The sequence below is a fragment of the Pedobacter sp. B4419 genome (genome assembly GCF_059693725.1).
In genome coordinates this window covers 2,595,220-2,652,890 of the sequence record NZ_JCASSL010000001.1, presented here as the reverse complement: position 1 = coordinate 2,652,890, position 57,671 = coordinate 2,595,220, and the positions used below count along the sequence as shown (strand labels likewise).

Below are 57,671 nucleotides of genomic sequence, written 5' to 3'. Positions count from 1 at the left end.
GGTAAGGTCGCCCCAACCAAAGAACAGGATTCGACATGGAGCATTGACGATGCACGCCACTCGGCCATCGTTTACAAACCTTCGGAAATTGCCAATGCCAGCGGTCCTAGCATCGCAGATCCACGCAGTGGCGAAATCATGGAAAGCCATATCAACTGGTACCACAACGTAATGAAGTTGGTGCACGATTGGTACATGATCCAAACAGCTGCGGTTGATCCAAGGGCACGTAAAGTGACTTTCAGTGATGAGTTGATGGGCGATTTGATCCGTTTTGTTTCGTCGCACGAAGTTGGTCACACTTTGGGTTTATTGCATAACTATGGCTCAAGCTCGACTGTTCCGGTAGAAAACCTGCGCAACAAGAAATGGGTAGAAGAAAATGGCCACACGCCATCAATCATGGACTATGCGCGTTTCAACTATGTGGCACAGCCAGAAGACAACATTACTTCAAAAGGTTTGTATCCACGCATTGGCGATTATGATAAATGGGCGATTGAGTGGGGTTATAAATATATGCCAGATACAAAAGGTGCTGGCGATGAAACTGCTGCCTTGAATAAAATGGTGATCGAATCGGCTAAAAACAGGCGTTTATGGTTTGGTACAGAATCTAATCCTGATGATCCACATTCACAAAATGAGGATTTAGGCGATAATGCCATGAAAGCGAGCGATTATGGTATCAAAAACCTAAAAGTGATTTTGCCTCAATTGCCTGCCTGGACCAAAGAAGCCAACGAAGGTTATGAGAACCTATCTAATATGTATGGCCAGCTGACCACACAATTTGGTCGTTACATGGGTCATGTAGCTAAAAACGTAGGTGGTATTTACGAAAATCCTAAAACTGTTGAGCAGGCTGGTGCTATTTATGAGCGCGTACCTGCCGCTACACAAAAAGAAGCGATGGATTTCTTGAACAGAAACCTTTTCGTAACACCAAAATGGTTGTTAAACCAATCGATTTTAGACAATATCGATCAGAATCCTTTAGAAGTAACATCAAGATTGCAAGGTTCTACACTAAGCCGTTTGTTGAGCAATAGTACCTTGAGCAAATTGGTAGCTGCCGAAGCTACAGATGGTGCAACCGCTTACAAGATTACCGATTTGTTTAGCGATTTGAACGGTTCGATCTTTACCGAACTGAAATCAAATGCTACCATCGATGTGTATCGTCGTAACCTGCAAAAAGCTTATGTGGATAAACTGATTGCCATTGTTAAACCGGCTGCGCCAGCTCCAACAGCTGTCAATGCTATTTTAACCGGAAGAGGAGGCAATATCCCTAGCGGTTTATCGGCTTCGCAAAGCGATGTAGTATCGGTAGTGAAAGGCCAATTGCGCGATTTAGACAAAAACATCAAATCAGCTGCAGGTTCGCAAGGCGATACCTTGAGCAAATATCATTTGCAAGATTTATCAGACCGTATCGAAGCGGCATTAGACAGCAAGAAAGACTAAACCATTTTTATTTAAATAGAAAAGCCCCCGAATAACTCCGGGGGCTTTTTTGTTCATTATTTGTTTAGCGTGAAGCTAAATATTCGTCTAAGTTTTCCAATCCTGCGGTAAAGCCCTCTTGGAAGCCCATGCCGATGATGGTGTTCATGTCTTCTTCCTTGTCGAAAGTGATTTCAATATAAACTTTGGTCTCATCGCCTTCGGCTGTAAAGCGGTTATCCCAATGCATGATGGGGAATTCGAGGTTGGGCGTGCCGTTTTCGTCGCAAAAGCCAGCACTGCTGTTGAGATGTGTTTCTGGATTTACGCTATGGTAATCGACCTTGCACCAATGGCGCTCGCCTTCAGGCCCTACCATACAATAAATCCAATGGCCTCCTGTTTGGCAGTCCATGGTTTTGGTTTCGGCCTTAAAAGGTTTAGGTGCCCACCATTGGTCTAGGATTTCGCTTGCTGTCCATGCTTTCCAAACGGTTGATAGGGGCGCACCGAACGATCTGGTGACTGTGATTTTTTTGTTTTGTGGTTCTTTCGAAAAGATAGCTTCTCTCTTTGTCATGATTTTTTAGGTTTTAAGTTTTCCAATAAGTTGTCTAATTGTTCGAAACGTGTTTCCCAAAGTTTGCGGAACTGTTCCATCCAAAGGTCAACCTCTTTCATTTTCTGGGGGTTAAAAGAATAATAGATTTCGCGTCCATTTTGTTTTTGCTCGATGAGCTGGCATTCGTTTAAAATTTTAATATGCTTGGATATGGCTTGCCGGGTACTGTCGAAGTTTTCGGCAATGGCATTAGGGGTCATGGCCTGAAAGGCAAGCAATGCGATAATGGCTCTGCGGGTAGGATCGGCAATGGCCTGAAATACGTCTCTTCTCATCTTGTTAATAATTTGCAACCGTTCAGTTGCAAATATAAGTGCAACCGATCGGTTTCGCAAATATTTTTTGAAAAAAATAGAATCGTCATAATAGCTAAAGGTTTTATTGGCCTGTTTGTCATCCAGAACGTAGCGAAGGATCTGCCTCGAGTTAGATTCCTCGTTGCACTCGGAATGACAGATTGATTTTGTGGTTGAAGAACTAAGATGTTTGAGGTAGTAAAAGAATCACCTTTAAGAACTTGATTACATCTGCTTGAATAAGGATTATATAAACGTTAACCACATAGCCACATAGGTTTGCCGCTTAAGAAACCTAAGGTGTCTGAGGTGGTGAAAAAGAACATCATGTGGGACTTGATCCGATGTTTATAGTGAAAATAATGTTTCTTTCCTCCCCCTGCCCCCTCCAAAGGGGGATATGGATAGCGTTTATAGAAACGGTTGGGAATGTGAGTATTGGTGTATCTTGTCATCCAGAATGCAGTGAAGGATCTGTCTCGAGTTAGATTCCTCGTTGCACTCGGAATGACAAATTGATTTAAGGCTAACTAAGATGTCTGAGGTGGTAAAAAAGAAATATTTATTGCAAATCATCATTTTTAATGCCTCGTGTGTTCTTTTTGATTTCAGTTTGCAATTTGCCAAAACGGTAATTCAAACTTACGCCGAGGCTTCGGTAATAGGTTTTGCTGTTGGTAAACTGACTAAAACCTGGTCCGTTTAATTCGTCGTTTATGGTTCTAAATTTGGCAAAAGGATTGTTTACAACAAGACCTAAGCTCAATTTGCTTTGCAACAGCTCTTTGCTTAGGCTAAAGGAATTTCCTATAAAACCGTTGGTATTGCTTTGCGCACCCGAAACACCACCAGTGTTCATGGTAAAATCGGCATTGGCGCGCCAGCCCTTGTTAAAGCGATAGCCCGATGCAACATTGACATAAGCCATAGCGCCACTGTTATTTACTACTTTTTCATTTACTGTTACGTAAAAATCGACATGACGTAGGTCGGCATTCAGGCTTACGTTCCATTTTTTGCTGATCGGGTAATTAAGGTAAATATTCGTTTTGACAATTCGACCTTCAAAAGTGTTTTCGTAAGAGGCTAAAGTAAGGTTGCGTTGGGCATCAAAAGTAGAGATTTGCCAAATTACATTATTGAAGAACATATAGCCCAACTCGATATTAAAGGTCCATTTTTTTGAACGAAAATAACCCAGTTGCAACAAATCGCTAGTTGTAGGACGCAAGCCTGGGTTTCCTGTGCTCTCGAAATCTGGATTAGAGCGATCGACAAAAGGGTTTAGTTGGTTAATAGACGGGCGTTGGATACGCTTGTTGTAACTCAGGCTCAGGTTGCTAAACTCATTCAGTTTTCTGCTGATAGCTGCGCGGGGCATGGCATTCCAGTAGCTTTGTGTAACCTGTTGCTTTCCCGCACTGAAATTGCCGTCGATCGTGGTTTTTTCAAGTCTTACTCCAGCCCTAAACTGCCATTTTCCGGTATTGTAGCCATAAGAATTATAAAAGGCATATACATTTTGGTTATTGTCGAAATTGTCTGATCTTGATGGATCCAAAGTAAAATTTGTCCCATCATAACCTAAATAACGAAAGTCGCTATTGTTGTTTCTGAATATACCTTTTAATCCGGTTTCCATCGTTAATTTGCCAAAAGGCTGTACATAATCTATTTGCGCAGTTTGTTCGGTTAAACCTTCATTGTTTTTTTGCTGAAAGGCAGGATTGTCATAGTTGATGGTTTGATCGAGACCTTGATCGTTGTTAAGGTTGCCGGTGTTACGCAGGTAGCGGTAAGAAAAGGTAATGAGCTGGTTCTTGTTTTTGGTAAAGCCCAATTGATAGTTTAAAGTGGCATCAATCCCATTACCCTTGCGCTGGTTCTCGTTGGTTAAAAGATACTGTTGCATCAGGTTGTTGTGTACGAAAGATTGGCTCAATTGGGAACCTGTACCGTTTTGCTCATTGCCGCTCCAGTTCAATTGGCCAGAAAGGAGGCTGAGGCTATCGAGCTCATAACTCAATTCGACGCCCGAATAGGCCGTGTTGTTATGTGATTTGCGGTTGCTTTGTTGCAAGAGGGAATTTTCGGATGCCCATCTGTTTATGCTTGAAAAAGTATTGGGCTGATTAAACCTGCTGGCACCTGCCACCGCGATAAGGCCCAATTTGCCATATTTCAGGCTCAAAGTTGCACCCGCTCCCGGACCGCCAATCGGACTTTTGCCGTTCAGGTTAACCGAAGCCTGATAGCCGTTAAATACTTGTTTGATGGTAATGATATTGATAATTCCCGCTAGGCCTTCGCTATCATATTTAGACGATGGATTGGTAATCACTTCGATGCTTTTAATGGTAGAAGCAGGCATGCTGCGCAAAATATCCCTCGGATTTCTTTCTACCAATCCTGAAGGTTTGCCGTTGATAAATACGCGATAGCTCGAACTGCCTTTCAGTTGTATGTTTTCATTGCCATCAACCGATATAAAAGGTACTTTACGCATCATTTCTAACACACTGCTGACCTTGCTTTGCGGATCGGCCTGTAAATCATAGGTGATTTTATCTGCATCTTGTTTGATGATGGGCTTTTGTGCTGTAATGTTAACCGTTTGAAGATTTTTGGCCTCGCTGATCAGCGCTATAGGACCCAAATTGTGCACTGCCTCGTTGCTGTTTAGATTCAACTTTAATTGCTTGCTGCGATAACCCATGCCTTGGATGCGGATAGTGTAGCTGCCGGCTTTCAATTGGAGAAAGCTAAAAGTGCCATCGGCTTTGCTTAAACTGGTTTGCAAAAGGCTATCGGCCGAACTTAATAAGCCAATAGTTAAAAATTCTACAGGCGCCTTGCTCGCCGAATCGACCAGTTGGCCACGAATGCTCAGCGGATTGTTTTGTGCCAACGAGCGGATAGGGCAGGTAAACAGTGCAATGACTGCGAATACGAATATGTGCTTTAGGCTTAGGATTTTCATGTTTGTATTGGATTGATCTGAAACAAAAATTGACTTTAGCACACAATCTTTTAAATTTATATGACGAGTTATGGGTTTCAACTGATGGAATGTGATTTATTCCGGTCGAAATCGCTCATCAGCCAAAAAATCAATTTCATCAGCCATTTGGTACTTTCGGACAGCAATTATTGAGGGAATAAAAATTTTTGCCCACCTTTAGCCTAATCGAAAATTAGATGAGCACAAGCAACGATCAATTAAAGAAAGGCAAGCCACCACGCAAACGGGGCAACCGGGTGTTGGTCTATTTCACCATTATGGCTGCGGTGCCGGTATATTGGGCCTCGCTCTTTTATATTAAATTGGTATCGGGCAGTGGCGCAGAAGAAATTGGCTTCGCGGTAACTGTTGCTTTTTTCCTGTTTTTATATTTGGGCTGGTACCTGGCCGATGCTTGGCAATTGAATAGCCAACGCTTGCTGAGCAGAACAATTGCGGGTTTAGGTGTTGTGGTAGTCGCTTGTTTTATTGGGCTTTTTATCCATGCCGATATCCAGTTGCATGGCATGCCAGCTGTTAACCTGCTGTTGTTTTGGGTGCTTTTTATTGTGCTGAGTTCGGCCTTGGGCGCTTGGCTTAAGTTCTTGGTTAAACGTTTCAATCTACGCATAGATCAGGCTGATGCACTGGCTAACCAAAGCAAAAGCGAACTGCAGTTGTTGCAGTCGCAGTTGAGCCCTCATTTTTTGTTCAATACGCTCAATAACATGTATGGACTTTCGATTAGCGACCATGAAAAGATTCCAGGTTTGTTGCTGAAGCTTTCTGAGCTCTTGCGCTATTCGGTTTATGAAGCCAAGGAATTGTTGGTTCCCCTTAAAAGCGAATTGGCCTATATCAATAATTACATTGATTTTGAGAAGATTAGGATCGGCAATCGTTTATCGCTTACCTGCAATTTAGAGCAGATACCTACCGAGCAGATCAAGATTGCGCCCATGTTGCTGATTGTATTTATCGAGAACGCATTTAAACATTCGAAAAATACAGCACAGAAATCGATCGTAATTGACATCACACTCAAAACCTGGGATGATTGGATTTTGTTTTCGATCAGGAACAGCTTTGACGAGCATGAAGAAAAAACGAAGAACCTCAGTAGTGGCTTGGGATTGAGTAATACCTATCAAAGGCTAAAAGTGCTTTATCCAAACCAATACGAACTGAAAATCAGTAAAGATGAAGGCATGTACAATGTGAGCCTCCAAGTAAAAATGAAATAGATGAACACCATCAAATGTTTAATTGTTGACGATGAGCCTATTGCAAGGCAGATTATTGAAGGCTATGCCAAGCAATATCCCTTGTTGGAGATAGTGGCTTCCTGTGAAGATGCCATGGAAGCACGGATCCAATTGCAAAAACAGCCTATTGATCTTATTTTTCTAGACATCAACATGCCGGTAATCGATGGCATCGGTTTTTTGAAGACCTTGAAAAAAGCACCGCAGGTTATCTTTACCACAGCTTATAAAGAATATGCCGTTGATGCCTTTGAACTCTCGGCCAGCGATTACTTGCTTAAACCCTTTTCTTTCGAGCGTTTTTTGATGGCGGTAGATAAAGTGGCCGAAAAACTGGCGTCCGCTGCAACAACTATGCCTGTAGCCGAAACAATTCCTGCCGAAGATTTTATGTTCATTAAAAGCGATAACAAAATCTTTAAGGTAGCTTTTGATGATATCCTTTTGCTTGAAGCGTTCGGCAATTATGCCAAAGTGTACCTGAGCGATAAGCAATTGATGCCTACCACTACCTTAACCAGTTTGGAAGAAGCCTTGCCCAAAAACCAATTCATCCGGGTGCATCGCTCTTTTATCATCAATAAAAACCGCATCAGTCATATCGAAGGCAACCGTGTCTTTGTCCGCGATCAGGAAGTACCGATTAGTGGCAATTATAAAGAAGCGTTTTTGAGGATTTGCGGGTTGTGAGTGTATGTAATAAATAGAGTTCGTCTTTTAGTATCCCGTTCTATTTTATTAATTTTGTAGCTTAAATATCGAGAACATGAATCATTGGCTAGTCAAATCAGAGCCTTTCAAATACAGCTGGGAGAAATTTAATAAAGACGGACGTACTTTTTGGGATGGCGTGCGTAATTTTCAGGCCCGCAATAACCTAAGGGACATGAAAGAAGGCGATTTGGTTCTTTTTTACCACAGTAACGAAGGCAAAAACGTAGTAGGGATTGCCAAGGTAGTAAAAGAAGCCTATCAAGATCCAACCACCAGTGATCCCAATTGGGTAGTGGTAGATTTGGCACCCGTACAAAGCCTGGCCAATCCGGTTACCTTAGAGCAGATCAAGGCAGAAGAAAGCCTAAAAGATATTTCCTTGGTACGCCAGGGACGTTTATCGGTAATGCCTTTAAAAGCAACTGAGTTTGATAAAATCCTGGAGATGGGAAGCTAAATTCAGTTGGCAGTTTTCAGTTGACAGTTGACAGTTATTAGTTCACAGTTGCCAGTTCACAATTATCGGTTAGCAGTTTACAGTGATCAGTTTTTCTTTCAATCGTCATTGCGAGGAATGTTAGTGAGGAAGCAATCTCCTTGGAAAAGTACTTTCCACCTTGTCTACGAATAAACCAGTAAGCCAATGAACTAACCTATTGTAACACGCCCTTTACATTTAACAGTTTTTAACAGTAGGTAAAGCCAAATTAGGCTAGCTTTGGGTACTTATTTACCATCTATGAAAACATTCATCCTCACCCTGCTTATTTGTGTTGCCACAACGGTAGGCTATACCCAAACCATTACAGCTTATAAAGCCATTTTAGAAACAAAAACAGGTAAGCACAAAGGCATACTGCAAAAAGTAGATTCTGTCAATGTAATTCTAAATGTTGATGGCCGGTTTCAAGCTGTTAAAATCACAGATATTCAATCTGTAAAAATCAGGAAAACAAAGAAACGTTATATCGGCAAAAATTATATGGCTGGTTCAACGCCAACTGAATATCATACTAACGGCGACGGTAAACTGGTAGACGAATATGGAATTGAGGCGCCTACTTTAGAACAGGAAGTGGTTGCTTCAGGAGTAGGAGTGTTTTTCAATGGCCTGTTAAATGCCATTGCCTATCCCATTTATGCGATTAATCCTTACATTGCGAAGTTTAACCTAGAAGGAAAGAATGATCCTCAGCAATTAATCCAATTGGATTATTACTCCATCCATTATCAAGGTAATCCCAATACCAGAGTTGCCGATCTAAAAAAGATTAAGGAGATTTCTGAAAAAGCAAAACAGTGAGGATAGTTGTCAGTTGCAGTTTTCAGTTCGCTGTTGTCAGTTTTCAGTTGCCAGTTGACGGTTTAACAACTAACTAATGACTAGTGAACAAATGACTAATGAGCTAATGAACGTCTAAATTTTTTCTCTTACTCATCAAGAGGCCAACACTCATCACTAAACTCGTGCCCAGTACCACCACAAATAAAAATGAAGTGCCGATTTCAGGCAGTTTCATGCTGGCCGGCAGGTTATAATACAACAAGATACTGATCAATCCGCGAGGTGTGACAAAGCCTTCAGGCATGACGTTTTCCTTTTTAAAGAGCCGCAAATACACAAAGCGGATCACATAAATGCTCAATAAGATCAAAAATCCATTGGCCAGCACATATTGATCGTTCAGTTCATAAATGTTAATGGTAAATCCGAATATCACGAAGAAGAAAGTACGGATAATAAAAGCACTCTCGGCAGACAATTGATGCAGCTGAGCCAAGTCTTTGGCCAAGTTTTCATAAAGGAATACCGTCCTGAACCAGGCATGTCTAATGGCATCGGCATTGTTTAAGAAAAGACCAAAAGCCAAAATCAGTACCAGCGAAGAAAGGTGGTAGGACTGGCCAATGGCATATACCAAGATCAAAATCGAAATGATCAGAAAAAATTTGATGTGATGCGAAATCCGACCCATGATGTACAGCAGAAATATACAAGCAATTACCGAAAGGATCAGAATAATGGCCATGCTCAAGCCTAAGCCTGCAAATGACCCCGCAGATACATGTGGATTAGAAATGGCAAAATTAAAGATGATAATGCCTAGGATGTCTGAGAAAGAACTCTCATAAATAATAAATTCCCTACTTTTCTTGCTTAAGCCAGCTACTGATGGAATGGCAATGGCCGAACTGATGACACTAAAAGGAACCGCATTCACAATGCACAGGTAAAGTTCTTTTCCGGTAATCTGGTAAATGATAAAAGTAATAGCTGCAATGGTAACCAAGAGGATGAAAAAAGCCGAAAAGAACGCTCCCTTGATCACCTTGTTCTTCTCTCGATCGTATTTGAGTTCTAGCGAACCTTCAAAAACAATCAATATTAAACCAACGGTACCTAAAGTAGGCAAGATGCGCAGAAAATCGAAGGTATGCAGGTTCAGGTTATCCACCAACAAACGTAGGCCAATGCCCAGCAACAGCAACAATAAAACCGATGGCAATTTGGTTTTGCTGGCTACAAGGTCAAACAGATAGGAAAAGATTACCAGTCCGCTTAGGATAATCAAAGTAGTGTAGGTCGTCATGCAGTTTCAATGTTTAGGCCTACCACAAATGGTTGGCGTTATTCCTTAAAAAACAGGGCTTTAAGCTCGCTAGCGTCGTTGGGTTCCATTTTTCCGCCTAAAATCAATCGCAACTGCCTGCGACGCAAAGCGCCGTTAAACAATTCGATTTCATCATCGGTTTCAGGTTTCAACTCGGGCACAGGGATGGTTCTGCCACTTTGATCAACCGCTACGAAAGTATAATATGCTTCATTCGACTTTGCTCTGCTGCCAGAAGGGATGTTTTCTGCCCAAACGTCTAAACGTACCTCAACCGAGGTATTAAACGAACGGGTTACCTTGGCTTCAATGGTAATTACATCACCCAGTTTAATCGCCTGCTTAAAGGAAACGTTGTCAACCGAGGCTGTAACCACAATTCTGTTGCAGTGTTTTTGTGCCGAAATAGCCGCTGCGATATCCATCCAATGCAACAACCGTCCACCCATTAAATTGTTCAGGGTGTTGGTGTCGTTTGGCAATACCAATTCGTTCATGATCGTGAAGGAATCTTTTGGGCTTTTAGCTTTTATACTCATAATGGCTGCAAAAGTAGGCAAAAAAGCTGGCTTTTCTTGCATTTTTAGTAAAATGGACTTTGTTTGCCTATGGTAAAGAAAAGCAAAATGCTTGTTTGTAGCTTGTCAAATCACTAAAATCGTATAGAGCTTAAAACATAAGCCGAGCTTTCCTGTTATTCTACTTTATCCCAAAAAAATATGCAGAACCCAACGCTCATCCAGTATTTTCACTGGTATTATAACGAAGCCGATAACTTGTGGACCAAAGTAAAAAAGGAGGCTTCAAATTTAGCCGAAATGGGGATTACCAGCGTATGGTTGCCGCCAGCTTACAAAGGCACAAATGGAACTTTTTCCATTGGATATGACACCTATGATTTGTTTGATTTAGGAGAATTTGACCAAAAGAATAGTGTTCCAACCAAGTATGGCACCAAAGATGAATACCTGCAGGCCATCGAAGCCTTGCATCAAAATAACCTACTGGCACTAGCCGATACCATTTTTAACCATAAGGCGGGTGGCGATGAACTCGAAAAAGTGAACGTAAGGAGGGTAAATAAAGAAAACAGGAATGAATTTACCTCTGATGTATTCGAAATCGAAGCTTGGACAAAGTTTGTTTTTCCAGGACGCAAGGGTAAATATTCTGAATTTATATGGACTCACCAATGTTTTAGCGGCGTAGATTGGGCAGAAGACCTAAAGGAATCCGATATCTTTTTGATTGAGAACGAACATGGAGAAGGCTGGGAAAAAGTGCCTTCAAACGAGTTAGGCAATTATGATTACCTCATGTTCGATGATATCGATTTTCGGAACCCCGCAGTACGTGAGGAACTGAAGCAATGGGGCAAATGGTATTTCGAAACGGCGAAAATAGATGGCTTTCGCTTGGATGCAGTGAAGCATATATCATCAGATTTTCTAATCGAATGGATGGATGCAATGAAAGCGGAATGCAAACGCGATTTTTATTTTGTAGCCGAAAATTGGGATATCGAAGATGTAAAAGAACTCGATAGATACATAGAAATCACGGGAGGCAGAACCCAGTTGTTCGATTCGCTATTGCACCACAACCTTTATTTGGCATCTACCGAAGGGAAGAATTACGACCTGAGCAATATTTTCGAAAATACATTGGTAGGCACGCGGCCCGAGTTGGCGGTTACTTTTGTAGATAACCATGATTCGCAACCTTTACAGGCGCTCGAATCATTTGTTGACTACTGGTTTCGCCCATTGGCTTATGCTTTGATCTTATTGCGCTTACAGGGCACGCCATGTGTGTTTTTTACTGATGTATATGGCGCAACCTACGATGATAAGGATGAACACGTGGAACTGATTGGCTTGCCCGAGCTCCCAACTTTATTAAAAGCGAGGAGAGACTTTGCCTATGGCGAACAACGGGATTACCTCGATCATCCCAATTGTATTGGCTGGACTCGCGTTGGCGATGAAGAACATAAAAACTCAGGCTTGGCCGTATTGATGTGCAATGGCGATGAAGGCTTTAAGGAAATGGAAATGGGAGAGGCCTTTGCTGGACGCACCTTTGTAGACGCATTGGGGCACAGGAAAGAAGAAATTACCATAGGCGAAAATGGCAAGGCCGTTTTTCTTTGCAATGCCGGAAGCGTGAGTGTATGGGTGTTAAAATAAATGTCCATGGTTAATAGTCTAAGGTCCATGGTTTGGTGATATAGATGCATCAATAGGCCAATGCCTAACGCAGGCTATTTTTTTACATTGGAAATATTGGTGAACCCGATCAATTCGTCCCAACGGCCACCAGGCTTGCGGTAGTAAGCCAGTATTTGGTAATCATTGCTGGCTTCGAAAAAAGAGCCTTCAAAAACGGTACCGTCAAACTTGCCATTCTCATCAACCCAAACATATTTGAAATCGTAAACACCTTGTTTTACCTTGATGTTGCCATAAAAACGCTTGCGGCCCGCATCATAGTTCAGCTTGCTGTCTTCGTTGATCGCGTAGTTGTTAAAGCGTCCAAGCACGTAGGCATTGCCTTTTGGTGTGGGGGGGCTTGCAATTAGCGTAAACAAAACATTGGCGTAGTCGCTGTCGGTAATGTTATCGCGCCCGTCTTGGTTGCGCACAAAGAAACTCCCGTTTTCGTCAAACTGGTTGCTGTACCTTGCCGTTCCAATGGCCTGATCAGAAAAGAGAATGACATTAATAGCCGTATCTCGGTAAATGTCCTGCACATGTTCTGCTTTGTAGCGGAAACTCCTGAGATCGAACTTTCTAAATTCGTTGCCTGCCCAAAACTCATTGGTTCCTATCTCATTGTACACCAAAGCACCCGGTTTAACAAATGCAGGCTTGGTATTGACAATGGCCGTTTGCGGAATGCCATTTTGCATTACCACAGCCTTTACCTGCATGTAAGGGTTTTGGATAGCAATCTGATGGAAAATACTGAAGCTTACCCTTTGCTTGCTGTTTCGAAATTCTACTTCGTTGCTAGGCAACAGCTCTGCACCAATATTCGCCACATTATCTACAATGTAAAAACGTTGGGTAACAATGACGTTTTCGGGTTTGTTGCTTTCGTAAACTTTTAACAAATAGTTGCCGCTTAATTTAGGCTTGATCTGGTCGTTAGGCAACGTAACCTGGTAATGGGTAAATTTTTGTAGGGTATTAAAAGAGTAGCGGTAGCCAAAAATAATGTCTTCCTTAAACGACTCTACATAATCAAGCTGACTGATGTTAGAGGGCTTCCAATCGTAGGTACAATGTTCGATGCTGTAGCTGTAGTTTTTGTTGCCTGCACGTAAATCATCGAAGGCAAAAGTCAGTGTTTCGCCTGTTCGTAAAGTAATCACCGGAAAAGACTGCTCTTTTTTGCTGTTGTAGCATTCTACGGTCTTGATAAAGGGCTGATAGATTTTATTGTCGTAAACTATGCTTGTATTTTGTGCAAAAGCGCCAGTGCATAAAACTACAATAAAAGCGATCAGTCCTAATTTTTTCATCAATTTACATTAAGATTCAAGTTCCATGATTTCAGAAGCCAATTCCTCCCAGTTTTTTTGGGCATGGTCTAGCAATGCCTTCTCCGCCAAATAATGCTTGTTGGCCTCATCTAGCTTATGCTGGTTAGAAAATACTTCTTCTTTAGCCAGTTCGGCTTCCGCGGCTTTTACGCTGCTTTCGAAAGCGGCGATTTCTTCCTCAATCCTGCGCAGTTTTTCGTTCAGCTTTTTCAGTTGCTGCTGTGCATTGGCAGGAGCGGGTTCTGGCGCTTTGGTTTTCTTTTCTTCGCCAGCTGGCTTAACCGGAATAGGTTTTGGAGCAGGAATAACACGTTTGCTGTTCCATTCTTCGTATTCGGCATAGGTGCCTGGATATTCCTTGATTTTCTCTTCTTCAATAAACCAGATCTTATTGGCTACATTGTCTAAGAAGTACCTATCGTGTGATACGGCAATAAAAGTGCCTTCATACTGTTGCAGGGCCTGGATCAGAATGTTAACCGATTGGATATCCAAGTGGTTGGTCGGCTCATCCAGAATAAGGAAATTCGAATCTGTAGTCAACGATTTGGCCAAAGCCACCCTCGATTTTTCTCCTCCAGAAAGTACCCTGATCTTTTTGAATACATCATCGCCGGTAAACAAGAAACAGCCTAAAATGGAGCGAAGCTCGGTATCGGTATGTTTAGGCGCAAAAGCCTGCAGTTCTTCTAATATCGTATTCTCCAAATGCAGCGACTCCAATTGGTGCTGCGCAAAGAAGGTAGTGGTTACGTTATGCCCGGTTTCGCAAGAGCCCTCAAACTTTTCGGTACCTGCAATCATCCGTAACAAGGTCGATTTGCCTTTACCGTTGGCACCAATTAGGGCAATTTTATCGCCTTTTTCGATTACAGCCTCGGCATTGTCTAAAATATCAACATTTGGATAGCTTTTAGATGCCTTTTCAATCCTCACCACATGGCGACCAGAAGGCTTGGTGAATTTGAAGCTGAAGTTTACCGTTGGATTATCATCATCCACATCCTCAACACGCTCCAATTTATCTAAGGCCTTCATACGCGATTGCGCCATTTTGGCCTTGCTCGCTTTGGCTTTAAAACGTTCGATTAAACGCTCTTCCTGCTTGATTTTGGCTTGCTGGTTTTTAAACTCGCCTCTCTGTATCTCGCCACGCAAAGCTTTTTCTTCTAAATAAAAAGAGTAGTTGCCCGCATAAGAGGTGAGTTTGCCCTTGCGCGATTCCACGGTTTTGTTAACAATCTTGTCTAAGAAATACCTGTCGTGTGATACGATCACAATAGCGCCTTCAAAACCACCCAAATAGTTTTCCAACCATTTGATAGAGGGTAAGTCCATGTGGTTGGTCGGCTCATCGAGCAAAAGAATATCTGGTGTTTGCAACAGGATTTTAGCCAGCATTACACGCATGCGCCAACCTCCAGAAAAGGTATTCAAAGGGCGTTGCTGATCGTTGGTGCTGAAACCAAGACCTGCCAAAATCTCGTTGGCGCGGTATTCGATGTTATAGCCGTCAAGCGCTTCAAATTCTTGCTGCTTGTCGCTTAGTCTATTTAAAACCTCCTCGCTGTAATCCGTCTCAATTTTTTTTAAGAGTTCTTCAATTTCATCGTGCAATTGGTTTTGGCGCTCAAAAGCCTCCATTGCCACATGCAAAATACTGTGGTGCGAATCGTACGACAAAAGGTCTTGGTTCAAATAGCCGATCTTGAGGTCTTTCGCCATCGAGATGCTACCCGATGAAGGCGCATATTCGCCCACAATCAGCTTGAGCAAGGTAGATTTTCCAGTGCCATTGGCACCGATCAATCCTACTTTGTCGCCTGGCTTAATATGCCAGTCAGCTTCATCATATAAGGCCCTAGAGCCAATTAAAAAGGTTAAATCGTTTATAGAAATCATTTCAGCGCAAAAATACAAATTAAATTGCATTAGTTCAGTGGTTCATTGGTCATTAGTTCATTGGCCGTCCGGGCTGGTTGGGATGTGCCATTTCGGCCCCAGTAGCTTTGGATTTGCAATCCGACACCAAAAAATATCGCGTCGGCATGAGCTCTTTTTTTGATAGTGTGACGGAGGAGAAATCTATATGAAGTAATTTATTTTTATAGATCCTTCACTTCGTTCTGGATGACAAATCTTATGTTTTTTTCCGCATAACGCCTGCTTTTTAGCAGCGCAATGCCTGTAGCTTGGTTAAGGGAAGTCCGGCTTTCCGCTGTATCTTTTTTGCCTCGAAGGGTCAAAAAAGGATGCCGCTTCAATCCGGGCTATTTTCCTTCGGCCTATTTTTCAAAGAACCATCCGAAAAGCCATTTGATCAGCCTTACTTTTAGCCTAACAACTAAACAACTAACAACTAAACAACTAGCAACTAACAACAAAAAATTTGGAACTTTAAAACTAATCCCTATCTTTGTACTGTAATAAAAATATTTACAGAATGAACAACGGAAGATTTGCCATCGCTTTGCATATTTTGGTCTTGCTAGATCAGGCCAAGGGCGAGCTGGTTTCTTCAGAATGGCTGGCTGGAAGCATTAACATCAATCCGGCAATGGTGCGTAAAGAGCTGGTCAACTTGCGTGGACACGGCTTTGTGCAAAGCAAGGAAGGAAAAAATGGGGGGACAACTTTGGCAAAAAGGGCTTCGGATATTAGCTTGGGAGCCATTTACGAAAGCGTGAGGCAAATTTCTCTTTTGGGCCATCAAAAAAATACGCCCAATCCGCAATGCCCTGTTGGCAAAAACATCAATACCCATTTGGATAACTTGTATAATGATACTGAACGTGTACTGATCGAACAATTGAACAAACAAAGTTTGGCAGATTTTAGCGCGAAGTTCGTCTGATTTTTTTTAATTAAAACTGTAACAAAGTTAATTACAATATAAAAACAAATACAATGAAAATAGCAGTAATAGGAGCCACAGGTTTTGTTGGCCAAAACTTAACGGCAGAATTGGCCAACCGTGGCCATGAGGTGATTGCCATCGCCCGCAACACAGATTCTGTAAAACAAAATGATAAGGTAACAGCAAAAATTGCCGATGTAGGTGATCCTACAGCTTTGGCTAATGCCTTAAAAGGCGCCGACGTGGTAGTAAGTGCTTTTAACGCAGGCTGGACCAACCCAAATTTGTATGCCGATTTTATCAAAGGCGCCGAAGCCATACAGCAAGCAACAAAAGAGGCAGGCGTGCCCCGTTTAATTGTAATTGGTGGTGCGGGAAGCTTATTTATTGATGGCCAGCAATTGGTTGACACCCCAAATTTCCCAGCCGAATATAAAGCAGGAGCAACAGCGGCCAGAGATTACCTGAATACGATCAAAAACGAAAGGGAATTGAACTGGACTTTCTTTAGTCCGGCCATAGAAATGCACCCAGGTATTGATACCGGCCGTACCGGAAACTATCGTTTAGGGTTAGAAAGTCCGGTTTTTAACGCCGAAGGTAGGAGTGTGCTTTCGGTACAGGATTTGGCAGTGGTTATTGCTGATGAGGTAGAAAGCAATCAGCACAAGCAGCAGCGATTTACCGCGGCCTACTAAAACAAAAGCCAGCTTCGTACTTATGGAAGCTGGCTTTAAAACCTTTCTGGTTCTTAGAAATAAACGCATTGCGAATCTTCCTCAGAATAGCCGTCTTTGCCTGCGCAATAGCTGGCCCAATTGCTTGGTGTGCAATCAGGTACCTGAACTGGTTCGCCAATTAAAGCCACATACCTGGTTCTGCAATACATGATCGCTGTATCGCCACCAATATGGCCAACGGTCTCGTTGTCGCCACCCAATACATTTTTCATTTCAGCTTTGCTGAGCAAGTTAATTTTTTTCATTATCAGTTTTTTGGTTAGGTTGTTGCCATGGTAAGCGCCATAGCTCGCTGTTTAAATACCCATCGGTTACCTAACTTATCCAAATGTTCGGTGATTTCAAAAGAATTAAAAGCGGTGTAAAAAAATAGAACATTTGGGTTTATTTGATAGATTTTTTTTTCTTGGATAAAACATAACAAAATCGTTCTTATCTTCGTTGCATGTATCGCCTAATCAAACCTGTTTTCTTTCAGTTTGACCCAGAGAATGTCCATTATTTTGTGGTTAAACGCCTTAAATGGTTTCATGATTATTTCCCTTTGGGCAAAACGATCCTGCGCAGCAGCTATGATATCCATTTAAAGGGTTTAGAACGGGAGGTTTTTGGCATTAAATTCAGAAATCCGGTAGGCTTGGCTGCAGGTTTCGACAAAAATGGCGAGTACGTAGAAGCACTGAGCAATTTGGGCTTCGGTTTTATCGAAGTAGGAACGGTTACGCCTTTGCCACAGCCGGGCAATGATAAGCCCCGCATGTTTAGGCTACAAGACGATGAAGCGCTCATTAACCGCATGGGCTTTAACAACAAAGGGGTAGATGTAATGGCCGAGCGCCTGCGCCTGCTGAAACAAAAAGAGCCTCAAATTGTGGTAGGAGGCAATATCGGTAAAAACAAAAGCACGCCAAACGAAGACGCAGCAAGCGATTACATCAAATGTTTTGACCGTTTGTTCGATGTGGTAGATTATTTTGTAGTCAATGTAAGCTCACCCAATACCCCAGGGTTAAGGGCCTTGCAAGAAAAAGAACCCTTAAAAGAACTGCTCAATACCTTGCAGCAACGCAATCGCAAAAATGACATCTCAAGGCCAATATTGCTTAAAATAGCGCCTGATTTAACTGATGAACAGTTAGACGATATTGTAGAGATTGTAAAGGAAACCGGAATTGCCGGTGTAATTGCAACCAATACCACCATTGATCGCGATGGCTTGTATACCGAAGAAAAACTGAAAAGCGAGACAGGTGGCCTAAGCGGCAAGCCCTTAACCAAAAGATCTACCGAAGTGATCCGCTACCTTTCTGAAAAATCGAACAAGGCATTCCCTATTATTGGGGTAGGAGGCATCCACTCTCCAGAAGACGCCCAAGAGAAAATAGAAGCAGGAGCTTCATTGGTACAGCTTTATACGGGTTTTATTTACGAAGGCCCAGGCTTGATCAAAAAAATCTGCAAGGCTTTGGCCTAAAGGTAGCTTCAAAATAGTTTTTCGATGGATTTGACTTATGTCAAAAAGAACGGTCTGTCCTTGTTGCCCTTGTTTTGGTTTTATATATTTAACTAAAAATCAGAACTATGCAAAAAGAAAATATACTCAAGAAATTGGCTGGCTCCCTGATGGTTACTGGCCTTTTGTTTTTTGCGTCTTGCGGAGCAAGTGATACGAAGGATGCGGCAAAACAAGATTCAACGGCTACAGGCAATATAGAACAGGCTGCTGCAACAACAGCATCGCCTGTTACAAGTACCAACGATTGTGTGTTTAAGGCTAAAATAGGAAACCTAGAGTGGTCGGCGCCAGGCGTAAAGGCGACGAGGGTGGCTGCGCATTTAACCATTAACTATGATAGCGACCCAGCGCTAAAAGAGAAGATTTTAATCGATATCAATAATTTTAAAGGCCCTGGAACCTATACGTTTGACGGAAGCGATAAAGTAATGTTTTTTCTTTTTATGGAAGGGGTGGATAACTTTAGGACTAATAGTGGCAGCATTGTCATCGAAGAATTTTCAGCTTCTTCTTTTAAGGCAAGCTTTAAGTTCAATGTAACCAATACCAGCAAGAAAACTGATATGGACGTTACAGAAGGTGTAATTATTGCCAAAAATGAAGTAGGTGGCTGCATTATTGAAGAAGTAAAAATGTAGACAGGCCTAAACTGTTCAATTTAAAGAAATTGGTAATTCGGTTTTTCGAAGTGACCAATTTTTTTGAAAACCTTGCATATGTTGTATCTCTTGTCTTGATACTCAGTACTTGCTACTTGATACATTTTCTCAAACCTACTTGTTAAGCTTTTTGATCACCTTTTCAACCCGCAGGCGCTTGCTGTCTTTTTCGATTTCGGGCAATCGGATTGTTAACGTGTTGACGAAAGTGCTTTTGTTTTGGCTATTGATAATGGGCATGGCATTTTCTGCATACATAGGCAGTTGATTGATTGGACATTTCATTAACCTTTCGTTAAGCAATGCGAAAGCATCATCGGCATAGGCTGCCGTAGCACACAGTTTGATTAAAATGCCTACGCAATTATCATTCGTAATGACGGAACCTTGGTCTGCACTGGCAATAATTTTTGGCAATGCTCCATAAACTGCTTTTAGATCTTCATTGGCAATTGCGTTTAATGCCGACATAGCGCCCCATTGCAGGCGATTGTTTTTATGGTTTAGCAAGTCCAGCAAGGCGTCTATATGTGGCGCGACCAACTTTGGATCGAGCTTGGAGAGCTCATCCAACGTTTTGATGCAGTCGCTTTGGATATCCTTGTTTTTGTGTTGCAGGTTTTCTACCAATGTTGCAATGGCATCTTTATCACCTTTGGCTACAATTTGTTTGGCCAATTCCTGATTGGGAACTTCATCTCTTCTGCCAAGGGAAGAGGCTAGTTGCTCGATTATTGTCATGCTATTTATTCATATTTCTTGCTATACGAAAGCCCAGGTCATCGATTTTAAAAGATAGGGGATGACTTCGCCTACGATTGGTAGCCATACAGCCCCTTTCTGTATCAGACCAGCCTCCGCCTCTTAAAACACGGTAAGACCCATAAACGGTTTCATCGTAAATATCCGAACACCATTCCCAAACATTTCCCAGCATGTCATAAAGGCCCCATGCATTGGGTGTTTTCATGCCTACAGGATGACTTGTTTTTTCCGAATTCGCTTTGTGCCAGGCAATCGAATCCAACTCTCCATACCTGATGCCAGTTGTTCCGGCTTTGCAGGCATATTCCCATTCTGCCTCTGTTGGCAACCGAAATCCGTTAGCTGTAGCATTGAACCTGATTTCTTCAGTAGCTGAGTCGAAAGTATAGCAGGCTTCTAGCTCCGCGATAGCCGAAATGACATTACAAAAAATCACAGCTTCTTTCCAGCTAACCGTTTCAACCGGAAGCAAATCGCCTTTAAAAGTGCTTGGCGCCGCGCCTAAAACTTCGAAATACTGCGCCTGTGTAACCTGAAACTTCGACAAGAAGAAAGGTTCGATTTCAACCAGCCATTGCTGTTTGGTACGGTCGTCTCTTAATTGGATCTGTCCGGCAGGGATAGCTGCCAGTTGTTCGTTTATCGTTGTAATGAAATCTAAATCGATCTGTTTATTCATTTGTTTTTATACTTTGCCTGCTTTGGGTTCAGGCATCCACCTGCCATTCTCTTTGGCAATGTCGATTGTTTTTTGGCCCTGTTCGGTCATCAAGCCTTCGCTGGTGAGCCTTGCTACCCGGTCTCTGTTAGATTGGCTCCAGTTGCTGCGGGGCTTACGGGGCGAAAACCTTTGGTAAAAGCTTTCTTCGTCTCTTTTATTAGTCAGCGAATCGATCCAGCCGAAACATAAAGCTTCTTCAACACCCTCCACATAGCTTACGCATGGTGTTTTGCTTTTCTTGTGGTAAACAATCAAGCAAACCTCTTCTTTCGATTGACTGTTTTTCTTCAGCCAATCCCTCCATTCCTGTCTTGTTTTGGCATAAAAGGCCTCAACACCTCTGTTTGTTTCCATTTTATGCCTGTTTTTGGGTTAAAATATCCAAGTAATGTGCATTGTGCATAATGCCAAGGATATTTCCAAATGGATCAACTACCGATGCGGTAACAAAACGGCCGCTGCCACCACTGTGGTCGGTGATAGGCTGATAAAGGCTTGCGCCCATACCCAGGAGCCTATCTAGCGTGGCCTGTAAATCGTCTACATGCCAATGTGCAATGGCACCCGATTTTGCAACATAGCCTTCAGGTGCATAACTTCCATCAATAATGCCTAATTCTTGCTGATAATCGCCAATACGAAATTCCGAATAGCCTGGAACGTTGAAATAAGGCTCGATGCCTAAAAATTGACTGTACCATTTCTTTGCGGCTTCATGATCGGTTGCGTAAAAATTTACTGTTGCTAATCCTCGTAATACTGCTGAATTTGTCATCTCTTTTTAGTTAAATGGTTGATAATTAAATAAAAATAAGAGACCTCACTGACAACCCTATGGCAGTGTAAAAAAAAATCTAGGCGAATATCACTTAGTTAGTTGGCTCTTCTTCGAGGCCAATCATCCAATTGATGCCAAATTGATCGGTAAGCATGCCGAAATAAGCGCTCCAAAATGTTTGGCTCATGGGCATTGTAGCTTGTCCGCCGGCCGAAAGGCCATTGTATAAGCGATCTGCTTCTGCCTGGCTATCAGTGGTAATCGAAACGGAAAAATTATTTCCCTGTGTAAAGTTTGGCGACCAAACATCGTCGGTGTCGCTTCCAAAAAGAAAGGTTTCGCTACTGATCGGCAAAGAAACGTGCATTACTTTTTCGCCGGCTTCGGCCGACATTGGCGGCATGCCTTCTTGTGGCGGCATATCTTTAAAAAAGCCAATGAATTGGAATTCTCCGCCAAAAACCGATTTGTAAAACTCGAAGGCGGTTTTGCAATTGCCTTTAAAGGTGAGGTATACGTTTACTGTAGTCATTTTGATTTGGTTTATAGGTTCAAGTTAACGAAAAATTATTCTTTTTTCTGCTTGAGCTGAAAAACATTGCCTTCGGGATCTTCTCCGTCGCAAAAAAGAAAATCAGATTGGTCAAAGCGTTTTACTTCGCGCATGGTTACGCCTTTGTCCAGTAATTGAGTTCTTATTTGGTAGATGTCTTCCTCAATTTCAAAGACAATTTTGGTATTGTTGTCAAATTTGAAAGGTGGTTTGCTATTGTCCAGATAGGTCTCGCCAATGCGATGTAGCCCAATTTGGCAAACTCCAGCTCTTAGCAATAACCACTCCGACGGCAATTCTTCAATTGGCTCTAGCCCTAAAATAGCTACATAAAATGATTTGAGCTTGTTTACGTCCTGAACAAAAATGATAATCGTCTCTAAATTTAGTTTCATGCCCAGATTTTTTGCTGTAATGATAATCGCTTTCGCTTGCTTGAAACTAGGCAAAATTTAGCAACTGTTTAGAAATAACATAAAAATTAGCACTCCTAGCGAGTATTTTGGGCGGTGGAGACACCGCCCATTTGATAAAAACTTAATCTTTATGCGGAAATTTATCAGCCACCAAGTTAAGCTGGATCCCATGCTCCAAATACGCTTTGGCGCCATCTAATACCGTAGTAAAGCCGCCGGTATTGTCCATTACTGCCTGGATCATTTCTTCCGCATCCAGATCAAAGCCATAGTTCTTGATTTCCACATAAGTTGAATGGTGATCAACAGCCGTGAATTCATAATCTACGGTTGTGGCAGGTTTGCCCCATTGCATCGATATTTTCTGATCAGGTATGATTTCCTTTACGGTAACTTCGCTTGATACTTTATACATTTCCCATTCCCAGGTAATGGTTTTGCCTTCTTCCAGTTTGCCGGATGATTTGGTAAACCAAAATTTGGTGGTGATGGCAGGATCTATAAATGCCTCAAAAACTTCTTTGGCAGGTTTTCTGATCAGCATTTGTGCAACAATAACTATTTTTTCCATATCGATCTATATCATTAGTTTTCCTCTGGTTCCAGATAGCCTTTTAAAGCAGTATACAAGAAATAGGTCCAGCCTTTGGTGAAACTTGTTTTGGCAAAATCCGGTCCGTTTTCGGCCATGGTTTCCAATCCCGTATGTGTAATTCTTACCAAGGTCTGCTCTCCTTTGTCAAAAAGCTCCCAGCTCACAACAGAATTGCCCGGATAATTATCGTAGCGCCAAGTATAGGCCAGCTTTTTGCCTTCTTCCACTTCGGTTATTTCACAAAGGTGCAGGTATTGCGGCCCGCCAGATTCGCCAGCTAAAAAGTCGAACTTGAAGCCAACTTTAAGTTTAAAGTCTTTCAGCTGGAAATACCATTGTTTCATTTCGTCAAGATTTGTAATGGCGTTCCAAACTTTTGCTATGGGTGCGTTAAAGGTTCTTTCTACAATTACGGGTTTGTTGCTCATGGTTGGTTTTGTTTAAGTTGATCTGTTATTTTAAAAGATGCCTTTCCAGGTCATCTAGCTTATTGTTCCAAAATGTTTGGTATTGGGCTATCCAATTGGATACTTCTTGCAGTTTCTCGAATTTGATTTCGCAAAACCTTTCCCTGCCATCTTGCCTGATATTGAGTAGCCCACATTCGTTTAACACTTTGATGTGTTGCGAAATCGCAGGCCTGCTCACTTCAAAATGATCGGCGATGGCGTTTAAGTTTAACGATTGAAACGCAATTAGGTTTATAATTTCTCTTCGGGTCGGATCGGCAATGGCCTGAAAAACGTCTCTTCTCATATTGTGTAAGTGATTGCTTACAAATATATATGTAAGTATTTACTTACACAAATTTATTTTGAAAAACCAATGGATTGTTCTTTTGACACGAAGAAAACTTGAAGTACCTACCAGTTAGGGTTGACCACGTGGTTCTGTTATAAAAACTAAGCTTACCTGTCCTTAAATATCATGTATTGTTAATTCTCTGGTAAGGTATTTGGCGTACTTTGCGGTAAAGATTGGCCGTTTAATCGCCTCCGCCACCACAGCCTCCGCAAGAGCTGCCACATGAACTGCCGCAAGAGCTCCCTGAAGAACTATCGGAAGAAGTGCCGCAGCTGCTTCCATTATCATATTTCCGTTGTTGATGAACGATGGGTACGAAAGAGGAAGTTAATATCGCTGTGCCAAACAAAAAATATTGCCATTCGTGGTCATCTTGCATCGATTTTTCTGGCAATATAATGCGCTTATAGAGACTGGGAATGGTTCTGGTAGCTACAAGCCTGGTTAGGCGCCATAAGCTAAGGATGATTAAGATGGAGAAGAGCAACACAAATATGCCAATTTCGACAACAGGCTTATCTCTTTCAATCCCGATGATTTGTCGGCTCAAGGCCAATAGGAGCAATATGGCGAGTACAATAAAGTTGTGATAGAAGATTTTGGCAAAGGCCTTTGATTTGATAAAATACTTCTGGAAAGCCTCCATGCAGCTTGCGGTAACTACAAATACAGGTTTTTGCACAAGGTGATTTAAAAGCTGTGTGTAATTTGTTTTGCCTAAAAAAGCTATTGCATTTAAAGTTTGGTGCTCTTCGTGGCTTTGGGGCGACTTTTCTAAGGTAGGCTCCAAAAAAGAGTCGGAAATCTTAATCTGTTTCTTTTCTACAAGCTGGTTAACTACATTATGCACTACATGAGGCAAACTTTGGGTTTTTAAATAGATCAGTTCTGAAGGTGTAAGCTCGTGGACAAAAGTATGGGGCTTCAAACCGTTTACAATGCCAGCCAATCGGCTTTGGTTGTACCACTCGAGCAGGACAAGGGCAAAAAGGCAAATTATAGAAAGGCCGACCAAAAAATCTGGGTTGCCAATTTTGATGTACAAAGGCTTGAGTACAAAATGCAAAGGGGTAATGAGCAGGGCAAATGCAAGCAATCCCAAAAGTACGAAGGCCCTGATTTTAAGCTTGGCTTTTGGCAATTCCAAACTGTCGTACATGTCGTTATAGTTCCATATTTCTGCTGGCTGTTCGCCGAAACTGGCTTTATAAAGCTGTTGGGTACGTTCTTTGGCTTGTTTAAACTTGGCAAATTCTTCGCTGTGGTGTGTGGAGGGGATGTGTTGGATCTGTTTCCCTGCTAGGTCGCAGAAATCTGAGTAAGAGGTTGTAAAGATGAGATGCTGGTGCCAAACGGTGTCGACAATAGGCGATGGAGAAACCATCTCGTCTGAAGTGACAGCCAGGTACATGAATTTTTTGTACTCGAGTATGGCTTTTTGGGTAAAATTTTTAGTCCAGTAGTTTTCATTGGCCAATCGGATCGAGAAGCCGTATTCGCTGATCGGGCTATCGAAGTCGAATGCCTCGATTTTGCTCCAGAGTTTCTTATCTATCATTTTTCGGAAGAACTTGCTCTTTTGCTAAGTTTCTTCGACATTAAATTAATGTTCTATTGTTAAGTTTATGTTAAATTTAGAATCAAAATTAACAAATGCTTTTTGTCGCTACTAATTCCCCCTTTTCAGAAAGAAAAGTCAAAGACTTAGGTGTTAAATTAGGTGCTCATAATTTACTAATGATCACCGCAATTCGGGTAGCTCCAAAGAAGAAGATAAACTTGGTTAAAAGATTTTCAATCCCGTATTCAGTACCAAGAAATAGGTGAGGAGAAAGACCACAAAAAATGAAAACGAGAGTGCAAAGTAGCGCGTTAAGCGAACGCTTCCTCTTTTAAATGGCAATAAAAAAATAAGGTTGAATAGCTCGGCAAGCAAGGCGCAACTGAAGTTAAGCGCTACCAAAATACAGGTAAAGGCAATGGCAAATACCATAGGTTGCAACACAATTCCTGCAAACAGGCCGTAAATGGCACCTGTAAGTGCAGTTAACGGAAGTACAATGCCTGCGTAGCCAAAACCCTTTTTCACTTGGAAGATAAAGGTGCGCCAAAGGCCCTGCTTCTGTTTTGCCGGTTTTTCAATAACAGGCCTAGCATCGGCAGTAAGCGCTTGCTTTTGTGCCTTTCCTTTAGCCTTTCGATAACGTGGCCACCAAATGATGAAGCCGGTAATAAATAAGGCCAGCGGAATTAGGCCTCCAATTAGGGCAATAACCTGTGTGGGCCTGCCACCAAAACTTCCATAATGGATAGGCGTAAGCCAGCCCAGGTAAGCATTGCCAATATTTGGAAAATCCGTTCGGCTGTTTAAAAGTACTTTTCCGGTGTATTGGTCAACAATAAGCATTTCCCGTTGGCCTTCAACAGGGAGTTTGCCACTCAGGATATCCAATCGATAAGTACCATATTTGTCTGCAGGCATCGCCATTCCGGCCAACCTGGCCTCAGGCATTTTCTCTTTTACGGTTTTCACTATAGCCGAAAGCGGCAAAGGCTGGGCATTGGCATGATAAGCCGATTTTGCACCTAACAATGCGGCCACACCTGTTGGAGACTTCCCAGCAAAAATAAAGAGCAAGGGAATCACCAACGTAGAAAAAGTAATGCAAAAACCAGTTAGGCTCAAGGTAAAAACAACAGGCGACGAATAAATGCCCAATACATTGTGCCAATCGTAGTTTTGGCGTTTTGCCTTGGCATCGAACTTTACCGTCAGACCCGATTTAAGCTGTTTCCATTTTTTGGGCAGCCAGAGGCGAAGACCCGAAACTGTTAAAATCAAGAGCGAAAGGGCTGCGAAACCAACAATATACCTGCCGATTACCGGTACCAACAAGGTTCGGTGCAATTCGGTAACCACCTTGATAAAAGAACTCGAATACAGTCTTTTGCCAGATATTTCGCCGGTATAGGGATTGATAAAAGTTTGTTCTTGGGTTTGAAGGTTTGATGCAATGTACGCTTCTAGTGGACTGTCGTTTTTGCCTGCAATGAGGTAATCAAACTTGAGGTTAGGGTGTTTTTTTCTAATGAGCGGAACGAGTTCGTCAAACCCAAGTTTACGTTGCTGTGCAACTACATCATACAATTCTTTGTTGAGGGAACGATCTATGTCATCCTGAAAAACCAAGATGCTGCCTGTTAAGCCCACAAATGCTATTACTGCTCCGGCTACGATCCCCAAATAGGTATGCCATTTGCCAAACCATCTTTTTTGATGTTTAGCCCAGGGTGATTTTGAGGATGTTTTGGCAGTCATACAATAGCAGCATAGTGGTTTTAAGGCGCAAAGAAATTGATTTACACTTGAAAATGCAAATTATTTGGAATTAATCTAAATAAAATGTTGCTTTGCGCAAAAAACGATCTGAGTTATGAATAAAATTTTCTACTTAATTTGCTGCCTAGGCCTTTTCGCGGGTATGGCAAAAGCACAAAACATTACTGGAAAGGTGAATGGGGAAGCCACGCCTTTGGCAGGAGCGAACATTAAGGTTGAAGGGAAAGCCAATGGAACAACCACAAATCAGGATGGCAGCTTTGAGCTCAACTTGAGCCCTGGAACCTATCAATTGACCGTAAGTTATATTGGTTATGCCTCAAGCACACAAAAGGTAAGCTTGGCCGAAGGCCAGTCGCTGCAGTTGAATATTACCTTGAGCCCTTTGGGCAACATGCAGGAAATCGTTGTCGTTTCGTCTCGTAAACCTAGCAAAATAAGCGAGATTCCGGGAACGGTTTGGGTGGTTGATCAACAAAAGCTGCAAGAACAGCTCAAGGCGGGCGTAAGTTTTAAAGAAGCTTTGGCGCAATTGATTCCGGGTATGGATGCAGGCCCAGAGGGACGTACAAATTACGGCCAAAACCTGAGGGGAAGAAATGTGCTGGTTATGATTGATGGCGTTTCTTTGAACAGTACCAGAGGAGTAAGCCGTCAGTTCGATTCGATTGACCCATTTAACATCGAAAGGATCGAAGTGCTTTCTGGAGCCAGCTCTCTTTATGGCGGTGGCGCAACGGGGGGTATTGTGAACATCATCACCAAAAAAGGACAAAACGGATTGCCTGCTTTTACTACGCAGGCAGGTGTTAGGAGTGGCCTGAAGCAAAATAACGACCACGATGTACGGGTAGCACAATCGATAGCTGGAGGCAGCGAAAACTGGAACGGCCGTATCGGGATTGCCTACCAAAAGAACAATGCGGCTTTTGATGCTGACAACAAGCAGATTTACACGGATATTACGCAAACCGATTTACAGTACAACCAATCGTTTGATCTATTTGCAACAAGCGAATTCAAATTGTCGGAAAAACAGACTTTAAGCCTGAATGCCCAGTACTATAATTCAGGCTATGTTGGCGATAGGGATCTGTATTTAGGTGCAAACCTTGGAGGGTTGTTGGCCAATCCGGCATTGCTCGAAATGCGCAACGGCTTCTCGTCAACAGTAAGCCCTAAAACTTCGAGGGCTGGAATCAATGCAAATTATCGTGTTATCGATATTCTTGGCGGACAGAATTTATATGTTCAAGCTTCGGCCAGAACAGAGAAGTTTAGTTTCCACCCTTTTCCTGCCCAAGTAAGAAATGCTTCTATACCTGGTGGCGGGTTCTTATACAGCGGTTCGTCTGTTCAAACAACCGATTATAACGCCGTAAAAATTGTATTGGCTAAAGATTGGAATAAATTTAGCCTGACCTATGGTGTTGATGGCGATAACGAAAGTTTTAATGCCAGTCAAACTTTGTTCAACAGAACCTTATCGGCTGCCAGTGGCGGTTTTAACAATGTGGGCATTGCAAACATTGGCCGTTATCCGGGCTTTACCGTAAACGGACTTTCTGGATTTGTACAGGCGCAGCTTAAACTTACTCATTTTCTAAGCCTAACAGGAGGTGTTCGTCAGCAAAGGATGTTTGTAAAAGTAGGCGATTTTGTAGGTGTTGACGCCAGCGCTGCTATTGTTTATGGCAATGGTGCATTCGGTCGCACGGCTACCCCAATTGCAGGCGGAAAGAACCACTACGACGTGAATTTGTTGAATGGTGGTTTGGTGTTCAAAATCTCAGCACCACAACAGGCCTGGTTTAATTTTTCGCAAGGATTTAACTTAGCCGATCCTGCCAAATACTATGGACAAGGTACTTATACATTAAGCGGAACCAACTGGAATTTGGTAAGTGCTACAAGTGTGGCGAACTCGCCATTAACCGGGATAAAAACCAATCAATATGAAGCAGGCTACCGCTTCCGTAACGGCACTTTCAGTGCGCAGGTTGCTGGTTTCTATGCCCTGTCTGATAAAAACCTTAGGGTAGTGCCCATTACGCTTGCCGTAGAGGTGATTGATGAAAACCGAAGAAACCTAGGCGCTGAAGGTTCGGTAGCCATTAATTTTAAAAATGGATTTGAAGTAGGAGCAAATGGTTTGTACATTAAATCGCAGAATAAGCAAAATGGCTCTTGGTTCCTTCAAAGCGTAACCGATGCTAGTCCATCGAAAGCAACGGGCTTTATTGGCTTTAAAAACAAGTTCTTTGGTTTAAAAGGCCAGGTTTTCCACTCGTTTGATTTGGAAGATCGTGCAGGGAATAAACTGAAAGGCTATACCACAATCGATTTGTTGGGCAATGTGAAGCTGCCGGTGGGTAACTTGTCTATTGGTGTACAGAACCTGCTGAACGAAGATTACCAGACCATTTGGAGCCAACGTTCACAAATGTTGTATAAAGGTTTGGCCACTCCGCAAACTTTTGATTACTTGGGTAGGGGGCGTACTTACAATGTCACTTATACCATCAATTATTAAAGGCTACAAGCCAACAAAAAAGCTCCCGGTTCATCGGGAGCTTTTTTGTTTTTGATCGTTTGTGAATAATAGAAATAAGGGAATAGTGCAAAAACAAAAAAGCATCCTAGAATGATCTAGGATGCTTTAAGTCTTTTGAAAAGAAAATTGACTAAGCTTTAGCTTCTAATTGAGCCAAGATTGCGTTGTTTTTAGCCAATTGGTCTTTTGTAGATTGTTGAGAACGGCTTCCCAACTCTAAGTTAGTAGCTAACTTTAGGTTTTTCACCTCTAAACGAGAAACAGTTTTGTTGTATCTGTCTTTTCTTTTTAATCTTGTTACTGCCATGGTAATGCGCTTTATTTCTTTTAATTATTTAATCTTGAGGTCGAGAGCGGATTCGAACCGCTGTACAAGGTTTTGCAGACCTCTGCCTAGCCACTCGGCCACTCGACCCTTAAAAATTCAAGGTTGCAAAGTTAATAATTAATAATTAGGGTTCAAAGCAAATTGAATTTAAAATTTTTTAAAACTATTATTTAAGCATGTCTGATGAGACCTTCATAATTTCTATGTCACTAAAACTGCCTTTTACCACAATCTCTTTTTCGGCTTTTGGATTATCGTTATCGTTTTTGCCCTTAAATTCGAACTTGCCTGATAAGGTAATCATTTTATCCGATAGGGTGAGCTTAGTTAATGTTAAAGTACCCATATCCGATCCACAGGCAATCATTTTTGTGCTTTCTGTATCACTGTTAAGCATTTCGATATAAGTAATCACCCGTGGCTTTTGGGCATCCGGAGCCAGCTTGCGGCCTAAGGTATAGGTTTTGCCCACAACAAGGTCATCCTGATTACGGAAATGGATATCAAGATTGATGCTTTTGCCATCGGTATGGAACTCGGTGCTTAACATCAGGTAGATGTTTTTCTTGTTTTTGGGCATCACCACATTGCCTCCCACATGATGCGTGGTATAGATTTTGCCCTTCCGTTCTAATGTGAAGATCCCTAGTGCCCTTTTTGGACTGGATATAAACGACTGATTGATAAAGCCAAAAGATAAAAGCATTATCAACAGCAGGTAAAACTGGTTTTTCATTCGCATAGATCTTTTAAGGCCTAAAACAAATATAGGCCCCGAACATTTATTTCCTGTTAAGTTCCGAACAAAAAATAGCAGCGCTTACCGCAACATTTAACGATTCGGCTTCTCCAATACGGGGAATGGTAACGGGTACGGTAATTTTATCCAATAGGGTTTGGTTAATCCCGTGGCCCTCGTTGCCCAATAAAATCAGGCCTTCCTTGCCCCAATTGGTTTGGTAAATGTTTTGTCCATTGAGCAAGGCTCCAAAAATGGGCAGTTTGGCAGCCGCTAAAAAAGTATCGAGCTGGGTGTAGCTTACGTTTACCCTGCACAGCGAACCCATGGTAGATTGTACGGTTTTTGGATTGTAGGCTTCCACTGTGTTTGCTGAGCAGATGACCTGTTTAATGCCAAACCAATCTGCGGTACGAATAATGGTGCCGAAATTTCCGGGGTCCTGCACATCGTCTAAAACAAGCGAAAACTGGTTTTTTAATTGGGCAAGATCTATTTCCTGTTTGGCAGGAATGTGGACCAAAGCCAAAACGCCCTGTGGATTTTGCAATGTACTAATCTTCTCCAGTTCAGCGTTGTTTACCTCAAATAACTTTATATTTGCGAGATTTTTGGGTAATTGGGAGAAATAGGCTGGCGTATAATAAACGCTATGGATTTGGTAGCTTGAGTTTATGAATTCTGTGATAGATTTTATACCTTCAATCATAAAAATTCCACTTTCTTTGCGGTACTTCTTCTGATGGAGCGATTTTATAAAACTGATTTGAGATTTTGAAAGCATACAAATACAATTATAGGCAACAGGTACAAATTCTTGCAATATTACTATTTATTTTGGTGTTTGTGGCAGGATGTGCTTCAACAAAGTACATCGAAGACTATCAGGCAATCGTTAAAAAAGTTGAAATAGACAGCATTGGTAAGGCTTTTGAAGAGCAGGCTTATAACTACGTGCAGAAAGACATCAGACCTGCCGGCGGTTTGGGCATCAATGTGGGCATTTACAATATATTCAATACCAAAAACGGAAAATACAAAACCAGCAATATCAAGCCCCTGGGCTCTCCACCACCCATTTTAGATAGCGCATTGGTCGAAATCTCGCGCAACCAGATCGAAAAATACCTTAAGAGCAAAGGCTTTTTTAAGGCGAAGGTAGTATCACAGATCGATATAAAAAACAAAAAGGCCAAACTCAAATTTATAGCCAGTCCGGGACCAGCCTTTATGGTCAACAAGTTCAGCTATCAAATTCCAGATAGCGCACTTAAACAACTCTATTTTACACAGAAACAATACTTTACGCACCTGCGCGAAGGCATGCAATACGATGAGGATTCGCTGGTGTACGAACGCGAGCAGATCTATCAGGTGATGCGCCAGAACGGGTATTTCGATTTTGTAAGACCATATGTACGTTATGAGCCTGATTCGGGTCTTAATGCGAGCAAGGTGAACGTAAAGCTGATCATTGATAATCCGATAGACAGTACCGTAACCAAACACAAGGTCTATACCATTGGCGAAACCAATATCATTATCGCACAAAGCGCTGATGGCTTCACGGATTTGAATAAACTCTCGGATTCGCTAAAAGTAAAAAGGGCGATTAGAGGTATTAAATTTACAGATTTGTCTAAAAGATTTAGGCGAAATCCGATAGTTCGTTATGATTTTTTAAGAGAAGGCGAGGTTTTTGACATCAGCAAGGAGCAACTTACCTACGATAGGCTTTACCAGCTCAATGTATTCAAAAACGTAAAAATAGATTATACAAAGGCAAAAGACAGCAGCAATAAGGTTGAACCAGTGATCTTGCTAACGCCACAAAAGCGCCGAAGCAACAGGATAGAGGGTGAGGTGCCTTTTAACGGTGGTACGGTTGGCTTTAACATCAGTAATACCTATACCGATAACAATTTCTTAAAGGGGGCCGAACGCTTTCAGTTTCAGATCAAGGGAGGTTTGCAATCGCGAACCAATGGCGGGAAATCGATCTTCTCTGATATTTACCAACGCGATTTTTCGTTGAGTGCCAGCTTAACGGTACCTCGGTTAATGGTGCCTTTTGGTATTCCCCTAATGGGCAAAAACGGCATGCCTTACACCACTTTCTCTACCAGTTACTTGTATGCCTTGCAAAAGGATGTTGCAGTGAGGCGGATTTTTATCAATTCAATTAGTTACGATTGGGTAGAGACGAAGTCAAAGCTCCACTCTTTAACGCCATTAAACTTTGAATATCGCTTTGGTAACGTGTTGATCGATACAAGCAGTTCAAATCCCAATGCCGAAATCAACAAGAGGCTGTTGGCCAATAACTTCTATAACATTTTGTTGTTGGGCAGAAAAGATTTTACAATGGGCGTTAAATATGCCTACTCGCTTAATGCCGATAAATTGCTGAGTAACAGATCTTTTGTTTATTTCAGGGGTAATATAGACATGGCGGGTAACTTGTTGCAATTGGCCACCAAGGTTTTTGGCGATAAGCACGATCCGAAAAACGGTGATTATGGAACGGTGCTGGGTTTGCCGTTTAATCAATATGTTCGTCCGGAAATAGATGTACGCTGGTACAAAAGCCTCGGACTAGATAAGCAATTCATTGCCAGGATTAACGCAGGTATAGGTTTTGCCTATGGAAATTCTACTACTGTTCCATTTGAGAAACTGTTTTATGCAGGCGGTTCAAGCGGCATTAGGGCTTGGCAGGCCAGAACCTTGGGCCCAGGAAACTACAACCGTTCTGTTTTGCAAACGCCAGAATTGAGGAGTGCGCTTTTTGGTTTGGACCAATTGGGAGAAATGCGTATTGAAACCAACTTTGAATACCGCTCTATGTTGTCTAACAAGTTTTTTGGAGGAAAGCTTAAGGGTGCCGTATTTGTAGATATGGGAAATATTTGGAACCTTTCTAACGACGAATTGCAAAACAATGCCAAGTTCAGTCTCAAAGATCTGCACAAGCAGATTGCCATCGGTACCGGAGTAGGTTTGCGCTTTGACGTGCAGTTCTTTGTGTTCAGGTTCGACCTTGGCCTTAAAGTGAAAGACCCGCAGTTTGAGGGTTCTGAGCAATGGGTAATCGGGAAATTCTTAAAAGGTGGTAGCGAATTCAAAAGACAATACAGCTTAACCAACGGCCCCGATCGCTATCGCTTTATGCAATACAATTTTGGTATCGGAATGCCTTTCTAACTTTCAGTTCTCGAGTTGAGAGATGCTAGAGGCAAATTTGCTTTACGAACAACTAACAACTAGTAACGAACAACTAACAACGAACAACTGAAAACGAACAACTACTAAATCAAATTCTTCAGGTAATCAAAAGTAGTTTCGAAGAAAGTAGAAATGTTCAGGCCATTGCTGTAGCTGAAAAAGAAGAAAACGAGCAACAGGATAATGGCGATGTAAATGAATCGCTTAAAGGCAAAAGCCAGGATGATAATGATCAAAGGGATCACGATCAAAAAGATCCTGCTGATGGTAAAAGGATTTAAATCACCATCTTTCTTGTACACATACAAGAGCTTGCTATGGGTGCCTTTGTCGTTTTGGTGCTTGATGTACACAAAGGTCGATTTGTCTATCTGTAAGGGAATTACGGCCACTCCATCGTTAAAACTCAACGATTGGCTAAAACCACTAACGCTAAAAGTATAAACCCCGTTAATGCTTTCGATGGGCGTGCCTAACGAGTCTGCTGCAATAACTGCCAATTTGCTGTTTTTTAACAAACTCTCTTTAACCAAAAAGTTATTGATATCGGTGTTTTGGGCAAAACAAGTACCCGAAATAAAGAGGAAAAAAGCAACAAGCAGGTTTCTCATAGTAGCGAGGTTATTCTAAAGATCGTTTATTGTAAATTAAGTATCCTAAATGTAGTAAAACCCCGTTTCTTTTTACAGGATCGTCATATAAATTATAGCTGAAACTTATCGGACCTACCGGTGTATGGTAAACCAATCCGGCGGTACCTGCATAGTGCCATCTCCTAAATGCCTTTGCATAGGCTACCTGTTGTAGTCCGGTTTGTTCAAATTCTTTGTAAGGTAAAAATAAATAGCCTTCTAAACGCAAATCGAGGTTTCTTTTAATGTTAAATACATTCTTTAAGCCTCCTGCGGCATAGCTCGTTGCCCTAAATTTTTCAAGAAACAGAGACCTGCTATCTTGGATCGGATAAAATGCCGGTGCAGCCAATAGGGTAGAATAGTAATTAAAATAGCGCGGCTGGCTAGAGATGACACCTTCTACCAAATAGCCCAAGCTATAGTGCCTGGTATGGAAAAAATAATGTTCATCGCTCAGTTTAATGTGCATCCATTCCCTATAGGTACGTTGGATGTCCAGCGTATTGATAAAGGTTCTGTTGGCCCTGAAAATGTTCCCTGGCGTGTAGTTCTCCTTTCCGGTGGTAAAGTTCACGCTCAAGAAAAGGCTATGGCCCCGGTTGGCATATTGCTTGCGGTTAAGCGAATTCTGCTCAAAGAGGATGCTTGTTCTGAGGCCATTGAAAACAGTCCGGTCTAACACATCGCCCACCTGGAAAGTATTGGTTGGACTATAACTATCGTTGTTATTGATAAACGAGCCTACCAATGTTACGCGCGCATTGCGATTTAAAGGCATGCCCAATTTAATATCTATCTTCCTATCACCCTGCTCCACGTAGGTAGGATGCGGATTTTCGATAAAAATCTGGCTGGTATTGTAGTAATTCCAGTGGTTGTAGGTCAACTCGGCTGCCAAAAATAAAGGTAATCCAGAAGGGTAGTCGACCCTGCCACTTACCTGTGCCGATTCGTAAAATCTGCCCGAGTAGAAGTTAGCTCCAAAAGTATAGGCCTTTTTATTGAGGTAATTGTATTGCAGGCCCAAGTACACATTACTGATCGGCCTAGAAGAGATGTTCCCTCCAAAATCTATCCTGAAACTCTTTTTAGGCCTCGCCACAATCTCAAAAACATAGCTATCGGTGGTTGCGTTGTAGGTTATCTTGGGATAAACGGTTTCGAAAGTTTCATCAGCCACCAGCTTATAATAGCCCCTTTTGATATCGGTTAGGTTAAATGTAGCTTGGTCGCTCTTAAAAAGCCGTTCAATATATTTTTTCTGCTGAGAATTAACGCCCGAAACCACTACGTTACTGAATACCAAATCTGGTTTGCGCTGGTTAAATTCCATCCGCTTGGTTAAAAGTTCCTGGGGATTTGCTCTTCTCGAAACCTTGCTTTTTATGCTTTCCATTTCGGCCATGGTTGCATCATAGCCCCGTTTAATCAGTTCGGCCACCGGTACAAAATTGGTGGAACTGAAATTTGTCATGTCAGGCTGGATATAAGCGCCGTTTTCGCCAACCAAAGTAGAATCTGATTTGGCTAAAAACATATACACGAGAAACCTGTTCAGCAAACGGTCGTCGTTTTTTGGATATTCGTTAAAGGTTTTGGAAGATACATTGGCCCCGATGATGAAATCTGGATTGAACTCCTTTTTCATAACGTCGGCCGGAAAATTGTTGTAGATCCCGCCATCGAAAACATATTTTTCATCCAGTTTGATGGGACGGTAGATCAATGGAACCGTCATGGTGGCGCGTACCGCTTCGGCCAAGCTGCCTTTGCCAACGGTAATGCTCTGCTGCGAAAGCACATCGGAAACCATGCAACGATAGGGTACAAATAATTGGTCGAAATTGTCTTTAGAAATGGCCGAAGCCTGCGAAAATAATTCCAGCAATGCAAAATTGAGCGGAATATCGTTAATTAGGTTAGACCTGAAGCTTAATCTTAAGCTGGTGTCTATCGAAAGTTTGGCCGTAAGCAACGATGCATTTGGACCTGTCTTCTGAAAATAATAGCTGTAATCGCTTTTGTAGCGGCCATTTACCCAGTCTTGAAAATCATCGCTCAAGGCAATTTTTTCCATTTGGCTGGGCGAGTAGCCTGCAGCGTACATGGCACCTACAATACCACCCATCGAAGTACCTGTAATGTAATCGATTGGGATATTGTTTTCTTCAAGTGCCTTTAAAGTACCGATATGGGCCAATCCTTTGGCACCACCACCACTCAATACCAATCCCACCTTTTGCGCTTTTACTTGCAGCGCTAAAAGAATGAGGAACAAAACAAAGAGTTTTTTAGGGTACATCACCCCATAAAAATATTGTTTTTCTTTTAAATTAATTCAAAAGCGAGATGGAATAGGTTAAATAAGACGCAAAACTGACCCAAAGTATATAGGGAAGAAATAGCCATCCGGCTATCTTGTCAATACGAAAAAAGATAAAGGCATTGATGATAATGGTGAGCAGCAGTAGGCCAATTTCGATCAAGGCAAAACCGATTTGATGCTGATAAAAGAAGAGATAGGACCACGTCAGGTTCAGGATCAATTGTAAAAAATAGATGCCAACCGCCCAGGAATAACCCATGGCTATTTTTCTCTTTTTCCAAACCAGATAGGAAGAAATACCCATTAAAATGTAAAGAACGGTCCACACCGGGCCAAATACAGCATTAGGCGGATTAAAACTCGGCTTGTTAATGGTTGGATACCATGTCTTTACCGATTCAAGCGTAAGCATGCTGCCTAAAAAACCAATAAACAAAGGAATGAAAAGGCAGCTTATAAAAGGAAGAAATTGAAATTTGTTGGTTCTGTTTGGCATGAGGATATTTTTTTGCTTTATAGCTAACAAACCAAAAAGAACGTTGTTTTGTAACAAATTAAGGATTAATTGAGCCAGATCAGCGGATGCCTAACTGGCAGATTCCTGATCACTTCTTCGTTTTTAGGATCATGTTCTGCTTTTTGCCAAACGGCCAGCCAATCTTGTTTTTGGTAGGCAACGGCGGCAAACAAAAGTGAGGGCTGTGCAACAGGCCAGCTTTCCCAATGCATCACGTCTTTGGCATAAGGCCATTTGTTCTTGTCGGCCAGGTAAGGATAAAGAAAATCAATACCTTTTTTAATGCCAAGGCCATCGCTGGTTTGGTAGTTCCACAGATTATCTTGTGGCGTACTCAACAACTGGCAAATGGTGGCCATGGCATCGAGGTTAAAAATCGAATAGCCAAAAGGCTTAGTGCGTTTAAGTTCAAGGGGCAAACTGCCATCTGTAGCCATTTGCTGTGGCAGGATAATGGTTTTGTAGCGGTCTTTGCAGAAATCGATCAGCGTTGTGTTTTGAGTGAATTTGGCAAAACAGGCAACCTGCATTACCCAGCAAGTGCCATGGTTGTTTTTGGCATTCATCTCGTCTTTGCCGTATTGATGTGTAGTTAACCAATTCAGGTATTGGGCAAACCAATTCTTGGTCCCGTTAAGTGTGGCCGCGGGCAAGGCCTTTGATTTTTGCATGGCCAAAATGCCCTGTACAACTTCCATCAGCTGGATGGTATCGATAATGCCAATGCCACGGCCGGTAGCTACGCCTTTAATGGCCTGCGCATACAATAGATTAGGGTTCATCTTGGTGTTTTCATCAATAAACCAAGCATTGATATGGGTCACAGCCTGTTTAACATATTTCTCATCGCCGGTGAGCTGGTAAGCCGAAGCCAAAGCTCCAATAATTTGGCTAAACCTGATCATCGCCAAGCGGTGGGCTACAAAGTTCTGTGGATTGGTCAGTCCGTCTTTTTGGATATAAGGCCCATCGGGTTTTTCTGGATTAGGCCACCAATAATCGCCTTCCGAATAAAAATCGTGCAGGCCGCCACTGCTGCGTTCTGCTTTCGAGGCGGTAACGGTTACCGGTTTTTGCTCCATCGCCCATTTGGCTTCTTTTAAAACCAATTGGCGAAGCGTAGCGTTTATTTCTTTTTTAAAGGTTTCGTCTTTTTTAAAACTGCTGCAAACAAAACCTATTCCCAGGCAAATGATTAGCAAAAATCTACGGAAAGGGAGTGTCGGCAAAAAGTGGGAAACAAATTTCATTTTGTGGGTTTTTTGGGATGCCATTAATAAAAATGCGTATATTTCGTAAATATCTAATTAATTAAATAAAAAGAAAAATCGCGCTCGATTTAAGTATTTGAACCAATGAACTATAAGCACCTTCAAGAAGAAGTTGAAAAACATGTGCTGACCTATTTCAGCACGCACCACGATGACAAGCTTGTTTATCATAACCTAGATCATACCCAAGACGTGGTGAAAGCCACGGTCCAAATTGCCAATCACTATCAGCTAAGCGATAGGGATTTTTTTATTGTTTATGCCGGAGCGTGGTTTCATGACACGGGTTATTTCGAAGACCCCATTAACCATGAGAAAAAAGGTGCCGAATTAGCAGGAAATTTCCTCAAAGAGCTTGAAGTGCCGGCTGAGGTTAGGGATGCAGTAGCTCAGGTAATTCTTTCTACCCGAATGCCTCAAAAGCCAACTAATCAGCTGGAAAACATTCTGTGCGATGGCGATCTTTTTCATTTGGGCAGCGAAAACTTTAGGAAGAAGGCCAAACTGATGCACAAAGAAGTAGAAATGCTTTATAACAAGCAGATCAGCAAGCTGGAATGGCGTAAAAAAGACATCGAATTTCTCGAAACCCATCAATACCAAACCGATTATTGCAATTTGTTGCTCAATGACCAAAAGGCCAAAAATTTAGACAAATTAAAGGCTAAACTGGCCGAAGAAGAAGTAGAATTAGCTCCGGTAACTATAAAAGACAAAATAGATACTGAAGAGGAGAAAGAAGAAAAACTGCGCAAGAACAAGGACAAAGAAAGGCCCGATAAAGGCATCGAAACCATGTTCAGGATTACTTCGGGTAATAATCAGCGCCTCAGCGACATGGCCGATAATAAATCGCAATTGCTGATTACCGTAAACTCTATCATTTTGTCGCTGATTGTGAGTTTGGTGCTCAGAAGGTTGGAAGACAATGCTTTTCTCATCGTTCCTACCTTTATTTTGCTAATGGTGGCACTTTCTTGTATCATCTTCTCTATTTTGGCTACTCGGCCTTCAATTCCCAATGGAGTGTTTAACGATAACGACCTCGAACGTAAAAAGGTAAACCTGTTGTTTTTTGGTAATTTCTACAAAATGGCCCTGCAAGACTATTCAAGGGGAATGATCAAAGTGATGAACGATAAAGAATTTCTTTACGGTACGCTCATTACCGATGTGTATTCGCAAGGGGTGGTGTTGGGCCGCAAATACAAGTTATTGAGAACAGCCTACAATATTTTCATGTTTGGATTGATTGCTTCTGTTCTTGCTTATGTTATTTCGTACGTTGCTTACGGTAAATTAGACTAAAAATGCCCGATATAAAAGTTGAAGACGCTTTTTTTGACAGAGATCTCAGTTGGCTTACCTTTAATGAACGTGTGTTGCAGGAGGCTGGAAGGTCAAACGTGCCCTTGCTCGAGCGCATCAAGTTTTTGTCTATCTATTCCTCTAACCTCGATGAGTTTTATCGCGTACGGATGCCCGTGCTGTTGGCATTGGCCAAGCTGAGCAAGAAAGAGAAAAACAACGTCAACATAGACGAGAGCATGCTCGATAAAGCAAATGAGGCTATTCATCAGCAGCAGCGCGAATACGGCAATATTTTAAGAACGAGCATTATCCCTGAGCTTAAAGCGCATCAGATCCATTTAATTTACGATGAAAAACTGCCTGCCGAATTAAACGAAGAGATTGAGCGCTATTTTTTGAGCCAAGTGCTGGCATTTTTGCAACCGGTTAACCTGGCCGAAGCCAAATCTTCCTTCTTTCCCAACAATAATGAGCTTTATTTCCTGATTAACCTGACAGAGGGCGTACAGGAAAAGACTTTTGTGCTGAATATTCCTTCAAATAACCTGCCGCGTTTTTATAAGATTGCCAAAGGCGACCAGACCTTTATTGTATTTTTAGACGATGTGATCAAATGTAACCTCAAACGGCTTTTCAAAAACGCAAAAGTTACGGGCTGTTTCAGTTTTAAAATTACCCGAAATGCAGAAATAGACCTTAAGGATGAGTATGCCGGCAGTTTGGCAGAGCAGATTGAAAACCAGTTACAAAAGCGAGATTTCGGCTTGGCTACGCGGTTTTTGTATCAGCCAGGCGTGCCACAGGCTACGCTCGATTTGCTCATCGATAAGCTGAACCTGCAAAATGCAAATTTGGTAGAAGGTGGGGGCTATCATAACCTGAAAGACTTTGCTTCCTTTCCGGTTAATATTTCAAATCTTTCCAACCCTTCGTGGCCTAAAATTGCTTATCCGCCAATTATTAAAGGCCAATCGATTTTTGATCAGATCTTGGCCAAGGATATCCTCATTAATCCGCCATATCAATCGTACGATAGTGTATTGCGCTTTTTTAACGAAGCAGCTACCGATGCCGATGTGCAGGAAATTTATGTGACGCTCTATCGCGTGGCCAGTGACTCGAAAATTGTAAATGCTTTGATCAGCGCAGCCAAAAACGGCAAAAAAGTATTTGTCTTGGTAGAGTTAAAGGCCCGTTTTGACGAAGCCAATAACATTAAATGGGCCAAAAAAATGAAAGAGGCCGGTGTAGATATCGTGTACAGCGTAACGGCTTTAAAAGTACACGCCAAAATTGCATTGGTTAAACGAAAAGTAGGTTTAAGAACAGTTTATACCGGACTTTTTGCCACTGGAAACTTTAACGAAACCACTGCTAATTTTTATACCGATCATATCCTGATGACAGCCCATCAAGGCATGTTGCGCGAAATGGAACTGGTATTTATTTTCTTGGCAAAAAGGGTGAGGCCAACCGATCCAGACCTGATGAAACTGGATTACCTATTGGTGGCGCAGTTCAATTTACAGGCTTCGTTTTTGGCTTTTATCGATCGGGAAATAGTCCAAGCCAAGCAGGGAAAAACAGCCTCGATAATCATTAAACTCAATAACCTTGAAGAAAAAGTGCTCATCGCCAAACTTTACGAGGCCTCACAGGCTGGCGTAAAAATCCAGTTGATTGTGAGGGGAATTTGCAGGTTAGAACCTGGTGTAAAAGGCATGAGCGAGAACATTGAGGTGAGAAGAATTGTTGACCGTTACTTGGAACATGGCAGGGTATTTGTCTTCCACAATGCCGGTAAGGAAGAGATTTATCTGGGTTCGGCCGATTGGATGAACAGGAATATTTACCGTAGGATTGAGGTTTGTTTTCCGGTTTTTGATGAAGAGATCAAGGCCGAAATCAAAGCGATGATCAACCTGCAACTGGCGGATAATGTACAGGCAGTTGAACTAGATCAAAACTTAAATAATATTCCGATTGTAGCTAAAGGAGAACCTGAACAATCACAGTACCGTATTTATCAATTTTTAAAAAATAAGTATGATGATCAAAACAGTTAAACATATTAAAAGATATCAAATAGGTTTCGTGGCATTAACCTTTGCGATTATGCAGTTATCCTGTGCGCAAACCAAAAGCAAAGGACCAGCAAATCCGCCGGGATATGATTTGAGCAAGCCTCAAAAATACAGCATGCCAGATGATTTGCAGGAAATATCAGGTATTGCATTTGACAAGGGCGATAACAAAATTGTATACGCAGAGCAAGATGAAGAGGGAAAGATTTTTCGCATGCCTTTGGGAACCAAAGACGAGGTAGCCACCAAATTTGCGGGCAAAGGTGATTATGAAGATATAGCTGTTAGCCAAGGCTGGGCTATTTTGTTAAAGAGCAATGGCACTTTGTTTGTATTTCCACTTAGCGAAACCCAAAAGCCAGAAACCACCAATGTACAAAAGATCGAAAACCTGGTTCCAAAAGGCGAATATGAAGGCCTTTTTGCCAATGAGGCTACTGGTGAGGTTTACATGCTTTGCAAAGACTGCAAGGTTGATAAAGGCATTAAACAGGCAAGTGGCTATATCTTGTCGCTTCAAAAAGACGGCAGCATTAAACCTAAAGGCACTTTTGTGGTCGATGCCAGTCAAATAGACAAGCTTTCGGGCAAGAAAAAAGGTGCCTTTCATCCATCGGCACTAGCCAAAAACCTTAAAACCAACGAATGGTATATCGTTTCGAGCGTAAACAAGGCCTTGATTGTAACCGATGCGAATTGGAAAATCAAAAATGTATACCACCTGAGCTCGAATATATTTAACCAGCCTGAGGGCATCGCTTTTGATACAGCCGGCAATTTGTATATTTCAAATGAAGGCAGCGAAACCCAGCAGGGAAATATCCTGAGATTCAATTACAAAAAACCTTAAATTTATAATAGCCAATTCTATCCGTTAACGTTCAAGTAGCCAGTATGATAAAAAAAATTACCTTTTCTATTATTTTATTATTCGGAAGTTTGTTGGGCCTGGCCCAAGATGCTGTAAAGTACCGCGTAATTTTAATTGGTGATGCTGGTGAAATGAATACCGGCCAAATGGAATCCCTAAAAAATGCAGCCAAGCATGTCATAAAGGGCAAAACCACTACGCTTTACCTAGGCGATAACATTTATCCAACCGGTATGGCCATTCCTGGCTTTGGCGATGAACAAGAGACCATTAAAATATTGCAGTCGCAGTTTCAGCCGATGCGGGAAGCAGGCGCTGCGGTTTATTTTGTGCCTGGCAACCATGATTGGGACAAATCTGGACCTAACGGACTGGAAAAAATCATCAGGCAGAGTGAATACCTCGAATCATTGGGCGATCCTTTGTTAAAACTGATCCCATCAAACGGCTGTCCAGATCCAATTGCAATTAAATTGACCGATAAGCTGACCATTATTGCCTATGATAGCGAGTGGTGGCTTTTTCCTTACAATAAACAAAATCCGGCAGCAGATTGCGATTGCCAAACCAAAGATGCGGTAATTGCCAAAATGAATGATTTGATGGAGCAGAACCGCGATAAGATGATTTTGCTGGCTTCGCACCATCCGTTTCAGAGTTATGGCTCGCATGGCGGTTATTTTACCTGGCGCAATCACTTGTTGCCCCTTACCTTGCTGAATAAAAACCTGATTATTCCTTTGCCGGTTATTGGCTCGATTTATCCTTTTCTGCGTTCTACGCTGTTAAGTCCAGAAGATTTGAACCACCCGCTGTACAAGGATATGATCAAAAGTGTAAACAGCGTTTTTGGGGATAAACCGAACGTGGTTTATGTGGCCGGACACGAACATGGCCTGCAGCTGATCAAAAGCAAGCAATTGCAGATCGTAAGTGGTGCCGGTTCAAAATGGTCGCCGAACAAAAAAGGCAAAAACTCGCTTTTTCACGAATATCGCCAAGGCTATGTCATTGCCGATCAGCTAAACAACAACGACATGCGCTATGAGTATTACGTATATGCGGATACTGGCGTGGTTAGGGTTTTCAGCTATACGCAACCTTATAAAGAGATTGCCGTGGCTAAAAGAAACGAATTGAAAGTAATCACTGCCGATAGTGTGAGCATTAAAATCCATCCATCGTATGATAGCGTAGGCAAGTTTCACCGTTTTCTCTTTGGCGAGAACTACCGCAAGGATTATGCGATGGAAACCAAGGTTCCGGTGTTGCATATCTCGAAATTTAAAGGCGGATTAAAGCCAACCCAGTTGGGCGGAGGAAATCAATCGCGCTCGCTCAGGCTCGAAGATAAAGACGGCAAGGAATGGGTACTCAGAAGCGTAGAGAAATATCCGGAAGTGCTATTGCCGCAAGGCTTAAGAGCAACTTTTGCCAAAGATATTTTGAAAGACAACATGTCTGCGCAGCATCCTTTTGGTGCTTTGGTGGTGCCACCCATTGCCGATGCGGTGAATGTGCCCCATAGCAATCCGATTATCGGCTGGGTATCGCCCGATGTCAATTTGGGAGAATATTCAAATGCCTTTGCCAATACTTTGTGTCTGTTGGAAGAAAGAGAACCTCTGGGCAATTCAGACAATACTACCAAAATGTTCAAAAAGCTCGACGATGACAACGACAATACCTACGATGGAGCTTTGTTGCTGCGTGGAAGGGCCTTGGATGTGATGTTGGGCGATTGGGATCGTCATGAAGATCAATGGCGCTGGAAGCCTGAAAAGGGCGAAAAAGGCTCAAAATATTTGGCCGTTCCGAGAGATCGCGACCAGGTTTTTTATAGCTCGGATGGTTTGATCCAACGCTATGCGCAAGGTTCTTCATTTTTACCGATGATGCAGGGCTATGAGAGAAATATCAAAAACATTAATTGGTTTTTATGGGAGGGCAGGGCGATGAATAGTCGTTTGCTTTCGCAGTTTACCGAAGCCGAGTGGGACCAAATCATCAGGGATTTTTGTGCCAAGCTAACCGACGATGTATTTGAAAAAGCCTTACGCAGATTGCCAGAGCCTAATTATACCTTGCGCCATGATCAGTTTTTGAAACAGATGAAAGAACGCAGGGATGCATTGCCAAAGCTGATGAACGAATACTATCATTTCTTTAACCGCATTGTAGATATTCAAACCAGCAATAAAAACGAGCGCGTATTGATTACGGATTCTGCCGACCAACACCTGAAAATACAGATCAATAAAATTTCAAAAGACGGCGATATCAAAGAAGAGATTTTTAGCCGCAATTTCGATCCAAAAGTAACCAAGGAAATCCGCTTGTACGTAAAAGATGGCAATGACAGCCTCATCTTGAACAATAAAACTTCAAATATTAAATTGAGGATCATATCAGGAGGAGGCAAAAAGATCTATGAAGTACCTAATGCCAGCAGAAGCGTACAGGTTTTTGGCCTTAAAAACAACAAATCCACTTTTAGTGGCGATGAGGTAAGCAAACTGAACAAAAGACTATCCACAGATACCTCGAATGTTTCTTATTTGGGCAAGGATTTGTACAGCCGTTACCAGTTGTTTCTCAATGCAGGTTTTAACAATGACGATGGCTTGTTGGCAGGCTTGAATTACAAGATCACCAATCCTGGGTTCAGGAAACAGCCTTATGGCAACCAGCAGAGTTTCTCTTTTCTGCATTCGTTCGCCACTTCGGCTTTTAGGTTCAACTACCGTGGCGATTGGTTAAAAGCTGTTGGCAAGGCCGATTTGGTGTTGAAGGCTGATGCTTTTGCACCTAACAATACCCAGAACTTTTTCGGAGTTGGCAACGAAACCAAGTTTGACGATTCTGGCGATGATGTGAAGTTTTACAGGGCCAGATTTAGTATCTATCAGTTGGAAGCTTCGTTGAGGTGGCGTAGGCCAAAATCGACCTTTACCGTTGGCCCGATTTTCCAATATTATAATTTTGATAAGGACGATAATGCAGGCAGATTTATCAATAATACGTCACAATTGCATTCTTATGATAGTTTAACCGTAGATAAAGACAAACTTTACACCGGCGTAGCAGTCAACTTTATCAATAATACCCGCGACAACGAGATTTTGCCGACACTAGGTAGCTATACCGATTTTAAATTGGTAGGCTACAAGAGTTTAAATAAATATGCCAGTTCCTTTGTCCAATTTACAGCGAATATTTCCTTGTACAAGAATTTGGACGGTAGGGCCAAGTTTGTGCTGGCAGATCGATTTGGCGGTGGTATAACCATAGGCAAACCTTCGTTTTACCAGAATTTGTTTTTGGGTGGACAAGGTAATTTGTTGGGCTACAGACAGTTTAGGTTCGCTGGGCAACACAGTTTTTACAACAACTTGGAGCTGAGAGCAAAACTGGGCGATTTTGTAAGCTACGTACTCCCTGGCCAGGTAGGCCTAATGGGATTTTATGATGTGGGTCGCGTTTGGAAAACCGACGAATCATCAGATTTATGGCACCATGGCGTTGGTGCCGGCGTATATTTTGCCCCAGCATCCCTAACCATTTTTAGGTTTGTGATGGGCTATTCGAAAGAAGGATGGTATCCTTATGTTTCGATGAACTTTAGATTTTAAAATTAACGAGAGATAAAACGTACACGAATAAATTTTTATGATTTCCTGAGATGGGAGTTGAAAATTTATTCTTGGTAAGTTCCATCCGACCATTAAAAAAATAAATAAACGGATGAATACTAATATTATTCAGATCAACAGAAACGAGTGCGTAGGTTGCCAAGTTGAGTTTACTTTGTCGTTTAGGCCTTTAATTGCTTACCTTAAAAATAGGCTGAAGACCGAACAGACGCTAAAGGCGGAGTTTTATCGTTTTTTGCTCGAGAAAATCGAACGCGAAGAAAAGTTAAAAAACACGATAGAAGTAGAGGAACTGGTTAAATACAAAGATACCCTAGAACTTATTTTTACTATTCTTACGCCCTTGATGGCCAATGAAAAGGATTTGTTTTGGGCTTTGAGCACACCTGTGCCCGATAAGATTTTTTTCAGCACCGATTCCTTTTACGATTTCCTTTCCTTTCACATCGAAGAGAAGCGCCAAAACGGCGAGCCGGCATCAAAGGAAAAACAACAGATGCAGTTTATTTATCGGATGATTTTGGAGCGTTTCTATAATTATACTTCGATATCAAGACACGAAATCCTGCATTCTTATACCAATCCGCAAACGAATTTAACCAAATACTATAACATCAATGCCGATACGCAATTTGTCGATATCAGCTATGATGGTGAATTGCCTGAGCTTAATTTTGAACAGGTAGCCACCCTTATTCAGGAAGGCAATGAGATAGAAATGCTCATGAATATCCTGCCTTTGAATAAGTTCAAGTTTGATGGCTTTACGGTAATTTCTTTAAGCGATGTAACCCTGCAGCACTCTATTGATGGAATTCGCAATGCCTTGGTTAACCATACTTACGAAAACGAAGCCTACGAGCATGTTATCCAGGCCTTAAAAACCTTGGCTGGCGACGGCCATATCGAATTTGGACTATTGCCGTTTTTGGTGGTTAATGGCAAATTTGTTTTTGACAACGAACAGAATTCACAGAGTATCCTGCTCAATTCGGGCAAGAAATATAACCTGCAGGAAGAATCATTTTATGCCTTGGTGAAAGATTATCAGGATCATCCACGTCCGGTGTTTTTCAATAACCTGGATGATGAAAAGATAGCCAGGTTTCCTTTCTTAGACGTGTTGCGCAAAAACGGAGTGCATTCTTATTCTTTCCTGCCAGTTTTCTATAACAATCAGTTGGCTGGGGTGCTTGAAATTTATTCGGCAGAAAGTTTAGAAGTAGACGAAAAACTGCTCACTAAGCTGCATTCGGCCATGCCTTTGCTGGGCCAATTGTTGCAATACCGCATAGAGGAGTTCGAAGCCAAAATGGATGCCGTATTGAAAGACAAGTTTACGGCCCTACAGCCTTCGGTACAATGGAAATTTAACCAGGTGGTATGGGATTTCCTTAAAATGAGTAAAGAGAAAAGGAAATCGACAGAAATAGAAACCGTTACTTTTAAAGATCTCTATCCGCTATTTGGGGCTATCGATATCCGCAATTCTACGGTAGAACGCAATTATGCATTGAAAGAAGACCTTAAAGTGCAATTGACGATCTTAATCGATACCTTAAATGGTTTACGGGCCATTATTCCGCTCGATTTGATAGATAAGATCCTGTTCAACTGTAAAGATTGGCGTAAACGAATCGAAGATTTTATCAGCTCGAGTGAAGAAGCGTTATTGAACGAATTTTTGGAACTGGAAGTGTATCCGATGTTGAAACACATTGAAAAAGGCCATCCAGAAGCCATTAACCTTGTTCAGAAATATTTTGGCAGCATCAACCCTATTGATGGTATTGCTTTCGAGTTCAGAAGAACCTTGGAAACCTCGATGCAGTTCATCAATACCTCGGTAAGCGAGTACTTAGACGAGGCACAGCAGGCCTTACAGGCTACTTATCCTTGCTATTTTGCCAAATTCAGAACAGATGGGGTAGAGTACGATATTTACATCGGCCAGGATATCGCACCAGACGTGCCTTTTGATTTGTTGTACCTCAAAAATATCCGTTTATGGCAATTAACGGCCATGGTAGAAGTGGCCCGTTTAACCAATGGATTGGTGAGCCAAATGCCAAGGGCTTTGCTCACTACGCAATTGATCTTTGTACACTCTAATCCAATAGACATCAGCTTTAGGAACGACGAACGTAGGTTCGACGTGGAGGGCGCTTATAACATCCGTTACGAAGTGGTGAAGAAAAGGATCGATAAGGTATTGGTTAGGGGAACAAACGAGCGTTTGACGCAACCTGGCAAAATCGCCTTGGTTTATTTCAACGCCTATGAGGCCAACGAATACCTAGAATATATCAAGTACCTGCAAGAACAGGGCTTTTTAAACAACGACCTCGAAACTTTGGAATTAGAAGAATTGCAGGGCGTAAGCGGTTTGAAAGCTTTAAGGGTAGGAGTAAACTACATGTCGTGCGATTTTTACGACGAGCAGTGGACCAAGCTGAAAAAGACCATCAAGAAAGCTCCATTGAAGAAGGCGAGTGCTTAAATTATCCTAAACTTTCGCGTGAGCATACTGCTCGTGCGTTGGAATGGTTAGCCATAGAAATTCAAATTTTCTTTTTTAATCCTAATTCGATTAATTAATAGTTGATGAAGAACATCTTGCATGATTCCCTGGGATTATATTTTAGATTAATCTTATATGTGCTGATCGTAATTTTATTTAGGATTGGATATATCGTTGTTGGGTTTTTGTTAGGATTTGGTTCAGCAAGTCCTCATTTTATTTCTGAATTGATTTTAGATGCTGTTGTTTTCTTGTTGAATATTTTAGTGTATTGGATTCTTCTCCACTTTATAAAACCTCAAAAAAAAGAATTAGAGTTTATAATTTATATCTCTGTTGACAATGTTATTTTACATATTGCAGTTTATGTATTTTTATTAAGCTGTTGCTTGTAATTACCTGTAAGAAAATAGCGGATTATGATTAGCTATTAACAGATTTCTTTAAATTTTATGAGCAGGAATATCTTGCATAGTTAAAGATGCTTTATTTATGAATTATAACTTCATCAAAGAAACTGTAAAAGATATTGTTGAATTATTTATCGAAGGAAACTTTGATCTTTTGTGGTTGAATGATTTTGATCATCGAATACCTCCAGAAGTAATCGCTGAGGCTGTAGATGGATATGGCAAAATGACTATGCCACCATATAGTTCTTTCGAAGAAATTGATGTCTATCCGACAGATGACCCTTACACGGTAAGGATAGATTTTGATTTATGGTTCGACGGTATTAAAAGTGACTTGACGCTTTGTTGTACAATTTACGAGCTGAAGGCAAAAAGGTATAGTATAGACGATATCAGAATGCTTTAATTTCTTCCCTAGGTCTTTGACGCACTGACTATTTAGATAATTTGTCCAGTTGTTTGCAGTTAGTTGCGACAAATTTTAAGAAAATAACAGATTAAAATTAACCACAGATTGACAGATTTCTTTAAATTTTATATCAATTAACTGCTGGTTAATTACGGGTCTGCCTTTTTGTAAAATCTAGGGTTTCCATCTTCTCCCCTCCATTTTCCTTTTTACCTCTTCCATTTTACATATTATCTCATTTCACGCAGAATCCCTCCTTAAAAGTTCATTTTATTTACAAAAAGAGACCGTTTTCAGAATCGCAATATCCTTGCCAAACGCACGTTCGTCCTGAGATTCGATGCGTTCGTCCTACGAAAACTACTGTTTGGGGAAAAAGTTTTTTTTATTCATTTTTTGTTTACATCTTGGGTGTAAATAATATCTACTTATGAAATCTAAATTAACCCTCACTATCGGACTGTTATGTCTGTGTAAGATTGTTTTCGGTCAAGATTTTTCTAAAGTTATTCCCCCCTCACCAGAGGTTGCGGCATTGGGAGTTTATGGCAATTATAAAGCCGACAATAACACAGGCACGGCTGGATTGAGTGTGCCGATTTATAACATTACTACTGCTAGATTTAACCTTCCAATAACATTAGCTTATAATGGTTCTAATGGTATTAGGATTGATGAACGTTCTAGTTGGGTTGGACTAGGGTGGGCATTAAGCGCTGGGGGAGTAATATCAAGAACGATAAGAGGGATGGATGATCTTTCTAGTTCAGGATTTAAATCAGCGCCTCCTCCTTCTGCAAATCAAATCCCTTCAGGTAGTTATGACCTGTCATATCTTTATAATGTGACACAAGGCAATGTTGATACACAACCTGATAATTTCTTTTTCAATTTTAATGGACACAGCGGGAAATTCATATTTGGTCCTAATGGCCAGCCGTTATTTATCGAGAGTTCTTTCTTAAAGCTTTCATATAATAATACTACAGGCTTCGATATTATCGACGAGGATGGAAATACTTATAATTTCAATACAAAAGAAAACGTATCAAATACGATACAAGGATCATTCAGTGGTGCAGGGACATCTGCTTGGTATCTTACTAAAATGATATCAGCAGATAAGACAGATACTTTGAATTTTGAATATGGAAATGATAATCTCCCAATTGTTGAAAACTCATATTCATTTAGCCAAAGCTATGGTACTAGCGGGCAATACTGCGCAAATAAGAGTCTAGATTTTGCTGCTATGACCACCTCGCAGAGGAGCTACACGGCGAAGAGGCTAAAATACATCATCTTTAAAGCAGGTTTTTTAAAGTTTAATTCTAGTGATGGTCGTCTAGATGGTGGTGGCTCGGCATTGAATAGCATAGAGTTGTTTAGAGGTAGTCCAAATATTTCAGGATACGAAAAAATCAAATCATTCAAATTTTTTACAAGTTATTTCAATACAACAGTTACAAATCCAATTGGACCAAATGATGGTTCGGTGCAGAAGCGCTTGCGCTTGGATTCATTGCAGTTTGCCACTGAATTGGATGCAAGAATTAATAGCCATACTTTTGAATATAGTAATGTTAATTTGCCACCAGTTAATAGCTTTGCACAAGATGATTGGGGATATTACAATGGTCATATCGAGAATACTTCCCTATTAAAAAAAGGCTCTGAAATCATCGATGGATTGCTTGTCAATTTTGGTTCCGCAAATAAAGATGTCTCTTTAGACCATATTGAAGCTGGGATACTCAAAAAAGTAGTTTTTCCTACTGGTGGTTATACACAGTTTGACTATGAACCCAATCAATATGCGCATTCTGAAAGAAAAGCTATAAATAGAAGTATTAGCTGTATTGCTAATGGGGGTATGACACCTACTTATACCGAAACTTTTATTGCGAATAATTTTTCTTATCCAACAATAACTGTGGAAATCAGACATATCAATGATTTGACTGGATTGCCAAATAGGCCATTTGTTCGATTGAAGAATTTAACGACAGGGCAAGTAGTCAATACAGTATCAGCAGATGTTTATAACGATATCCATTACACGGTTGCAGTAGCATTGGTGCCGGGTAATCAATATCAACTTTATGCGGAAGCAATTGGAAATCCCCTGGCTTATGCTAGAGTAGCTATCAATTATACTATTTATGAAGATATTTTGGATGTTCGCAAAGGTTTTGGCCTTAGAATTAAAGGAATTTCGAGCTTTGATGAAAATAATAGTTTGGCTTTTCAAACGAATTACAAATATGGTGAAAATGAATCTGGAATAGGAACAGTTCTTTCAACGGTTTATGGTTGGTCATCAACCTCTTATGAAAAGGAATACTTAAGTGGTGATCCCATACCTGTAAGTGGTGGAACGCAGACAGCGGGATGTGCCCCTTGCACTGGAAAAAGGAAATTTTGGAATAGTAATTCGTATTATCCACTAACTACGTCCAATGGTAGTTTAATAGCATATAAATCTGTAACTGTCTATTCTGGTAACAATATAATTGATAATGGAAAAGTAATATATAAGTACGAGGTGTTCACAGATAAAACACAACCTGGTTCTGCAAATTATCCAAATGACATTTATTTATTGACCTACGACTGGCCAAATGGAAAAATTGAAAGTGAATCCATATACAAAAAAATATCTAATGGATATTCTTTGTTAAAGCAAACTTTAAATGAATACGATGATTTGACTGGATCTGAGGGAAGAGGGTTGGAAATTGGTCTAGGAGTTACTAGAGCCGACTGTATGTTAAATGCCCCGCCTAATTTGAGTGAATATTATTATTTCGATTATCCCATTTATTCAGGAAGGCGATTATTAAAAAAAGTAATCGAGAAGATGTATGAAGATGATGGAGTGACGGTACAGCTTACAACGGCTAAGAACTTTTATTATAACTCTTATTTTCAGTTGATAAAGACAGAAATGGAAAGTAGTGATAAAAAGAATTTGATAAGCGAAATGTTTTATCCATTGGAAATGGTTAGCCAAGGTAGAGACCCAAATGGAATCTATCAAGGTATGCTTGGATTAAATATACTCACACCCGTAATAGAAACTAAATCATTAAAATCGAACACTTTGATTGATTATAAAAGAACTAATTACAATCTGTTCTATTCTAATATTTATGCACCCAATAGCATAGAAAAGATCAATTTAAATAATAACTCATGGGAAACAAGGGTTTTGTTCGATCAATATTCGAATAGGGGAAATAGCCTCTCTGTTAATATTGATGGAGTAAAAAAGGCTTATTTGTGGAGTTACAAAGGTGAGTACCCTATTGCTGAAATCCAGAATGTCGATTACGAAAGTGTAAAGAGTGTGCTTACAGAAAGCGCTATCAATAGTTTTAATAATTTATCTAATCCTAGCAAAACAGATGTAGATAATTTTATTGTCCCTTTAAAAGCAGCTCTGCCTAATGCTTTCATCACTATCTATACGTACCAGCCATTATTGGGGATGACCAGCCAAACTGATGTCAAGGGCATGACCATGTACTACGAATACGACGGTTTCCAGCGATTGAAATATATCAAGGACCAGAACGGGAATATCATCAAAAGCTACGACTACCACTACAAAAACTAGCGCCTCATGAAAAATATTAAGTTGATTCTTTTGGCCTCACTGTTTCTATCTGGAACAGCTATGGCCCAGCATATCACCCTTTCAGGCTATTCCGGCCAATCGCAGATCAGCGCGAGCGGCAGCGTTACACTGACCGACGGTTTCCAGGTACCCTATGGCAGCAATGTCCGCATCTTCACCGGTGCCAGCTTCCAGCTCTGTAATCCCTTGGTATCTTCGCCGAGTGCCAACCAGAATTACTTCCTTTCGAGGGTGTTCAAGGTGGCAGGAGTGAACAGCGGGAACATCAACAACTCGCGGAGCGTGTGCGAGGAAAACCAGACGATCCAGTACATCGACGGATTGGGCAGATCCTTGCAGACAGTAACGGTTCAGGGCAGTCCAAGCTTTGCCGATATCGTGCAGCCCTTTGCCTACGATGCCATTGGGCGCGAAGCGATCAAGTATCAGCCATACACGGTTGCAGGTAACAGCGGAGCCTACAAGCCCAGCGCCATTACCGAACAGCTGGGCTTCTACACAGGCCAGTCCGGCACATCAAGCATCAAACAGACTGCGCAACCCTTTTCGCAAACTATATTCGAGGCCAGCCCATTGAACAGGGTACTGGAGCAGGGCGCACCGGGTGCTGTATGGCAGCCCTACAACGCCTCGATAGCCAATTCTGGGCATACCGTAAAGCCGGTTTATGCAGTTAACAATGCAACAGATGTAGTAAAGCTGTGGACAGTAAATGCCTCGGGAGCATCTTCGATAGCAGACTACCCGGCAGGCACGCTATACAAAACCGTTTCCAGGGACGAGAACTGGACCAACGGAAAGGCGGGTACCACAGAAGAATTCAAGGACCTGGAAGGCCGGGTAGTGCTCAAAAAGATATGGGAAACGGAAAGCGTAGCCCTATCAACCCAATACCTCTACGACGACCTGGGTAACCTCCGCTACGTCTTGCCACCGGCAGTAACGGCAACGAGTTTTACGGAGGCTGATCCAGTATTTAAAAACTATATCTACGGCTACCATTACGACGGCAGGAAGAGGGTAATCGAAAAGAAGATCCCGGGCAAGGGCTGGGAGCATACCGTTTACAACAAGCTTGACCAGGTGGTGCTGACGCAGGACAGCGTACAGCGCATCAACGGCCAGTGGTCCTATGTAAAGTACGATGCCCTGGGCAGGACGGTCATTACCGGCACCGTTGCCAGTACCGCAAACAGGAGCACATGGCAGGCCGGTGCGGATGCGCAGACCCAGCTCTGGGAAAAAAGAGAGAACAATGCCGGTACCGACTATACCAACAACGCGATCCCCACAGCAAACTTTTCAAAGGCAAGTGTATTCAGCTATTACGACGACTACGGTTTCAGGAACATGGGTTCGGTCTATCCGGCCTCTTCGGTCGTAAGCAACCGGACGAGGGGCCTGCTTACAGGTACCAGGGTGTACCATGACGACGGCATCGCCTCCGAATGGGCGCTGACCTATTACAACGAGGACGGACGCGTAAAGGAGACCATTGCGGAGAACCATCTGGGCGGTACAGACAGGATAGTGAACACCTACAATTTTGCAGGTGAACTCACAGCCAGCACGAGGACGCATACGTCAAGCCCCAGCGGAACGCCAACGGTAATCGCTACCCGCTACGAATACGACCACATGGGGCGCAAGCTGGCCACGATGGAAGAGATCAACAGCCAGGGAGAAGTGGTGTTGGCCAAGCTCGACTACAACGAACTGGGCCAGCTATTACGGAAGAACCTGCACAGCACAGACGGTACCAGCTTCCTTCAGTTTACCAAGTTTGCCTACAACGAGCGGGGCTGGATGAAGACCAGCACTTCCGACCAGTTCAGCATGGAGCTGAAATACGAAGATGGCACAACGCCCCAGTTCAATGGCAACATTTCTAACCAGCTATGGGGCACTGTCGGACCATTGCCAAATGTCTTTGCCTACAGCTACGACAAGCTGAACAGGTTAGTTAATGGATCGACTACGGCAGGCATGGTCATGGGCGAGGCTTTGACCTACGATGTGATGGGAAACATTGCCACATTGGGCAGGTTTGACGGAAGCACGACCAAAACAGGTACCTACAGTTATACGGGTAACCAGCTGACTGGCATTACAGGTGGGGCTTTGGCTACCGGAGCCTATGCCTACGATGGCAACGGCAATGCCATAACTGATGGCAGGAATGGGGTATCCCTTACCTATAATTATCTAAACCTGCCTACTAGCGCAACAAAAAGCGGGCTGAACCTCAGCTATGTCTACGATGCCACGGGGGTCAAATTAAGAAAAACAAGTATTGCTACTTCCACTGCAACTACAGACTATGTGAAGGGCATCCAGTACAACAATGGGATAATCGACTTCATCCAGACTGAAGAGGGGTTGGCACGGAACAGCGGAGGAAGCTACAGCTATGAATACAATCTGACAGATCATTTGGGCAACGTTAGGTATACCTTTAACAGGCATCCGGTTACAGGCCAGCTACAGCCCCTGCAGGCAGATAACTATTATGCCTTTGGAATGAGGAAGATTGCAACGGCGGGTAATAATAAGTATCTTTATAATGGCAAGGAACTGCAGGAAGAACTAGAGCAGTATGATTATGGTGCTAGATTCTATGATCCTGTGATTGGGCGTTTTAATGTTATAGACAGGTATGCAGAAAAATATTTTTCTATGAACCCATATCAATATGGTGCAAATAACCCAATAAATAATATAGATGTAAACGGTGATAGTATATGGTATTCCAGAAATAAAAATGTTATAACAATGCATATGACAGGGAAGGTAATTAATGGCTCTAGCTTAAATATTGACATGAAAGAAGCCACTTCTGATATTGCAAAAGCTATATCAGAAACATTTAAAGGAAAATTTGAATCAGATGGTGAAAATTTAGTAATGAGATCAGATATTCGATTAGAAAGCGTTACTTCCATGGATGATGTTGCATCTTCAGATCATTTGCTTGTTATGGCTGATGCATCTGGAGATAAGGCAAGAGGAGCAACAAATGAAATTGGAGGTAAAACAATTCATTTAGATGCTTCCGATTATTCAGAAAAAGGGACACTATTAGGCCTTGTTGGCTGGTCAAACACTAGAACTGCAGTTCATGAAGTAGGGCATGCAGCAGGTTTAGAGCATTTCAAGGGTTTTACTTTCACTAATTTAATGAAACAAGGAGGGAAAGGCACGTCTTTAAATTCATCACAGATAGAAAGTATATATAAAAATAGAAATGTAAATCGAGGTTCAAATTCAGTGACCAATCCTTATACCGGTCAGAAATTACCAAATCCAATCCTTATCGAACCTGGGACATATAGACGTGGAATTATAAACAGTGTTGGACTAAAAACAAAATGGACAAACTAAAGAAAATTATTATTGTAATATCGATAGTAGCTTTAGTTGCTACGGGATATTTGTTGCTTAGAGAAAACAAGGTTAAAATCTATCTTCATATCGCAAATCCTGCTGAAGATATGGACCTCTTAGTAAAGATTGAGAATCGTGTTGTGTTTAACGACAGCTTACACTATCATCAGTATCAGGCAGAGATTATAAATGAAAAGCTAAAATTTGGGATGCATACAATTTCTATAATCTCGAAAAGTGCGAAGATAACAGCAAAAAAAAAGATTTTTGTGTTTTGGGACCAATATATAGTTGTTCAATATTACCCTAAAAGCGAATTAAACGAAAATGAATTTGATATTGACAACAGATTTACACCTTTTTATTTTGAGTAATTACTATTGGCATTTGAAAAGCCAATAGACAATGAAAGACTTTTACATAGTGAATTTTATTTCCGCGCAATTCTTGTGTTGGGGTTTAGTAGTGGCAAACTTGTACCTTTAAAAACCTGAACCAAGCTTTGCCCAAATGTTATCCAAATATAGTTAGCAAAAGCCC

48 protein-coding genes and 1 tRNA gene (1 of these 49 running past the window's edge) are annotated in these 57,671 nt (G+C 41.7%); 22 read left to right on the top strand and 27 right to left on the bottom strand.

Annotation, left to right across the window (positions count from 1 at the left end; genetic code table 11):
* Positions 1 to 1,470 carry the 3' portion of a zinc-dependent metalloprotease gene (locus AC570H_RS11020; RefSeq protein WP_497354653.1) on the top strand. It extends 1,110 nt beyond the left edge of the window, so the window shows 1,470 of its 2,580 coding nt (coding positions 1,111-2,580); its start codon lies beyond the left edge, outside the window; its stop codon occupies positions 1,468 to 1,470.
* 64 nt (positions 1,471 to 1,534) lie between these two features.
* On the opposite strand, the gene AC570H_RS11015 is transcribed toward AC570H_RS11020, so the two are convergent.
* The 3 genes from AC570H_RS11015 to AC570H_RS11005 form a co-directional block, all read right to left on the bottom strand.
* Positions 1,535 to 2,029, bottom strand: a complete 495-nt coding sequence (locus AC570H_RS11015) for an SRPBCC family protein (RefSeq protein ID WP_497354651.1) — start codon at positions 2,027 to 2,029, stop codon at positions 1,535 to 1,537.
* Complete coding sequence (locus AC570H_RS11010; protein ID WP_497354649.1) at positions 2,026 to 2,346, bottom strand: ArsR/SmtB family transcription factor; 321 nt, start codon at positions 2,344 to 2,346, stop codon at positions 2,026 to 2,028. Before AC570H_RS11010 ends, AC570H_RS11015 begins: the two co-directional genes overlap by 4 nt.
* Positions 2,347 to 2,929: 583 nt before the next feature.
* Complete coding sequence (locus tag AC570H_RS11005; protein WP_497354647.1) at positions 2,930 to 5,347, bottom strand: TonB-dependent receptor domain-containing protein; 2,418 nt, start codon at positions 5,345 to 5,347, stop codon at positions 2,930 to 2,932.
* A 218-nt stretch (positions 5,348 to 5,565) separates the two neighbouring features.
* On the opposite strand from AC570H_RS11005, the gene AC570H_RS11000 reads away from it, so the two are divergent.
* From AC570H_RS11000 to AC570H_RS10985, 4 genes are all read left to right on the top strand, one after another.
* Positions 5,566 to 6,612, top strand: a complete 1,047-nt coding sequence (locus AC570H_RS11000; protein WP_497354645.1) for a sensor histidine kinase — start codon at positions 5,566 to 5,568, stop codon at positions 6,610 to 6,612.
* Positions 6,613 to 7,323, top strand: coding sequence for a LytR/AlgR family response regulator transcription factor (locus AC570H_RS10995; RefSeq protein WP_497354643.1), 711 nt, complete (start codon positions 6,613 to 6,615; stop codon positions 7,321 to 7,323).
* 76 nt (positions 7,324 to 7,399) lie between these two features.
* The gene (locus AC570H_RS10990; protein ID WP_497354641.1) at positions 7,400 to 7,804 is read left to right on the top strand and encodes an EVE domain-containing protein; all 405 of its coding nucleotides are present in this window, start codon (positions 7,400 to 7,402) and stop codon (positions 7,802 to 7,804) included.
* Positions 7,805 to 8,086: 282 nt separating this feature from the next.
* Positions 8,087 to 8,650 (top strand): hypothetical protein, encoded by a 564-nt coding sequence (locus AC570H_RS10985; protein WP_497354639.1) that lies wholly within the window; start codon positions 8,087 to 8,089, stop codon positions 8,648 to 8,650.
* Positions 8,651 to 8,753: 103 nt separating this feature from the next.
* Here AC570H_RS10985 and AC570H_RS10980 read toward each other — a convergent pair whose 3' ends face one another.
* Positions 8,754 to 9,938: a cation:proton antiporter domain-containing protein gene (locus AC570H_RS10980; RefSeq protein WP_497354637.1), complete on the bottom strand. Its 1,185-nt coding sequence runs from the start codon at positions 9,936 to 9,938 to the stop codon at positions 8,754 to 8,756.
* Positions 9,939 to 9,976: 38 nt separating this feature from the next.
* Positions 9,977 to 10,498, bottom strand: coding sequence for an acyl-CoA thioesterase (locus tag AC570H_RS10975; protein ID WP_497354912.1), 522 nt, complete (start codon positions 10,496 to 10,498; stop codon positions 9,977 to 9,979).
* Between the two features lie 180 nt (positions 10,499 to 10,678).
* Between AC570H_RS10975 and AC570H_RS10970 the strand changes: the two genes are divergently transcribed.
* Positions 10,679 to 12,148: an alpha-amylase gene (locus tag AC570H_RS10970; RefSeq protein ID WP_497354635.1), complete on the top strand. Its 1,470-nt coding sequence runs from the start codon at positions 10,679 to 10,681 to the stop codon at positions 12,146 to 12,148.
* 74 nt (positions 12,149 to 12,222) lie between these two features.
* Here the strand turns inward: AC570H_RS10970 and AC570H_RS10965 are convergent, their stop codons facing one another.
* Positions 12,223 to 13,485, bottom strand: a complete 1,263-nt coding sequence (locus AC570H_RS10965; protein ID WP_497354633.1) for a type IX secretion system plug protein — start codon at positions 13,483 to 13,485, stop codon at positions 12,223 to 12,225.
* 9 nt (positions 13,486 to 13,494) lie between these two features.
* Positions 13,495 to 15,408 carry an ABC-F family ATP-binding cassette domain-containing protein gene (locus AC570H_RS10960; RefSeq protein WP_497354631.1) on the bottom strand — a complete coding sequence of 638 codons (1,914 nt, stop codon included), beginning with the start codon at positions 15,406 to 15,408 and terminating at the stop codon, positions 13,495 to 13,497.
* A gap of 541 nt (positions 15,409 to 15,949) precedes the next feature.
* On the opposite strand from AC570H_RS10960, the gene AC570H_RS10955 reads away from it, so the two are divergent.
* Positions 15,950 to 16,360: an Rrf2 family transcriptional regulator gene (locus tag AC570H_RS10955; RefSeq protein WP_497354629.1), complete on the top strand. Its 411-nt coding sequence runs from the start codon at positions 15,950 to 15,952 to the stop codon at positions 16,358 to 16,360.
* A 53-nt stretch (positions 16,361 to 16,413) separates the two neighbouring features.
* Positions 16,414 to 17,061 carry an NAD(P)-dependent oxidoreductase gene (locus tag AC570H_RS10950; RefSeq protein WP_497354627.1) on the top strand — a complete coding sequence of 216 codons (648 nt, stop codon included), beginning with the start codon at positions 16,414 to 16,416 and terminating at the stop codon, positions 17,059 to 17,061.
* A 53-nt stretch (positions 17,062 to 17,114) separates the two neighbouring features.
* Here the strand turns inward: AC570H_RS10950 and AC570H_RS10945 are convergent, their stop codons facing one another.
* A complete protein-coding gene (locus AC570H_RS10945) occupies positions 17,115 to 17,348 on the bottom strand; it encodes a hypothetical protein (RefSeq protein WP_497354625.1) in 234 nt (77 codons plus the stop codon).
* 200 nt (positions 17,349 to 17,548) lie between these two features.
* Between AC570H_RS10945 and AC570H_RS10940 the strand changes: the two genes are divergently transcribed.
* Together AC570H_RS10940 and AC570H_RS10935 are read left to right on the top strand one after the other, a co-directional pair.
* Positions 17,549 to 18,577: a quinone-dependent dihydroorotate dehydrogenase gene (locus AC570H_RS10940; protein ID WP_497354623.1), complete on the top strand. Its 1,029-nt coding sequence runs from the start codon at positions 17,549 to 17,551 to the stop codon at positions 18,575 to 18,577.
* 107 nt (positions 18,578 to 18,684) lie between these two features.
* Positions 18,685 to 19,257, top strand: a complete 573-nt coding sequence (locus AC570H_RS10935) for a DUF6252 domain-containing protein (protein ID WP_497354621.1) — start codon at positions 18,685 to 18,687, stop codon at positions 19,255 to 19,257.
* Between the two features lie 135 nt (positions 19,258 to 19,392).
* Here AC570H_RS10935 and AC570H_RS10930 read toward each other — a convergent pair whose 3' ends face one another.
* The 11 genes from AC570H_RS10930 to AC570H_RS10880 form a co-directional block, all read right to left on the bottom strand.
* Positions 19,393 to 20,019 carry a HEAT repeat domain-containing protein gene (locus AC570H_RS10930; RefSeq protein WP_497354619.1) on the bottom strand — a complete coding sequence of 209 codons (627 nt, stop codon included), beginning with the start codon at positions 20,017 to 20,019 and terminating at the stop codon, positions 19,393 to 19,395.
* Between the two features lies 1 nt (position 20,020).
* Entirely contained in the window at positions 20,021 to 20,722 is a 702-nt protein-coding gene (locus tag AC570H_RS10925) for a formylglycine-generating enzyme family protein (RefSeq protein WP_497354617.1), read from the bottom strand.
* Between the two features lie 6 nt (positions 20,723 to 20,728).
* On the bottom strand, positions 20,729 to 21,118 hold the full coding sequence (locus AC570H_RS10920) for a YdeI/OmpD-associated family protein (protein ID WP_497354615.1): 390 nt from the start codon (positions 21,116 to 21,118) through the stop codon (positions 20,729 to 20,731).
* A 1-nt stretch (position 21,119) separates the two neighbouring features.
* The gene (locus AC570H_RS10915; RefSeq protein WP_497354613.1) at positions 21,120 to 21,539 is read right to left on the bottom strand and encodes a VOC family protein; all 420 of its coding nucleotides are present in this window, start codon (positions 21,537 to 21,539) and stop codon (positions 21,120 to 21,122) included.
* 94 nt (positions 21,540 to 21,633) lie between these two features.
* The gene (locus AC570H_RS10910; protein ID WP_497354611.1) at positions 21,634 to 22,074 is read right to left on the bottom strand and encodes a VOC family protein; all 441 of its coding nucleotides are present in this window, start codon (positions 22,072 to 22,074) and stop codon (positions 21,634 to 21,636) included.
* A gap of 35 nt (positions 22,075 to 22,109) precedes the next feature.
* Positions 22,110 to 22,490 carry a VOC family protein gene (locus AC570H_RS10905; protein ID WP_497354609.1) on the bottom strand — a complete coding sequence of 127 codons (381 nt, stop codon included), beginning with the start codon at positions 22,488 to 22,490 and terminating at the stop codon, positions 22,110 to 22,112.
* A 142-nt stretch (positions 22,491 to 22,632) separates the two neighbouring features.
* Complete coding sequence (locus AC570H_RS10900; RefSeq protein WP_497354607.1) at positions 22,633 to 23,082, bottom strand: SRPBCC family protein; 450 nt, start codon at positions 23,080 to 23,082, stop codon at positions 22,633 to 22,635.
* Between the two features lie 14 nt (positions 23,083 to 23,096).
* On the bottom strand, positions 23,097 to 23,534 hold the full coding sequence (locus tag AC570H_RS10895; RefSeq protein WP_497354605.1) for an SRPBCC family protein: 438 nt from the start codon (positions 23,532 to 23,534) through the stop codon (positions 23,097 to 23,099).
* A 25-nt stretch (positions 23,535 to 23,559) separates the two neighbouring features.
* Positions 23,560 to 23,862, bottom strand: coding sequence for an ArsR/SmtB family transcription factor (locus AC570H_RS10890; RefSeq protein ID WP_497354603.1), 303 nt, complete (start codon positions 23,860 to 23,862; stop codon positions 23,560 to 23,562).
* Between the two features lie 229 nt (positions 23,863 to 24,091).
* Positions 24,092 to 25,468, bottom strand: a complete 1,377-nt coding sequence (locus AC570H_RS10885) for a glycine-rich domain-containing protein (protein ID WP_497354601.1) — start codon at positions 25,466 to 25,468, stop codon at positions 24,092 to 24,094.
* 225 nt (positions 25,469 to 25,693) lie between these two features.
* Entirely contained in the window at positions 25,694 to 27,229 is a 1,536-nt protein-coding gene (locus AC570H_RS10880; RefSeq protein ID WP_497354599.1) for a PepSY-associated TM helix domain-containing protein, read from the bottom strand.
* Between the two features lie 115 nt (positions 27,230 to 27,344).
* Between AC570H_RS10880 and AC570H_RS10875 the strand changes: the two genes are divergently transcribed.
* Positions 27,345 to 29,783, top strand: coding sequence for a TonB-dependent receptor (locus AC570H_RS10875; protein WP_497354597.1), 2,439 nt, complete (start codon positions 27,345 to 27,347; stop codon positions 29,781 to 29,783).
* A gap of 151 nt (positions 29,784 to 29,934) precedes the next feature.
* Here the strand turns inward: AC570H_RS10875 and AC570H_RS10870 are convergent, their stop codons facing one another.
* From AC570H_RS10870 to AC570H_RS10855, 4 genes are all read right to left on the bottom strand, one after another.
* Entirely contained in the window at positions 29,935 to 30,111 is a 177-nt protein-coding gene (locus tag AC570H_RS10870; protein WP_497354595.1) for a spore protein, read from the bottom strand.
* 37 nt (positions 30,112 to 30,148) lie between these two features.
* Positions 30,149 to 30,219 (bottom strand) — tRNA-Cys (locus tag AC570H_RS10865).
* A gap of 79 nt (positions 30,220 to 30,298) precedes the next feature.
* A complete protein-coding gene (locus AC570H_RS10860) occupies positions 30,299 to 30,868 on the bottom strand; it encodes a hypothetical protein (protein ID WP_497354593.1) in 570 nt (189 codons plus the stop codon).
* Positions 30,869 to 30,914: 46 nt separating this feature from the next.
* A complete protein-coding gene (locus tag AC570H_RS10855; RefSeq protein ID WP_497354591.1) occupies positions 30,915 to 31,655 on the bottom strand; it encodes a TrmH family RNA methyltransferase in 741 nt (246 codons plus the stop codon).
* Between AC570H_RS10855 and tamL the strand changes: the two genes are divergently transcribed.
* Entirely contained in the window at positions 31,646 to 34,075 is a 2,430-nt protein-coding gene (gene tamL, locus AC570H_RS10850; RefSeq protein ID WP_497354589.1) for a translocation and assembly module lipoprotein TamL, read from the top strand. The two genes, AC570H_RS10855 and tamL, sit on opposite strands and share 10 nt — an antisense overlap.
* Before the next feature lie 104 nt (positions 34,076 to 34,179).
* Here the strand turns inward: tamL and AC570H_RS10845 are convergent, their stop codons facing one another.
* The 4 genes from AC570H_RS10845 to AC570H_RS10830 all read right to left on the bottom strand — a co-directional run bounded on the left by AC570H_RS10845 (position 34,180) and on the right by AC570H_RS10830 (position 38,824).
* Entirely contained in the window at positions 34,180 to 34,707 is a 528-nt protein-coding gene (locus AC570H_RS10845; protein WP_497354587.1) for a hypothetical protein, read from the bottom strand.
* A gap of 10 nt (positions 34,708 to 34,717) precedes the next feature.
* Positions 34,718 to 37,033 carry a patatin-like phospholipase family protein gene (locus tag AC570H_RS10840; RefSeq protein WP_497354585.1) on the bottom strand — a complete coding sequence of 772 codons (2,316 nt, stop codon included), beginning with the start codon at positions 37,031 to 37,033 and terminating at the stop codon, positions 34,718 to 34,720.
* Positions 37,034 to 37,064: 31 nt separating this feature from the next.
* On the bottom strand, positions 37,065 to 37,553 hold the full coding sequence (locus AC570H_RS10835) for a TspO/MBR family protein (RefSeq protein ID WP_497354583.1): 489 nt from the start codon (positions 37,551 to 37,553) through the stop codon (positions 37,065 to 37,067).
* A 65-nt stretch (positions 37,554 to 37,618) separates the two neighbouring features.
* Positions 37,619 to 38,824: an alginate lyase family protein gene (locus AC570H_RS10830; protein WP_497354581.1), complete on the bottom strand. Its 1,206-nt coding sequence runs from the start codon at positions 38,822 to 38,824 to the stop codon at positions 37,619 to 37,621.
* Positions 38,825 to 38,929: 105 nt separating this feature from the next.
* Here AC570H_RS10830 and AC570H_RS10825 point away from each other — a divergent pair, with 105 nt between their 5' ends.
* The 10 genes from AC570H_RS10825 to AC570H_RS10780 all read left to right on the top strand — a co-directional run bounded on the left by AC570H_RS10825 (position 38,930) and on the right by AC570H_RS10780 (position 57,505).
* Positions 38,930 to 40,153, top strand: a complete 1,224-nt coding sequence (locus tag AC570H_RS10825; protein ID WP_497354579.1) for a Pycsar system effector family protein — start codon at positions 38,930 to 38,932, stop codon at positions 40,151 to 40,153.
* A 2-nt stretch (positions 40,154 to 40,155) separates the two neighbouring features.
* Entirely contained in the window at positions 40,156 to 42,222 is a 2,067-nt protein-coding gene (gene ppk1 / locus AC570H_RS10820) for a polyphosphate kinase 1 (RefSeq protein ID WP_497354577.1), read from the top strand.
* 49 nt (positions 42,223 to 42,271) lie between these two features.
* A complete protein-coding gene (locus AC570H_RS10815) occupies positions 42,272 to 43,090 on the top strand; it encodes an SdiA-regulated domain-containing protein (RefSeq protein WP_497354575.1) in 819 nt (272 codons plus the stop codon).
* Between the two features lie 44 nt (positions 43,091 to 43,134).
* A complete protein-coding gene (locus tag AC570H_RS10810; RefSeq protein ID WP_497354573.1) occupies positions 43,135 to 46,743 on the top strand; it encodes a BamA/TamA family outer membrane protein in 3,609 nt (1,202 codons plus the stop codon).
* Between the two features lie 112 nt (positions 46,744 to 46,855).
* On the top strand, positions 46,856 to 49,264 hold the full coding sequence (locus tag AC570H_RS10805; protein ID WP_497354571.1) for a GAF domain-containing protein: 2,409 nt from the start codon (positions 46,856 to 46,858) through the stop codon (positions 49,262 to 49,264).
* Between the two features lie 104 nt (positions 49,265 to 49,368).
* Positions 49,369 to 49,680 carry a hypothetical protein gene (locus AC570H_RS10800; protein ID WP_497354569.1) on the top strand — a complete coding sequence of 104 codons (312 nt, stop codon included), beginning with the start codon at positions 49,369 to 49,371 and terminating at the stop codon, positions 49,678 to 49,680.
* A gap of 97 nt (positions 49,681 to 49,777) precedes the next feature.
* Positions 49,778 to 50,104 carry a DUF7668 domain-containing protein gene (locus AC570H_RS10795; RefSeq protein WP_497354567.1) on the top strand — a complete coding sequence of 109 codons (327 nt, stop codon included), beginning with the start codon at positions 49,778 to 49,780 and terminating at the stop codon, positions 50,102 to 50,104.
* A gap of 433 nt (positions 50,105 to 50,537) precedes the next feature.
* On the top strand, positions 50,538 to 53,726 hold the full coding sequence (locus AC570H_RS10790; protein ID WP_497354565.1) for a hypothetical protein: 3,189 nt from the start codon (positions 50,538 to 50,540) through the stop codon (positions 53,724 to 53,726).
* A gap of 6 nt (positions 53,727 to 53,732) precedes the next feature.
* A complete protein-coding gene (locus AC570H_RS10785; RefSeq protein ID WP_497354563.1) occupies positions 53,733 to 57,128 on the top strand; it encodes a DUF6443 domain-containing protein in 3,396 nt (1,131 codons plus the stop codon).
* Positions 57,116 to 57,505 carry a hypothetical protein gene (locus tag AC570H_RS10780; RefSeq protein WP_497354561.1) on the top strand — a complete coding sequence of 130 codons (390 nt, stop codon included), beginning with the start codon at positions 57,116 to 57,118 and terminating at the stop codon, positions 57,503 to 57,505. The genes AC570H_RS10785 and AC570H_RS10780 overlap by 13 nt, the downstream gene beginning before the upstream one ends.
* The last annotated feature ends 166 nt before the right edge of the window (positions 57,506 to 57,671 follow it).

Excerpts from the sequence above, each read along its gene's own strand:
- AC570H_RS10840 (WP_497354585.1), bottom strand. The coding sequence starts at position 37,033 with ATGTACCCTAAAAAACTCTTTGTTTTGTTCCTCATTCTTTTAGCGCTG.
- AC570H_RS10860 (WP_497354593.1), bottom strand. The coding sequence starts at position 30,868 with ATGAAAAACCAGTTTTACCTGCTGTTGATAATGCTTTTATCTTTTGGC.
- AC570H_RS11005 (WP_497354647.1), bottom strand. The coding sequence starts at position 5,347 with ATGAAAATCCTAAGCCTAAAGCACATATTCGTATTCGCAGTCATTGCA.
- AC570H_RS10925 (WP_497354617.1), bottom strand. The coding sequence starts at position 20,722 with ATGAATAAACAGATCGATTTAGATTTCATTACAACGATAAACGAACAA.
- AC570H_RS10785 (WP_497354563.1), top strand. The coding sequence starts at position 53,733 with ATGAAAAATATTAAGTTGATTCTTTTGGCCTCACTGTTTCTATCTGGA.
- AC570H_RS10880 (WP_497354599.1), bottom strand. The coding sequence starts at position 27,229 with ATGACTGCCAAAACATCCTCAAAATCACCCTGGGCTAAACATCAAAAA.
- AC570H_RS10845 (WP_497354587.1), bottom strand. The coding sequence starts at position 34,707 with ATGAGAAACCTGCTTGTTGCTTTTTTCCTCTTTATTTCGGGTACTTGT.
- AC570H_RS11010 (WP_497354649.1), bottom strand. The coding sequence starts at position 2,346 with ATGAGAAGAGACGTATTTCAGGCCATTGCCGATCCTACCCGCAGAGCC.
- AC570H_RS10905 (WP_497354609.1), bottom strand. The coding sequence starts at position 22,490 with ATGAAACTAAATTTAGAGACGATTATCATTTTTGTTCAGGACGTAAAC.
- AC570H_RS10930 (WP_497354619.1), bottom strand. The coding sequence starts at position 20,019 with ATGACAATAATCGAGCAACTAGCCTCTTCCCTTGGCAGAAGAGATGAA.
- AC570H_RS11000 (WP_497354645.1), top strand. The coding sequence starts at position 5,566 with ATGAGCACAAGCAACGATCAATTAAAGAAAGGCAAGCCACCACGCAAA.
- AC570H_RS10960 (WP_497354631.1), bottom strand. The coding sequence starts at position 15,408 with ATGATTTCTATAAACGATTTAACCTTTTTAATTGGCTCTAGGGCCTTA.
- AC570H_RS10900 (WP_497354607.1), bottom strand. The coding sequence starts at position 23,082 with ATGGAAAAAATAGTTATTGTTGCACAAATGCTGATCAGAAAACCTGCC.
- ppk1 (WP_497354577.1), top strand. The coding sequence starts at position 40,156 with ATGCCCGATATAAAAGTTGAAGACGCTTTTTTTGACAGAGATCTCAGT.
- AC570H_RS10950 (WP_497354627.1), top strand. The coding sequence starts at position 16,414 with ATGAAAATAGCAGTAATAGGAGCCACAGGTTTTGTTGGCCAAAACTTA.
- AC570H_RS10995 (WP_497354643.1), top strand. The coding sequence starts at position 6,613 with ATGAACACCATCAAATGTTTAATTGTTGACGATGAGCCTATTGCAAGG.
- AC570H_RS10980 (WP_497354637.1), bottom strand. The coding sequence starts at position 9,938 with ATGACGACCTACACTACTTTGATTATCCTAAGCGGACTGGTAATCTTT.
- AC570H_RS10870 (WP_497354595.1), bottom strand. The coding sequence starts at position 30,111 with ATGGCAGTAACAAGATTAAAAAGAAAAGACAGATACAACAAAACTGTT.
- AC570H_RS10920 (WP_497354615.1), bottom strand. The coding sequence starts at position 21,118 with ATGGAAACAAACAGAGGTGTTGAGGCCTTTTATGCCAAAACAAGACAG.
- AC570H_RS10790 (WP_497354565.1), top strand. The coding sequence starts at position 50,538 with ATGAAATCTAAATTAACCCTCACTATCGGACTGTTATGTCTGTGTAAG.
- AC570H_RS10815 (WP_497354575.1), top strand. The coding sequence starts at position 42,272 with ATGCAGTTATCCTGTGCGCAAACCAAAAGCAAAGGACCAGCAAATCCG.
- AC570H_RS10805 (WP_497354571.1), top strand. The coding sequence starts at position 46,856 with ATGAATACTAATATTATTCAGATCAACAGAAACGAGTGCGTAGGTTGC.
- AC570H_RS10955 (WP_497354629.1), top strand. The coding sequence starts at position 15,950 with ATGAACAACGGAAGATTTGCCATCGCTTTGCATATTTTGGTCTTGCTA.
- AC570H_RS10915 (WP_497354613.1), bottom strand. The coding sequence starts at position 21,539 with ATGACAAATTCAGCAGTATTACGAGGATTAGCAACAGTAAATTTTTAC.
- AC570H_RS10875 (WP_497354597.1), top strand. The coding sequence starts at position 27,345 with ATGAATAAAATTTTCTACTTAATTTGCTGCCTAGGCCTTTTCGCGGGT.
- AC570H_RS10895 (WP_497354605.1), bottom strand. The coding sequence starts at position 23,534 with ATGAGCAACAAACCCGTAATTGTAGAAAGAACCTTTAACGCACCCATA.
- AC570H_RS10940 (WP_497354623.1), top strand. The coding sequence starts at position 17,549 with ATGTATCGCCTAATCAAACCTGTTTTCTTTCAGTTTGACCCAGAGAAT.
- AC570H_RS10795 (WP_497354567.1), top strand. The coding sequence starts at position 49,778 with ATGAATTATAACTTCATCAAAGAAACTGTAAAAGATATTGTTGAATTA.
- AC570H_RS10945 (WP_497354625.1), bottom strand. The coding sequence starts at position 17,348 with ATGAAAAAAATTAACTTGCTCAGCAAAGCTGAAATGAAAAATGTATTG.
- AC570H_RS10855 (WP_497354591.1), bottom strand. The coding sequence starts at position 31,655 with ATGCTTTCAAAATCTCAAATCAGTTTTATAAAATCGCTCCATCAGAAG.
- AC570H_RS10780 (WP_497354561.1), top strand. The coding sequence starts at position 57,116 with ATGGACAAACTAAAGAAAATTATTATTGTAATATCGATAGTAGCTTTA.
- AC570H_RS10835 (WP_497354583.1), bottom strand. The coding sequence starts at position 37,553 with ATGCCAAACAGAACCAACAAATTTCAATTTCTTCCTTTTATAAGCTGC.
- AC570H_RS10810 (WP_497354573.1), top strand. The coding sequence starts at position 43,135 with ATGATAAAAAAAATTACCTTTTCTATTATTTTATTATTCGGAAGTTTG.
- AC570H_RS10885 (WP_497354601.1), bottom strand. The coding sequence starts at position 25,468 with ATGATAGATAAGAAACTCTGGAGCAAAATCGAGGCATTCGACTTCGAT.
- AC570H_RS10830 (WP_497354581.1), bottom strand. The coding sequence starts at position 38,824 with ATGAAATTTGTTTCCCACTTTTTGCCGACACTCCCTTTCCGTAGATTT.
- AC570H_RS10890 (WP_497354603.1), bottom strand. The coding sequence starts at position 23,862 with ATGAGAAGAGACGTTTTTCAGGCCATTGCCGATCCGACCCGAAGAGAA.
- AC570H_RS10935 (WP_497354621.1), top strand. The coding sequence starts at position 18,685 with ATGCAAAAAGAAAATATACTCAAGAAATTGGCTGGCTCCCTGATGGTT.
- AC570H_RS10985 (WP_497354639.1), top strand. The coding sequence starts at position 8,087 with ATGAAAACATTCATCCTCACCCTGCTTATTTGTGTTGCCACAACGGTA.
- AC570H_RS10965 (WP_497354633.1), bottom strand. The coding sequence starts at position 13,485 with ATGAAAAAATTAGGACTGATCGCTTTTATTGTAGTTTTATGCACTGGC.
- AC570H_RS10825 (WP_497354579.1), top strand. The coding sequence starts at position 38,930 with ATGAACTATAAGCACCTTCAAGAAGAAGTTGAAAAACATGTGCTGACC.
- AC570H_RS10910 (WP_497354611.1), bottom strand. The coding sequence starts at position 22,074 with ATGACTACAGTAAACGTATACCTCACCTTTAAAGGCAATTGCAAAACC.
- AC570H_RS10990 (WP_497354641.1), top strand. The coding sequence starts at position 7,400 with ATGAATCATTGGCTAGTCAAATCAGAGCCTTTCAAATACAGCTGGGAG.
- AC570H_RS10975 (WP_497354912.1), bottom strand. The coding sequence starts at position 10,498 with ATGAGTATAAAAGCTAAAAGCCCAAAAGATTCCTTCACGATCATGAAC.
- AC570H_RS11015 (WP_497354651.1), bottom strand. The coding sequence starts at position 2,029 with ATGACAAAGAGAGAAGCTATCTTTTCGAAAGAACCACAAAACAAAAAA.
- AC570H_RS10970 (WP_497354635.1), top strand. The coding sequence starts at position 10,679 with ATGCAGAACCCAACGCTCATCCAGTATTTTCACTGGTATTATAACGAA.
- AC570H_RS10800 (WP_497354569.1), top strand. The coding sequence starts at position 49,369 with ATGAAGAACATCTTGCATGATTCCCTGGGATTATATTTTAGATTAATC.